This window comes from Aciditerrimonas ferrireducens (assembly GCF_023130475.1).
Taxonomy (GTDB): domain Bacteria; phylum Actinomycetota; class Acidimicrobiia; order Acidimicrobiales; family UBA8190; genus Aciditerrimonas; species Aciditerrimonas ferrireducens.
The window spans coordinates 313706-371376 of record NZ_JAKHEX010000001.1 but is presented as its reverse complement, the minus strand read 5'-3'; the positions used below and the strand labels follow the sequence as shown (position 1 = coordinate 371376).

Here is a 57671-nt window from a genome sequence, read left to right as displayed (position 1 = left end):
GGGTTGCTCGTGTCTGATCCGAAAGTCGTCCGAGGGGCCAGGACGGTGCTGTTGCTCATGTGCCAGGACCGGCCCGGGATCGTCGCCCGGGTCTCGGGGTTCTTGTTCGAGCAGGGCGCCAACATCGAGAGCGTCGACCAGCACGTCGACCGGGACACCGGCCGCTTCTTCCAGCGGATCGAGTTCACCATGACCGATCCGTCGCGATCGGGACTGGCCCTGGCCGGAGCCTTCGAGCCCGTCGCCGAGGCCCTCGGGGCCAGCGTCGAGTTCCGGGACCTCGACCGGGTCCCGAGGGTGGCCGTCCTGGCCTCGAAGCAGAACCACTGCCTGGTCGACCTCCTCTACCGGGCCCGGACCGGGGACCTGCCGGCCGAGATCGCCCTGGTGGCCTCGAACCATCCGGACCACGCCGAGGTCTGCCGGTTCTTCGAGGTCCCCTTCCACCACGTCCCCATCGTGGCGGGGGACAAGGCCAGCCAGGAGAAGCAGCTGGTCGAGCTCATCGCCTCCCACGAGGTCGACCTGGTGGTCCTCGCCCGCTACATGCAGATCCTGAGCGACTGGTTCATCGACCACCCGCGGGGTGAAGCTCGTGGGGGCCACCGCCCACTACGTGACCGCCGAGCTGGACCAGGGACCGATCATCGCCCAGGACGTGGCCCCCATCAGCCACCGGGACTCCCTCGAGGAGATCGTGCGCAAGGGCAAGGACATCGAGCGCCTCACCCTGGCCCGGGCGGTTCGCCGCCACCTCGAGGCCAAGGTCATCGCCTACGAGAACCGCACCGTGGTGTTCCCCTGAGCCATGGCCGCCACCCTCATCGACGGGCGGGCCGCCGCCCAGGAGCTCAAGGCACACCTCGTCGGAGAGATCGACGCGCTGCGCCGGCACGGGACCCGTCCGGGGCTCGCCACCATCCAAGTCGGCGACGACCCGGCTGCCAGCGCCTACGAGCGCCGGGTCCGGCGCCTCGCGGAGGAGCTCGACTGCCTCTACCATCGCGAGCACCTCCCCGCCGACGCGGAGCAGGCCGACCTCCTGGCCAGCATCGGTCGCTGCAACGCCGATCCCCGCATCAGCGGGATCCTGGTCTTGCGCCCCCTCGGCAAGACGCACGACGAGGCCGAGGTCTTCCGGAGCCTGGACCCGGCCAAGGACATCGAGGCCCTCCACCCGAAGAACGCCGGCCTCCTAGCCCTGGGCACCCCCCGTTTCGTGCCCTCCACCCCGGCGTCCTGCTTCCACCTCCTCGACCGCCACCTCCAGCGGAGCGGCACCGAACCTGGCACCTTCTACCGTCGAAGCCTGCTCGTGGTCGTCGGGCGCTCGAACAACGTCGGCAAGCCCGCGGTCCTCCTCGGCATGCAGCGCAACGCCACCGTCGTCTCCTGCGACGAGCACACCTCGCAGGCCGGCCGGCTCGCCGAGCTCACCCGCCAAGCCGACATCCTGGTCGTCGCGGCCGGCGTCCCCGGCCTGATCGGCCCCGAGCACCTCAAACCCGGCGCCATCGTCATCGACGTGGGCATCAACCCCGTCGCCGACCCCGTCACCGGCCAGACCCGCCTCGTCGGGGACGTCCGTTCCGACGACGTCCGCGACGTCGCCAGCGCCCTCACGCCGGTCCCCGGCGGCGTAGGCCCGGTCACCGACGTCTGGCTGCTGCGCAACACCCTGCACGCCGCCCAGCTCGCCGCCCGGCGGACCCACGTCCAGGCTGCGTGACCCTCGAGGACCCTTCCCCTGACGGGCCCCAAGTGAAACAGAGAGGAGCGACCCCAATGACCGACTTCCTCGATCAGATCCGGCGGTGCATGGAGCCCACCGCGGCGCTCCTGGCCCGGACCGAGAAGCCCCTCCACCGAGCCATGCTCCTGAACTTCTGGCGGCACGTGCACCTCGAGGGTGCCGGCGAGTACCAGGCCATCGTGGCTGACGACATGACCGTCGAGCACCCCGTGTACCGGGTCAGCTGGGGCAACGGTGCCCAGGTGGTCGAGGGCCGGGACGCGGTCCTCGCCTTCTACCGGGGCGTGGGCGAGACGGTCCTCTGGCACTCCGACGACAACCTGGCGGTGGCGGACTGGGGCATCTGCGACGAGATCACCTTCCACCAGCTCGCCACCGGCGCGTCGCTGCGCGCCGTGGGCTACGAGGTCGATGACCCCGACGCCCACTACCACGTCGCCAGCCGCCAAGCCTTCATCTGGCCCTACGACCCCCGAGCCCTGCTGGCGGGGGAGCACCTCTACGAGGACCGGACCAGCCTCGTCATCGAGCCGGTGCCTCCCGAGGAGGTCGTCACCCCGGCCCAGGCGCGAGAGGTCCATCGACGTGCCCTGGCGGAACTGGAGGCTGCCCGTGGCCCGGGTTTCTGGCGGCTCGACCAGCAGCACTGACCAGGCCGGCACCCGGGGCCACCGGGGGTCGACCACGGGCACCGCTGCCCCTGCCGCCGCGCACCGCGCAGGGCTCCACACCCTGCGCATCCCCTTGCCGGTCGAGGTGGCCCCGACGGAGGCCCTTCGGGTCCTGGCCGGTGACCGCTACCCCTTCGCCCTGCTCGGCCAGTGGGCCGGGGGTGGGGCGCTGCTCGGCTCCGAGCCGCTCTGGGCGCGCGCCGTCGAGCACGACGAGGACCCCTTCGCCCTGCTGGCACCCGAACGACGCACCACGGAGCCCCTCGCCCTCGGGGAGTTCCTCGGGGCGCTGACCGTCGGCTCCCTCTCCTACCGGCTCGGGGAGCGGCTCTTCGGCGTCGGCCGGCCGGATCCGGCAGCGCCCCTGGCGTTCCTGGCCCGCTACGACCACGTCCTGCGGTTCGTGGCCGCCGAGGGCCGCTGGTACCTCGAGGGCGCGTGCGACGACGAGCGCCTGCCCTTCGTCCGCCGGCGGGCGGCCGACCTCGCCGAACGCCTCTCGGCCCTCGGTGCCCCGGAAGCGGTGCCGGCCGGGCCGGGGGACGGGGGCGACGACGGCCGGTCCCCGGTGGTCCTGCGCTGCCGGTCGGGCCGGCGGGGCCACGTCGTGGCGGTCGAGCGCTGCGTGCAGGCCATCCACGCCGGGGAGCTGTTCGAGGCCAACATCTGCACGAGCTTCGAGGCCCGCTTCGACGGGAGCCTCCTCGGTCGCTTCGTCGGCGCCGCCCGCCGGCTCGAACCGGCCTACGCCGCGTACCTCGACACTGGCGCCGTGGAGATCGCCTCCCTCTCGCCGGAACTCTTTCTGAGCTGCGACGGCGTCTCGCTGCGCACCGAGCCCATCAAGGGCACCCGGCCCCGTGGCCAGGACCCGGCCGGCGACGAGGCCACCCGCTCGGCGCTCCGGGGCTCGGGCAAGGACCTGGCAGAGAACGTCACCATCGTCGACCTGCTCCGCAACGACCTGGCCGCCTCGACCCGAAGCGGCACGGTCCGGGTCGAGGCCCTGGCCGCTCCCCGACCGGGTCCGGGGGTGTGGAACCTGGTCTCCACCGTGACCGCCCGGTTGGCCCCCGGGACCGACCTCGCCGACGCCCTGCGGCGGGCCTTCCCGCCGGGCTCGGTCACCGGGGCCCCGAAGGCCCGGGCCCTGGAACTGGCCGCCGAGGTCGAGGCCACCGCCCGGGACGTCTACACCGGCAGCATCGGCTACCTCTGTCCCCTCGACGGTCGGGGCGAGTGGAACGTGGCCATCCGCACCTTCGAGCGCCACCGGGACCGGGTCCGCCTGGGGGTCGGCGGCGGGATCACCGCCGAGTCCCTCCCCGGGCAGGAGTGGGAGGAGTGCCTGGTCAAGGCCCGGCCCCTGGCGAAGGCCATGGGCTTCGCCCTGGCCGAGGACGACCCGGCGGGCACGCCGGTCCGGGCCGCCAGGCCTTGGGGCGGCTCCCCCGAGCAGGGGGTCTTCTCGACCCTGCTCGTCCTGGAGGGGGTGCCCGTCGAAGCCTGGCGCCACCTCCGGCGCCTGGCCTGGTCGGCCGAAGCCCTCTACGGGATCGCCCTGCCCGAGGGCATCGAAGGCACCCTCCTCGAGGCGGCGGCCGGCTGGCGTCGAGCTCGCCTTCGGGTCGAGCTGGACCCCCAGGGCACCCTCCGCACCCAGGTGGCGCCCTTCCCAGCAAGCCCAGAGCTCCTCGGGGTCGCCGCCGGGTTCCTGGCCGTCCCCGGCCCCCTCGGCCCCCACAAGCTCGTCGACCGCCGTCACCTGGAGGCGCTCGTGGCCCCACTGCGGGCCGAGGGGACCTGGCCGCTGCTCCTCGCCCCCCACGGCGAGGTGACCGAGGCCGACATCGCCAACGTCGCCGTCCTCCGCGACGGCGGGCTCGTGGTGGCGCCCGACGACGGGCAGGCCCTGCCGGGGGTGGGCCGCGAGGTCCTCCTCGAGGTGGCCGCCGACCGGGGCCTTTCGGTCGAGTACCGCCCCCTCACCCCGGCCCTCCTCGAGTCGAGCGACGCCATCCTGCTCACCAACGCCCTGCGCGGCGTCGTCCCGGTCCGGGACCTCATCGGCACCGGCTACCGGCTCCGCTGCCCGGACCTCGTGGCGGACCTCCAGCGGCTCGTCGACGAGCGCTGGCAGCACGAGGCCCGGCTCGGGCCCCCACCCCTGCCCCGCCCCGCCCCGGCCCCGGGCCCCGCTCCCGAGCCGCGCCGAGCGAACCGGCCGCCGAGGCCCGCCCGGCGCCCGGCCGGCGCCTGCCGCCTGGTCCTCCTCGACAACCGGGACTCCTTCGTCCACACCCTCGCCCACCTCCTCGAGCAGGCCGGGGCGCAGGTCCGCATCCTGCCCAGCCACGGCACCGCCCTCGAGGAGCTGCTCGTCGAGCGACCCTCCGGCCTGGTCCTCTCCCCTGGCCCCGGCCGGCCCGAGCATGCCGGCCTCAGCCAGGAGGCCGTCCGGGCCCTCTCCGGTCGGCTTCCCATCCTCGGGGTCTGCCTGGGTCACCAGGCCATCGCCCAGGCCTTCGGCGGGAGGATCGTGCGGGCCCGCCGTCCTCTCCACGGCCGGCTGTCCGTCGTGCGCACCTGCGCACCGCGCCTCTTGGCCGACCTGCCCCCCTCGTTCCTCGCCGCCCGCTACCACGCCCTCGCGGTGGACCCCGCCCGCCCCGGCGAGGACCTCCGGGTCACCGCCCTGGCCGACGACGGCACCGTCATGGCCCTCGAGCACCGGTCCCACCCCACCATCGGGCTGCAGTTCCACCCCGAGGCCGTCCAGAGCGAGCACGGGGACCGGATCGCCGACCGTTTCGTCGAGCTCTGTCTGACCATTGCCGGCAGCACGCCGGCTCGCTAGGGTGGTGCACATGCAGCACGAGTGTGCGTTGCACGAACGATCGGTGCCGGCGGGGAGGTGCTGGTGGCGGCACTGATGAGCCTGGCCGAGGCGGTGGCGGACCTGGTCCACGACGGGGACACGGTGGCCATGGAGGGCTTCACCCACCTCATCCCCTTCGCCGCCGGCCACGAGGTCATCCGGCAGCGCCGCCGGGACCTGACCCTGGTCCGTCTCACCCCCGACCTCCTCTACGACCAGCTCATCGGCATGGGCTGCTGCGCCAAGCTCGTCTTCTCCTGGGGTGGCAACCCCGGGGTCGGGTCCCTGCACCGCTTCCGGGACGCCGTGGAGCGCGGCTGGCCGAACCCGGTGACGATCGAGGAGCACACCCACGCCGGCCTGACCATGCGCTACGTGGCCGGCGCCCAGGACCTGCCGTTCCTGCCGCTTCGGGCCTACGCGGGCACCGACCTGGTGGGCAGGACCGCCAACCTGGCCACGATCCGCTGCCCCTTCACCGGCGAAGAACTGGCCGCGGTCGCCGCGCTGCGGCCCGACGTGGCCATCGTCCACGCCCAGCAGGCCGACCGGCGGGGCAACGTCCAGCTCTGGGGCATCAGCGGGGTCCAGAAGGAAGCCGTCCTGGCCGCTCGCCGGTCGCTGGTGACCGTCGAGGAGGTGGTCGACCGCCTCGAGCCCCGGCCCGGCGCCGTCGTCCTGCCGAGCTGGGTGGTGAGCGCCGTGGCCCTGGCCCCTGGCGGGGCGGCCCCGTCCTACGCGGCCGGCTACTACGAGCGGGACAACGCCTTCTACGAGGCCTGGGACGCCATCAGCCGGGACCGGGACCGCTTCGCCGCCTGGATGGCCGAGCACGTGCTCCGGGCCCCGGCGACGGTGGGCGAGAGCACCGTGGGCGACGGCGTGGCGCGCAACGGGGGGGAGGGCCGGTGACCGGGGCCGAGGTGCACCCGGACGGGGCCGGGCCGGCGACGCCTTACAGCCCCACCGAGATGATGACCGTGGCCGCCGCCCGGGCCCTCGCCGACGGCACGGTCTGCTTCGTCGGGATCGGGGCCCCGAGCCTGGCCGCCAACCTGGCTCGGCGCACCCACGCCCCCGATCTGGTGCTGGTCTACGAGTCCGGCACCATTGGCGCCAAGCCCAGCGTCCCGCCGCTGTCCATCGGGGACGGCGAGCTGGCCGAGACCGCCGACACGGTGGTCTCGGTGCCCGAGATCTTCACCTACTGGCTCCAGGCCGGCCGGATCGACGTCGGGTTCCTCGGTGCGGCTCAGATCGACCGGTTCGCCAACTTGAACTCGACGGTCATCGGCCCCTACGACCGCCCCCAGGTCCGGCTGCCCGGGGCCGGCGGGGCGCCCGAGATCGCCGCGGCCTGCCGGTCGGTGATCGTGCTGATCCGCCAGAACCTCCGGACCTTCGTCGACCGCCTGGACTTCCGCACGTCGGTGGGCTTCGGGGACGGCCCGGGGCACCGGGAGCGCCTCGGCCTGCGAGGCGGCGGCCCCCAACTGGTCATCACCGACCTCGGGATCCTCCGACCGGACCCCGCGACCTGCGAGCTGGTCCTCTGCCAGCTCCACCCGGGCGTGCAGCTCGACGAGGTGCGGGCCCGGACCGGCTGGGACCTGGCCGTGGCCGACGAGCTCACGGTCAGCGAACCGCCCAGCGACGCCGAGCTGGCCGCCCTCCGGGCCCTCCAGCGCCGGGAGGCGAAGGGGTCCTTGACCTCGGACTGAGGAGCCCCGGCCCCGGTCACCGGGCCCCGGTGGCTCGAAGCGCTCGATGAACCACGACGAACAGGAGGCGCGATGACAGCGGTGACCGAACGCTACGACCCCCCGACCGACGCCACCCGGGGGCTGCACCCCATCACGACCGACCCGGTGCCCGAGCCGACGGTCCAGGTGGGGACCACGACGCTGCCCATGGACCCGCCCTACCGGGCTCCCCTCTACCGCTCCAGCCTGGCCCGCTGCCCCCGGCAGCCGCTCGTGCCCTTGCCCCACGGCCCGACCGAGCGGGCGGCGCCGCTCTTCGGCGAGGGCCTGGTCCGCCCCGAGGACGCCGACCTCACCCACCAGCACCCCGGGGAGCCCCTGGGCGAGCGCATCCGGGTCACCGGTCGGCTCCTCGGCAGCGACGGGCGGCCCATCGCCCACCAGCTGGTGGAGATCTGGCAGGCGAACGCCGCGGGTCGCTACGCCCACCAGGTCGACCAGCACCCGGCGCCCTTGGACCCCAACTTCACCGGCACCGGCCGCAGCCTGACCGACGACCAGGGCTGGTTCTCGTTCCTCACCATCAAGCCCGGCGCCTACCCCTGGCGGAACCACCCGAACGCCTGGCGACCGGCCCACATCCACTTCTCGGTCTTCGGCCGGGCCTTCACCGAGCGCCTGGTCACCCAGATGTACTTCCCCGGGGACCCCCTCCTGGAGCACGACGCCATCGCCGGATCGGTCCGGGACCCCAAGGCCCGTCAACGCATGGTGGCCCGGTTCGACTGGGAGCACACCGAGGACCACTGGTGCCTCGGCTACCGCTTCGACGTCGTCGTCGGCGGCCACCTCGCCACCCCCCTGGAGCCCGCCTCATGACCACCTCGACCCCAAGCACCGCCACCGAGGGCCCCTCGGCACCCGAGCACCCGGCCCTCCTGCCCACCCCGTCGCAGACCGTGGGCCCCTACTTCGCCATCGGCCTCCGCTGGCTCACTCGGCCCGACCTCGTGCCGCCCGGCTCCCCCGGGGCGCTGCGCCTGATTGGCCGGGTCCTCGACGCCGAGGGCCGGCCGGTGCCCGACGCCGTCCTGGAGCTCTGGCAGGCCGACCCCGAGGGTCGCTTCCCGCCCGAGAGCGCCCCCGGGTGGACCGGGTTCGGGCGCTGCCCGACCGACGAGGAGGGGCGCTTCGCCTTCACCACCGTGGTCCCCGGCCCGGTGGGACCCGGGCAGGCCCCCCACGCCGACCTCTCGGTCTTCGCCCGGGGGCTCGTCCAGCGGCTCCTCACCCGGGTCTACTTCCCTGGCGCCGACCCCGAGCGGGACCCGGTCCTCGCCGCCGTCCCCCCCGAGCGGCGAGCCACGCTCCTCGCGAAGCCCGAGGGCCCAGGCACCCTCCGCTTCGACGTCCACCTCGCGGGCGAGGACGAGACGGTCTTCTTCGCCTGGTGAGACCAGGACCGGTGCGACCCGGACGAGTGGGGCCAGGACGTCGGACCCCGTGGGACACTGGCCCCGTGGGCGGCCAGCTACCCGGGAACAGGACCAGCTGAGCGCCGTGGAGGAACCCGGCCTCTTCAGCGCCCTCGTCGTGCCCGAGGACCTCCTGGCGGCCACCGGCGGGGCGGCCTGGGTGGCGGCCATGGTCGAGGTCGAGGTCGCCTACCTCGGGGCGCTGGCCGACTGCGGCCAGGCCCCGCCCGCGGCGGCCCAGGCCCTAGCCGCCTGGTGGGCCGACCCGGAGCGGCCCGGCTGGGACCTCTTCGACCCGGTCCGCTTGGGGCGCCTGGGCGCGAACGCTGCCAACCCGGTCGTCCCCCTCGTCGCCGCCCTCCGCCGGGCCTGCCCGGGGGCCGCCGACTGGCTGCACCGGGGCGCCACCAGCCAGGACGTCCTCGACAGCGCCCTGGTCCTCGTCGCGCACCGGGCCGGCCGGCTCGTCCGCCAGCGTCTGGCGGCCCTGGCTGCCGGCCTCGCCGAGTGGGCCCGGCACGGCCAGGAGGTCCTCCTGGTGGGCCGGACCCTGCTCCAGCCGGCCCTGCCCACCACCTGGGCGTGGAAGGCCGCTGGCTGGCTCGACGGGGTCCACCAGGCCGACGAGTGGCTCCGCGAGGCCCTCGGGGCCACGGGCGTCCAGCTCGGCGGGGCGGTCGGCACCCTTGCGGCCCTCGGGACCGAGGGCCCCCGGGTCCTCGACGCCTTCGCCAGCCGCCTCGGCCTGCCGGCCCCCCCGGTGCCCTGGCACGGGGCCCGCCAACGCCCGGCCCGCCTGGCCGCCGCCCTGGCCGGGGTGGCGGGCACCGCCGCCAAGGTCGCCGGGGACCTGGCCCTCCTCCAGCAGGCCGAGGTCGGCGAGATCACCGACCGGCCCGACCCGGCGCCCGCCCGACCAGGCTCCGATCCATCGGAGCCCGCCCAGCCCGAGGAGGCCCGCCGCGGGGGTTCCTCGGCCATGCCCCAGAAGCGCAACCCGGTCGACGCCGTGGCGGCCCGGGTGGCGGCCACCCGGGCAGCGGCCCTGGTGCCGGTGGTCCTCGCCTCCCTCCCCGGCGAGCAGGAGCGGGCCGCGGGGGCGTGGCAGGCCGAGTGGGCGGCGCTGGCCGAGCTCCTCGGCCTGGCCGGGGCGGCCGCCGAGCACGCGGCCTCGGCCGTGGCCCACGCCCAGCCCCAGCCGGCGGCCATGGCCCGGCACCTCGACGCCGGAGGCGCCGGGCTGCTCGCCGAAGGGGTCACCTTGGCCCTCCAAGCCCGCCTCGGTCGGGAGCGAGCCGCGGCGGTCATGGCCCGGGCCCTTGGCAAGGCCCCGGCCGACCCGCCCGGCAAGCGGCTCGACGACCACTGCCGGGAGCCGGGCCGGGACCCGGTGGCCGAGGCGCTGGCCGCCGACCCCGAGGTGGCCGAGGTCCTCGGCCCCGAGGAGCTCCGGGCCCTCCTGGACCCTCGCCGGGCCCTGGGCTCGGCCGCCACCTGGGTCGCCCGGGTCCTCGACCGCCAGGCCACCTGGCCCTGGCCGGCACCGATGGACCCCCCTGCGGAGGACCGGGGAACAGGGCAGGATGAGGAAGTCCTCCAGGCCCGCCCCGTGGACCGCCCCAGCCGAGAGGAGCCCGAAGACCCGTGAACCTGCCCAGCCACCGCCTCGAGGGACCCCCCGAGGCCCCGGTCGTCGTCCTGCTGAACTCCCTGGGCACCTCGGGGGCCATGTGGGACCCCCAGGTCGCCGCCCTGCTCCCCTACCGCCGGGTGCTGCGGGTCGAGCACCCGGGGCACGGTGGGACCCCCCGCCCCGATCCCCTGCCGGGCAGCGTGGCCGAGCTCGGCCAGGGCCTGGTCGGGCTCCTGGACCACCTGGGGGTCGAGCGCTGCTCGGTGGTGGGGCTCTCCCTGGGGGGCATGGTGGCCCTCTGGCTGGCCAGCGAGCACCCCGGGCGGGTCGAGCGCCTGGTCCTGGCCTGCACGGCCGCCCAGCTGCCCCCGGCCGAGGCCTGGCTGGAGCGGGCGGCCCGGTCCCGCAGCGAGGGCCCCGCGGCCCTGGCCCCGATGCTGGTCGAGCGCTGGTTCACCCCCGAGGGCCGGGCCGCGCGTCCCGAGCTGGCCGAGTGGGTGACCGGCATGCTGGCCGCCTGCGACCCCGAGGGGTACGCCGCGTGCTGCGAGGCCATCGCCGCCTTCGACCACCGGGAGCGCCTCGGCGCCATCGAGGCCCCGACCCTGGTGCTGACCGGCGCCGAGGACCCGGTGACCCCCCCGGCGACCGCCCTGGCCCTGGCCGAGGCCATCCCGGGCGCCGCTTTGGCGGTCCTGCCCCACGCCGCCCACCTGGCCCCGGTCGAGCAGCCCCGGCGGACCACCGACGCCCTCCTCGACCACCTCCTCGGCTCGCCGGCCGAGCGGGGCGAGGCGGTGCGCCGGGCGGTCCTGGGGGACGCCCACGTCGACGCCTCGACCGCCGCGTCCGACCTGGCCCAGCGGGCCTTCGTGGACCTGGTCACCCGGACCACCTGGGGGGAGGTCTGGGTCCGCCCCGCCCTGGACCGGCCGACCCGCTCGGCGGTCACCTTGGCGGTCCTCACCGTCCTGGGCCGGCTCCACGAGCTGCCCCTGCACGTCCGGGGGGCGCTGCGCAACGGCCTGCGGCCCGACCAGGTGATCGAGGTGCTGCTGCACGCCGGGGCCTACGGCGGGGTGCCGGCGGCCAACGCCGCGGTGGCCGTGGCCCGGGAGGTCCTCGCCGAGGAGGGCCGGCTGAATGGCTGAGCGGCCCCGCGGCGACTTCGTGCAGTCCCTGGAGCGGGGCCTCGCGGTCATCCGGGCCTTCGGTCCGGACCACGCCCAGCTGACCCTCTCGGAGGTCGCCCGGCGCACCGGGCTCACCCGGGCCGCGGCCCGCCGGTTCCTCCTGACCCTGGTGGAGCTCGGCTACGTCCACACCGACGGCCGGGTCTTCGGGCTGCGCCCCCGGATCCTCGAGCTGGGCTACGCCTACCTCTCGACCCTCGGCCTGGCCGACGTGGCCGCCCCGCACCTGGAGGAGCTGGTGGCCGAGGTGAAGGAGTCCTCGTCGGTGGCGGTCCTGGACGACGACGACATCGTCTACGTGGTCCGGGTGCCCACGAAGCGGATCATGACCGTCACCATCGCCGTGGGGACCCGTTTCCCGGCCTACGCCACCTCCATGGGCCGGGTCCTGCTCGCCGCGCTGCCCCCCGAGGAGCGCCGGGCCTACCTCGAGCGGGTCCGGCTCGAGGCCCTGACCCCGAACACCCTGGTCGACGCCGAGGCCCTGGGCGAGGTCCTCGACGAGGTGGCCGAGCAGGGCTTCGCCATCGTCGACCAGGAGCTCGAGGAAGGCCTACGCTCCGCCGCGGCCCCCATCCGGGACCGCTCGGGGCGGGTGGTGGCGGCGGTGAACGTCTCGGTGCACGCTAGCCGGGCCGACCTGGCCAAGATCCGCCAGGAGCTGGTGCCTCGGCTGCTGCGCTGCGCCGGCCGGATCAGCGCCGACCTGCAGGCCCTAAGCGCGGCGGGGCCGGTGCCGGTCGGCGGGGTGCCCGGCGGCCCGGCCTGAAGGGGCGAGCCGTGGCCCTGACCAGCCCGTCCCCGCCGCCCCGCCCCTCGGCTCAGGCAGCCGTCGATGTCCTCCTGGCGGACGGGACCGCGGCGCGGCTCCGGCCGGTCGGGCCGGGGGACGCCGAGGCGGTCCGGCGGCTCTTCTCCGGGCTGTCCCGGGACAGCCTGGTCATGCGCTTCTTCGGGCCCCACCGGGTAACCGACGCCGAGATCGAGCGGATCTGCGGGCTGGACGGGGTCGACGGGGCGGCCCTGGCCATCGAGGTCGGGGAGGAGCTGGTGGCCCTGGCCGAGTACGACCGGCGGCCGGGGGCCGGGGAGGCCGAGGTGGCCTTCGTGGTGGCCGACGCCCACCAGGGCCGAGGGGCGGGCACCTTGCTCCTCGAGCACCTGGCCGCCTGGGCCCGCCAGGCCGGTGTCCAGCGCTTCGTCGTCGAGACCCTCTCGGTGAACGCCAAGATGCTCGGGGTGCTGCGGGCCGCCGGCTTCGCCCGGCAGTACGAGCGAGACGCCTCGGTGACCCGGGTGGTGCTCGACATCGCCCCGACCGAGGAGGCCCTGGCGGCGGCGGCCGAGCGGGACCGCCAGGCCACGGTCCGCTCCATGCTCCGCCTGCTGCGCCCGCGGTCGGTGGCGGTCATCGGGGCGAGCCGCCAGCCCGGGACCATCGGCCACGAGATCCTCCGCAACCTCGTGGCCTCGGGGTTCACCGGGCCGGTGTTCCCCGTCAACCCCGAGGCCCAGGCCATCGCGGCCCTGCCGACCTGGCCCTCGATCGAGGCCGTGCCGGCCCCCGTGGACCTGGCGGTCGTGAGCGTGCCGGCCCCCGCGGTCCTCGAGGTGACCGAGGCCTGCGGCCGGGCCGGGGTCGGGGCCCTCGTGGTGGTCTCGGCCGGGTTCGCCGAGACCGGGCCGGCCGGCGCCGAGCTGGAGCGTCAGGTCACGCGGGCGGCCCACCGCCACGGCATGCGGCTCATCGGCCCGAACTGCCAAGCTCAACGCCACCTTCGCCCCCGACCCGCCCCGGGTCGGGCCGATCGGCTTCGCCTCCCAGTCCGGGGGGCTCGGCATCGCCATCCTGGCCGAGGCGGCCCAGCGGGGCCTCGGCATCTCCACCTTCGTCTCCATGGGCAACAAGGCGGACGTCTCCAGCAACGACCTGCTCTCGTGGTGGCTCGACGACCCCGAGACGAAGGTCGCCCTGCTCTACCTGGAGTCCTTCGGGAACCCCCCAAAGTTCCGGCGCCTCGCCGGACGCTTCAGCCGGGCGAAGCCCATCGTGGCGGTGAAGAGCGGCCGCAGCCGGGCCGGTACCCGGGCGGCCCGCTCCCACACCGCGGCCCACGCCAGCCCCGAACGGGCGGTCGACGCCCTCCTGGAGCAGACCGGGGTGCTGCGGGTCTCGACGGTCGAGGAGCTCTTCGACGTGGGGGCCGTCCTCGCCCACCAGCCCCTGCCCGCCGGTCCCCGGGTCGGCATCCTCGGCAACGCCGGCGGACCGGGGGTGCTGGCCGCCGACGCCGTGGCCGGCTGGGGCCTCGAGGTCCCCGAGCTCTCCCCCGGCCTCCAGGACCGGCTCCACGCCTTCCTGCCCCCCGAGGCCGGGGTGGCCAACCCGGTCGACATGGTGGCCAGTGCCACCCCCGACCACTACCGCCAGGCCCTGGAGCTCCTCCTGGCCAGCGGGGAGGTCGACGCGGTGATCGTCATCTTCACCCCGCCGCTCACCACCACCGCCGAGGACGTGGCCGCCGCCCTGGTCCACGCCGTCGACCACACCGAGGCGACCCACGTGCCGGTCGTCGCCGCGTTCCTCGGCACCGAACGGGCCCGCCACCGCCTCCAGGCCGCCGTCCGGCCCATCCCCTCCTTCACCTACCCCGAGTCGGCCGCCCGGGCCGTGGCCCACGCCGTCCGCTACAGCCGCTGGCGGGCCACCCCCGAGGACCCCCCGGCGACCTTCGACGACCTCGACCCGAACGGGGCCCGCCAGCTCCTCGCCGAAGCCGCCGAGCGAGCCGACGGGGACCGACGGTCGGCGCCGAGCGACGAGAACGCAGACGAGGACGAAGGGGCCCTGTGGTGGGTGCCACCGGAGGTGGCCTGGGAGGTCCTCGGCCGCTACCGCCTCCCCGGGGTGCTCGGCCACCCCCTGCCCGACCCCACCGCGGCAGCCGCCGCCAAGGCCGGCGCCTCCGGTGGCCTGCCCCTCCTCGCCGGGGTGCTCCGGGACGCCGCCTTCGGCGCCCTCGTCGTCCTCGCCGCGGCCGGGCCCCTCGAGGACCTCGACGACTCGGCCACCCGTGTCGCCCCCCTCAGCCGCAGCGACGCCCGCTTCCTCGTGCAGGGCCGCCGCACCTCGTCCCTCCTGGCCGGCGGCCCCGAGCGGCCCCCCGCCGACACCCAGGGCCTCGAGGAGCTCCTCCTCCGCCTCGGCCGCCTCGCCGAGGACCTCCCCGAGATCGCCACCATCGACCTCAACCCGGTCCTCGCCACCCCCGAAGGCCCCCTCGTCCTCGGGGCCAAGATGGCCGTCTTCGCCCAACCCGCCGAGCCGCTCGGCACCCGGCCCCGGCAGCTGCGCTAGGGGCGCCGCCGGCCGGCGCGGACGACGCTTTGGTCGAACGAGCGCACGCCTGCCTCCTCAGCCCCAGGCGCCAGCGGTTCGGGCCGGCTCGTCGCCGGGACCTCGCAAGGGGGACACCGAGGCGGACGCCGAGGTCGCATTCAGGCCCCGTTCCCGCTGGTGTCCGGCCGGATCCTGGTCAGGGTGCCAGCGGTGTCGTTGAGCACCCATGCTGCGCCATCACTGACGCCGAGCGTGTCGGGCAGGTCGTAGCCCGAGGCCGGGAGCTGCGTTCGGGCGCGCAGCGTCCCCGACCTCAGGTCGAGCTCGGCGACCAGACCACCATCGGACCTGTAGGGAGGGGCGCTGCCCAGCGCCCAGACCGACGTGCCGTCGGTGGCGACGAAGGCGATCGGGAGACCCGTGTCCTGGGCGATCCCCCCCGTCGTCGGATCGAGGCGTACGAGGTCGAGTCCCGGGTACCTGGCGTTCGGGGGGACCGGCAGGTTCAGCGTCACCCACAGCTCGGGCCCTGCCGCCGAAAGGCTCACGACGCGGGTGCCGAGCCGCCGAGCACGCGAGAGGGCCCCTTTCCTCGGGTCGAAGGCCATCACCCAGCCGTTGGCCGTCCCGACCCACACGGTCCCCCCCGTCGCTCCGAGCCCGGTGACCGGTCCATCGGGCCGGGTGAGGATCACCGATCGCGTCACCGTTCCGGTCCTCGGGTCGAGGACGCTGAGCTGAGCGGCACCGGTTGGCTCCCGCACGGCGATCACCACGTGGCCGTCGCTCACGGTCACGAACTGGTCCTTCACACCGGTGTCGCCCTGCGGGGCGATCCCGTGAGGCCCGCCGTCGATGACGGTCGTCGAGGAGATGTGCAGCGTGGCGGGATCGACCCGGAGGAGCTGGTATCCCGCCACGCCGATCTGGGAGGCCAGCACCCACACCGACCCTGCCCCGTAGGCGAGGGCGTTGGGGCACAAGCCGATCGGCACCGAGCCGACCACCTGGGCAGTGGTGGCATCGAGCGCGACCAGCCGGCCGCAGGCGGTCGAGGATGCTGGAGCGCCGTGCTCGAGGACCCAGACGCGCCCGGCCCCAAAGGCGATGTCGGCGTGGTCGGGGCTCACCACCGGCAGGTGCAACGTGGTCACGCCAGAAGCGGGGACCGACGCGGTGTCCCGCGCGACGAGCGGCAGGTCCTTGACGACGAACCGAACCTCCCCGAAGCGCACCACATGGCTGGGGAGCGCGGCGAAGGGCCCGGACCCGACGCGGTGGCGGTGCCCAAGGGTTGCGACGCTCACCAGGGCTGCTGCGGCGAGAACGACGACCGCGGCTGCCAGCGCCAGCCGCTGACGGCGAAGACGGCGTCGCTCGACCCGGCGGGCCCGATCGACGACGAACCCCACCTCCGGCGGCGCCACGGTCTGCTCGACACCGGCAGCCAAGGCCCCGAGCAACGACGCGACGGGATCACGACCCGGGTCGACTGCCATCACGGCCCCTCCTCGGCTTCACGAGCCACCCTGCTCGTCGTCGGCACACCCCAGCAGGCCGGCGAGGGAAGCCCGGCCCCGACTGAGCCACGACTTCACCGTTCCTGGTTTGCTCGCGAGCTCCTCAGCGACCTCCTCGACCGACAAGCCGACGACGTGGTGAAGGACCAAGGCCGAACGCTGCTGGACGGGGACCCTTCGCAGGGCGCGGAGCAGGTCGAGATCCGGTCCCGTGGGACCGCCCGCAGCACCGGAGGCCACCGGAAGTGCTCGTTCACGCATGACACGACGCCAACGCCCGATCGCGACGTTGATCGCGACGCGCCGGACCCACGCCTCGACGTTCTCGTAGCCACCCACCTGATCCCAGCGAACCCAGAGGCGAGCAAAGGCTTCCTGGACCGCCTCCTCGGCTTCCGCCCGGCTGGTGGTGACGACCGAGAGCTGGCCCACGAGCCTCGAGTACGAAGCCCGGTACACGGCCTCGAACCCCTCCCTGCCGTCTGAGCCCCCCTCGCCTCCGCTCGCCACCCGGCATCCCCTTCACCTCGCCCGACCGCACCCACCCCACACGCGTCAAACCCTCAGAAGGTTGCACCAGGATCGGAACGCCCTGTCCGGATGAGCGGGATGACGCCCATGCTGCGCCGCTCGACGCACCAGGCAGGACATGCCGGGCGGGTCAGGGAACCGGAGGTCCCTGGACCCCCGCCCCGTTCGCCGGCCCCGCTCAGCCCGCCGGGGTCGTCTGCGCCTGCCAGAAGCCCCCGGCCCCGCTCACCACGGTCAAGCCTCCGGCGGGCCGAGGACGCAGACCGGCAGGACGGCGTCCTCCTGGACCTGCTGGTAGGTGCCGGGGGGGACGAGCGAACCGAACCGGTCGCGGCTGGCGGGCTGGACCAGGCTGCCGGTGGTCGGGTCGAGGACCAGGGTCTCGCCGATCGCCCCGCAGACCGTTTGGCCGAGGGTCATCTGCTCGGCCGCCCCGGGCACGGCCGCCAGGGACAGGTCGACCCGGGCACCGGCCAGCTCGGCGAGCCCGACCTGGCCGGCGAGGACCTGGCCCTCGTTCACCAGGGCGCCGCCGAGGGCGAAGGGAGTGCTGCCGGGGGCCGGGGCCTGGCCGGAGCGGCCCCAGGCCTGCCAGAGGCCGGCCAGCTGGGCGAGGGCGCCGCTGGGGACGGTCGTGGCCTGGCCCGAGGGCACCGCGGGCACGGTGAGCTGGACCAGGAGGGTGAGTCGCCAGGCCCCGCCCTGGCCGACCGGGGCCGCCTGGACCAGGGTGACCTGGGCACCAGGTTTGGCGACCCCGGCCCCGATGACGCCGTCGACCAGCGACGGGTCCTGGGGCGTCCCGAGGAGCGTCAGCTGGCTGGCCGGCGGGGTCGGGAGGGGATGTCCGTCGAGCAGCCCGGCGGTGTCGGCCCAGAGGGCCGGCCCGGTCTCGGCGGCGGCCAGGCGGGTCGGGTCGTGGGCGGCCAGGGCAGCGTCCCGAGCGGTCCAGAGCTGTTGGAGCACGGCGAGGGGGCTCGGCCCCGTGCCGGTCGCCGCGCCGGCTGCGCCCTGCCCGCTGCCCTGCCCCCCGACCGAGCTGCCCGGGGTCGAAGCCCCTGGGGCCGAGCCCAGGGTGCTCGCCGACGACGGCGGACGCAGGGCACCGGGGGGAAGGCTGGAGCGAGGCTGCCCCTCTTCGCTCGGCGGTCTGGTCCCGCCGGCCCCGGCGTGCGAGGGCGGCGCGCTCCGGGCAGCAGCCCCGGTGGCCGAACCCGCGTCCCGCCGCGTCACCCGAGCCACCTGGCTCCCCCCGAGGACCCCGACCGAGGCCAGGCTGCCCGCCAGGGCCGAAGCGACCACCAGGCCCAGGATCACCAGGGCGCCGGCCCGGGGAGCCCGGATCCCTCCCCGGCTGCGCCAGGACCGGGCCCGCGGCGCCGGCCGGCGCCGACCCTGAGCCCGGGCGCGACCGGTTCGGGGCCGCAGCGACCAGCTCTCCCCGTGCAGGCGGCCGGCCAGGCCGGGGAACCGATCGGCGACGACGTCGAAGAGACCCTCGGCGGCCCCGGGCCGCTCGGCGCCGGGTCGCTCGGGCCCGGACCCGGGGAGGACCGCCGTCGTCCCGCCTGGACGCTGCTGGCTGGGCATGGCCCTGGGCACCTCCACCGAAGGCCATCGGCAGATGGCCCGGCGGCCTTGACCGGCGGACGGGCGGCGAGCCGGCCCGCTGCGGTCCCCCGGGGGCCGGGGTCAGCGGGCCTTCGTGACCGCCGCCTCCTGGTAGCGGCGCCGGCTCTTGGCCAGCTCCTCCCAGGCGGCCCGCCGGCCGCTGAACCCCCCGACCTCGGTGAGCTTGCCCGGCTCGAGGTCCTTGTAGACGCTGAAGAAGTGCTCGATCTCGTCGAGCACCGAGGAGGGCAGCTGCTCGACGTCCTCGACCCCGTCCCAGCGGGGGTCGTGGGCGAGGACCGAGATGATCTTCGCGTCGGGCCCGTGCTCGTCGCGCATGATGAAGAGGCCGAGGGGCCGGACGACGACGAGGCAGCCGGGGAACGTGGGGTCCTCGACCAGGACCAGGGCGTCGAGCGGGTCGCCGTCCTCGGCCAGGGTGTCGGGGACGAAGCCGTAGTCGGCCGGATAGACGGTGGCCGAGAACAGCCGCCGGTCCAGCCGGATGAGGTGCCGCTCATGGTCGTACTCGTACTTGTTCCGACTGCCGGCCGGGATCTCGACGACCACCTCGACGGCGTCCTCGTCGCTCCCCGGCTCGGGTACTACCAGCTCGCCCCCGACACCAGCCTGCTCGGCCATCTCCTCACCTTTCCCTCGTCGTTCCCGGGCCGAGCAGCGCCGACGCGACGGCCCGGTGGGGCGCCCGCCCCACTGCCGGGGCTTGAGCGTAGGGCCACGAGCACCCCTGCCCGTCCAACCCCCGTCGGCCGACCCCGGCTCGAGTGCACCACGAGCGCGACGAGGACCCCTGACCCCTTGGCCGTGGGTCCCCGGAACGGCTAGAACGGCCCCATGGCCTCCAGTCAAGGTCTCCACGAGGAGCGCGAGGTGCTCCAGCCCGCCACGGTGGACCGCCACCGGGCCATCGTCTCGCTGCAAGAGGAGCTCGAGGCGGTGGACTGGTACGACCAGCGGGTGGACGCGGCCGGCGACCCCGAGCTGGCCGCCGTGCTGGCCCACAACCGGGACGAGGAGAAGGAGCACGCCGCCATGACCCTGGAGTGGCTCCGACGGCACGACCCGGTGCTGGACCAGATGCTCCGCACCTACCTCTTCACCGAGGGGTCGGTCCTGGCCGTCGAGGCGGCCCAGAGCAACGACGCCAGCCCCGAGGCCCCAGGGACGGCAGCGGGGAGCGCCGACGGGGACCTCGGGATCCGCAGCCTCCGGGGGGCCCGGTGAGCCGGCGCCGGCGCCACCTGGCGCCCGTCACCGAGGCCGTCTGGGCGGTCCTCGACGAGCAGGCCGCCCGCCGGCTCCGGGGCAGCCTGGCGGCCCGACGCCTGGTCGACTTCTCGGGCCCCCTGGGGTACGGCCACCCGGGGGTGGCCCTCGGGCGGGTGGCCGCCCTGCCGGAGCCGGCCGAGGGGGTGGTGGCCCGGCGCCGGGAGGTCCGGCCCATGGTCGAGCTCGAGGTCCGCTGCGCGCTGGCCCTGGAGGAGCTGGCCGTAGTGGACCGGGGTGGGGCCGACCCCGACCTCGGGGCGCTCGACGAGGCCGCGGGCCGGATCGCCCTTGCGGAGGACCGGCTGGTCTTCCACGGCCTTCCCGAGGCCGGCATCGTCGGGATCCTCCCCGGCAGCCCCCACTCCCCGGTGGAACTCGCCGGGGACGCCGCCAGCTTCCCCAAGGCGGTGGCCAAGGCGGTCGGGCAGCTGGAGCGGGCCGGGGTCGAGGGTCCCTACGGGGTGGCGCTCAGCCCCCAGCTCCACGCGTCCTTGCTGCAGGCCAGCGAGCACGGGGGCTACCCGGTCCTCGAGCACGTCCGCCTGGTGACCCAGGGCCCGGTGGTGCCGGCGGCGGCCCTCGAGGGAGCGGTGGTCCTCTCCCTGCGGGGCGGGGACTTCGAGCTCCAGGTCGGGGAGGACCTGGGCCTGGGCTACGTAGCCCACGACGACCAGCGGGTCCACCTGCTGCTCGACGAGCTGCTGACCTTCTCGAACCACGGCCCCGAGGCGGCCGTGGTCATCGGGGGTCGCTGAGGGCCGAGCAGGGCCGGGACTGAGGGAGGGGGAAGACCATGCGCCTGCCACTGACCGTGGCCGACTTCCTGGACCGCGCCGTCCAGGTCTACCCGGAGCGGACCGCCCTGGTCGACGAGCCGGGCGTGGCCGGTTCCCTGGGGCGGATCACCTACGCCGAGCTGGCCGGCCGGGCCCGCTGCCTGGCCGAGGGCCTCCAGCGCCTCGGGGTGCCCCGGGGCGGGCGGGTGGCCATCGTGAGCCCGAACTCCGGTCGGTTCCTCACCGCCTTCTTCGGCGTCTCGGCCTACGGCCGGGTCCTCGTGCCCATCAACTACCGGCTCCAGCCCGAGGAGATCGGCTACATCGTGGAGCACAGCGGGGCCGAGGTCCTCCTGGTCGACCCCGACCAGGAGTCGCTGACGGCCGGTCTGCCGGTCCGCCACCGGATCGTCCTGGACGGGCAGGCCGTCCAGCCGACCTGGGCGGCGCCGCTGCCCGGGGAGGAGGACGCGGTGGTCGAGGAGGACGACACCTGCTCGATCAACTACACCTCGGGGACCACCGCCCGGCCCAAGGGGGTCCAGCTCACCCACCGGAACTGCTGGCTGAACGCCGTCGTGCTGGGCTGGCACACCCAGCTCTCGGACCGGGACCGCTACCTGCACACCCTGCCGATGTTCCACTGCAACGGCTGGGGCATGCCCTACGGCCTGACCGGCATGGGGTGTCCCCAGGTGGTCCAGCGGAAGGTCGACGGGGAGCAGATCCTCCAGCGCGTCGAGCAGGAGGGGGTCACCTTGCTGAGCGGCGCCCCGGCGGTGGTAGCGGCCATCCTCGGGGCGGCGGCCGCCCGCCTCGAGCGGGGCGAGGCGCTCCCGGGTCGGGACCGGGTCCGGATGGTGGTGGCGGGCGCGCCCCCGCCCTCCCGGGTCATCGAACGACTGGAGACCGAGCTGGGCTGGGAGTTCATCCAGATCTACGGCCTGACCGAGACCTCGCCGCTGCTGACCGTCAACCGGGCCCCGGTCGAGTGGGCGGGCCTGGACAGCGCCGAGCGGGCCCGGCGGCTCTCCCGGGCCGGCACCCCGGCGGTCGGGGTTCGGCTCCAGCTGGCCCCCGACGGCGAGGTCCTGGCGCAGGCCAACCACGTCTTCGCCGGCTACTGGCGCCAGCCCGAGGCCAGCGCCGAGGCCCTGGCCGGGGGGTGGTTCCACACCGGCGACGGGGGCCACTTCGAGGTCGACGGCCCCGAGAACGGGCAGGCGGCGGGCCGGACCTCGCTCGTGATCTCGGACCGCAAGAAGGACGTCATCATCACCGGCGGGGAGAACGTCTCGTCCATCGAGGTCGAGGACTGCCTCTACCAGCACCCGGCGGTGGCCGAGGCTGCGGTCATCGGGGTCCCCGACGAGCGCTGGGGCGAGACGGTGAAGGCCCTGGTGGTCCTGAAGGAGGGGGCGACGGCCACCCCCGAGGACCTCATCGCCCACTGTCGGGACCGCCTTGCCCACTTCAAGTGCCCGACGAGCGTGGAACTGCGGGAGAGCCTGCCCCGGACCGCCACCGGCAAGCTCCAGAAGTTCAAGCTCCGGGCCGAGTACTGGGCGGGGCGGGACCGGCTGGTGAACTAGACCAGGGGGGAGCAGGGGGCGGCCCGGACCGGTCGGCGGCGGGGCCGCTCGGAGCAGCCGGTCGGCGAGGAGGAGGCACGTCGAGGGTGGACGCGCAGCGGTTCTTGGGCATCGAGCCGGTCAGCGACGACCGGCGCTGGTGGCGCCTTCGGGTCACCCCGGCCATCTCCACCCCCGGCCGCTTCCTCTTCGGGGGCTGCGGCCTGGCTGCGGGCATCGTGGCCATCGAGGGGGCGGCGAAGCGGCCGACGGTCTGGGCCGCCGCCCAGTACCTGGCCCACGCCCCGGTCGGGGCGGAGCTGCGATGGCAGGTCACCCTGGCGGCGGTCGGCCGGGCCACCACCCAGGCCCGGGCGGTGGCGGTGCTGGGCGACGCCGAGGTCCTGACGGTGAACGCCGCGCTCGGCCAGGTGGCCGAACCGGACGTGGCCGACCAGGTGTTCGCCGCCCCGCCCGAGGTGCCCCCGCCAGGGGCCTGTCCGCCCCAGGACCGCCTGCCCTTCCCCGGCGAGACGGTCTTCGCCCGGGTCGAGCAGCGCCTGGCCGGCGGCCGGGCCATGGCCGAGCTCGACGGCCAGCCCAGCGAGGGCAGGAGCGCCTGGTGGTTCCGGGTCCCGGGCCACCTCGAACCGTCGGCCGCCACCTTGGCGGTCCTCGGGGACTACGTCACCGGGGGGGTCAGCCACGCCGTCGGCGTGCCGACCGGCAGCCGGAGCCTGGACAACACCATCCGGGTGGTGCGCCTGGTCCCGACCGAGTGGATCCTGGCTGATGTGGCCATCGACGCCACCGTCGGCGGGTTCGCCCATGGTCGGGCCAACCTCTTCGCCGAGGACGGCACCCTGTTGGCGACCGCCAGCCAGTCCATGAGCGTGCGGCGCTGGACCCCCGAGCGCATGGCCCAGCTGGCCAGGGCCATGGACGGTCGGACCGAGGAGCCGGCGCGCTGAGTAGCGGCCCGGCGGTTCAGGCAGCCGGACCGGGCCACGCCCCTGCCGCGAGGGGCAGGCCGGCGCGGAACCCGGGCAGGAGCTCCTCGGCGAGGTCCTCGGGCGCTGCGGGGCGGGCGAAGAGGAACCCCTGGGCGTAGTCGCAGCCCAGCTCGTCGAGGACCTGCAGCTGGGCCTCGGTCTCGACCCCTTCGGCCACCACGGCCAGGCCCAGGCTGTGGGCCAGCCCGACCACGGCCGCCACGATGGCCCGGGCTCCGCCGTCCCGACCCAGCTCGGCGACGAAGCTCCGGTCGACCTTCAAGACGTCGAGGGGGAAGCGCTGGAGATAGCTCAACGAGGAGTAGCCGGTGCCGAAGTCGTCGACGGCCAGGGACACCCCGAGGTCCTTCAGGGCCCGCAGCACCCCCAGGGCCCGAGCGGCGTCCCGCATGAGGGCGCTCTCGGTGATCTCGAAGGTCAACCACGAGGGGGGCACCCCGGCCGCCGCCACCACGGCCTCGACCGTGGGCACCAGCTGGGGATGGTCGATCTGCCGAGCCGAGAGGTTCACCTCCACCACCCCGCTGCCCAGGGTCTGCGGCCCCTCGCCGTGGAGGTCGAGCGCCTCGACCCAGCGGCGCAGCTGCTGGCAGACCTGCTCGAGGACGAGACGGCCCATGGGCACGATCAAGCCGCTCTCCTCGGCCACCGGCACGAAGCGGTCGGGGGCCACAAGGCCCCACTCGGGATGCTCCCAGCGGACGAGGGCCTCGAGGGCCACCGGCACCAGGGTCCGGACCTCCACCACCGGCTGGTAGTGCACCCGGAGCTCCCCCCGGTCCAAGGCCCGGTGCAGGCCGTGCTCGGTGGCCCAGCGGTCCACCACCGCGGTCCGAAGGGCGTGGCCGAACACCGAGACGACCCCGCCGCCCTGGCGCTTGGCGTGGTACATGGCCGAGTCGGCGTCCGAGAGCAGGGCCGTGGCCTCCGGGGAGGAGCTGTCCGTGGCTGCCACCCCGATGCTGGCCGAGACGAAGACCTCGGCCCCGGCCACGACCAAGGGCTCGGCCAAGAGGGCCAGGGCCCGCTCGGCGAAGGCCAGGGCCTCGGCCTCGGCGTCCTCCCGGTCGAAGAGCACCAGGAACTCGTCGCCCCCCAGCCGGGCGATGACCTCGGCCGAGCCGTCGGCCCGGCGGAGTCGCTCGGCCACGGCCACGAGGACCTCGTCCCCCACCTCGTGGCCCAGCGCGTCGTTGATGGCCTTGAACCGGTCCAGGTCGATGACCGAGACGGCCACCGTGCCGGGCTGGCCGGTCCGGCGAGCCAGGGCGTAGGCCAATCGGTAGGTGAAGAGGGTCCGGTTCGGCAAGCCGGTCAGGGAGTCGTGGAGGTACGCCTGGGCCAGGGCCTCCTCGGCCGCCCGGTCGGCTTGTAGGTCCCGCAGGAACCCGCCCACCACCCGACCCTCCGGGCCGTCCAGCACGTAGCCCACCAGGGCCACCTCCAGCTCAGCCCCGTCCCGTCGGCGAACCGTCAACTCCCGAGCCACGGCCAGGTCCCCCGGTCGAAGGCCTTGGAGGTCGGCCAGGAAGGCAGCCCGGCAGCGCTCGGGCACAAGGACCTCAGCGACCGGTTGCCCGAGGACCTCGTGGGCTGGCCAGCCGAGGAGCACCTCGGCTTGGCGGTTCCAGGCCGAGACCCGCCCCTCGGCGTCGCACTCCACGAAGGCGTCCCGAGCAGCCGCCAGGACCGAGCGCAGGCGAGCAGCTGCCAGGTCGCTCCCCTGTCGCTCGACCACGCTCACCCCCTCCCAGCCACGAGTCAGCAGAGGCCGCCACACCCGGCCTCATACCACCCGAGGCATCCCCACTCGGGAACCGTGGGTCGAACTTAACAAAGTGATAGCCCAACAGCCCATCAATAGCGCCCCAACTCCGTGGTAGCGCCGCTGGAGCGCGCCACTCGGTAGCCTCTTCGGGCAGGGTGCCTCCTTCGCGCTTCGACCAGCCCGCCCCGTCGGGTCCCTCCCCGGCTGTTCCCGGACACCGCCCGTCCCGGCAGTCGGCCAGCGTGGCCTTGGCGATCGCCGCCGCTGCGGCCGGTGTGATGCCGGTGTTCCTGACCGGAGCCCTCGCGGTGCAGCTGGAGGCCGGCCTGCACGTGAACGCCACGGCCATCGGCGGGGCGGTGGCCACGTTCTTCGGGACCTCGGCGCTGAGCTCGGTCCGGGCCGGGAAGCTCGCCGAACGGGTGGGCTCCTGGCAGGTCATGCTGGCAGCCATCGGCCTGGCCGTCGCCAGCCTCCTGGGGGCGGGCCTGGCCACCGTCGACCTGCCGGTGCTCCTGGTCTCCCTGGGGATCGGCGGACTCTCGAACGGGGCCATGCAGCCGGCGGTCAACCTCTTGCTCTCCCGCGCCGTCTCGGACCACCGTCAGGGACTGGCGTTCGGCATCAAGCAGGCGGCCATCCCGAGCGCCACGCTCCTCTCGGGCCTGGCCGTGCCAGCCCTGGCCCTGACCCTCGGCTGGCGAGCCGCCTACCTGGCCGCCACCGGTCTGGTCCTGCTCGTCGGGGCGGTCCTGGCCAGCGCCGGCCGGCAGCTGGTGCCCGGCGCGTCGACCCGGCCGGGGACGACGACCCGAGACACGAGCACCCGGTCGGCAATGCCCGATCCCACCCGAGCGGGCCCCGTCCCGACACCCCGCTCTGGGGGTCTCGCCGCCGCCCGGGGCTTCGATCCGCGCCCGCTCGTGCCCCTGGCGGCAGCGATGGCCTGCGCCGTGGCCGCCTCGAACGCCATGGGGGCCTTCGTGGTCTCCGGCGCGGTGCACGACGGGGTCAGTCCGGGCCTCGCCGGGGTCCTCTCGGCCGCCGGCAGCGCCGTGGGCCTCTCGGCCCGAGTGGGCTTCGGCTGGCGAGCCGACCGGAGCGGGGTGCGAGGCCGGCAGGCCTCCCTGGCCCACCTGGGCACCGTCGGCCGCCTCATCGCCGTTGGCGCCCTGGGCTACGCCTGCCTGGCCACCGGCACTCTGCCCCTTTTGGTGCCCGGCGTGCTGGTTGCCTACGGCGCCGGCTGGGGCTACAACGGCTTGTTCAACCTGGCCGTCGTCCGGGCCTACCCCGAGAACCCGGCCCGAGCGACCGGGGTGACCCAGGTCGGCACCTACGTGGGCGGCATGGTCGGTCCCTTGGGCTTCGGCCTCGTCGCCGACCATCTGGGCTTCCACGTGGCCTGGGCGCTGTGCGCCGCCCTGGCCGTCGTGGCCGTGGTCGCCTTCGGCGCGGGCCGCCGCCACCTCGGACGAGCGCCGAGCGGTGTGGCCGGCGAGGACCGTCGGTCCCTGCCCCGCCCGGGCGCGACCCGGTCGCCGCAGCCGGACCGTAGGGTGGGTCCGTGGCGTACGGTGCTCGACATCGGGGGGCTCGGCATCGGGGGCACGCGCGGGTCGTGCGGGGCAGCCCTGCGGCTCGCTGGGCCCACCGGGTGGTCCGGGCGGTGGAGATCCTGGTGGTCGGCGGGCTGGCCGCGGTCCTGGCTCTGGTCGGCGTCCGGCTGGTCGTCCCGCGGCGATCGAAAGAGGAGCTGAGCGCTGAAGGCCACGGGCGCGGCACCCTGGCGGCCAGCGCCGTCCGACACCAGACCACGACCGGCGGTCTGCGGGTGGTCGCCATTACGCCGTCCAACGGCACGACCGGCGCGGCCCCGAACAGCGCCGTGACGGTGCGCTTCTCGGCCCCGCTGGCCCACCGGGTGCCCCTGCCGACCCTCTCGCCCTCGGTGCCGGGCCGCTGGGAGCGACTGGGCGACCGGACCCTGCGCTTCATCCCGAGCCAGGACCAGCTGCCCCTCACGACCGTGACCGTCAGCGTGCCGGGGGGACCGAGCGGGGTCCACAGCGCCACGGGAGGCACCTTGGCGTCCACCGTGACCAGCAGCTTCGAAGTCCGGAACGGGTCGATCCTGCGGCTCCAGGAACTGCTGGCCCAGCTGGGCTACCTCCCCGTCACCTGGACGCCGAGCGGCGAAACGCCCCCAGCGACCGACACCGTCGCCCAGGTCGAGGCCCTCTACGACCCGCCGGCGGGTCACTTCAGCTGGCGCTGGCCGAACACGCCCCCCACCCTGGAGGCCGCCTGGCAGGTCGGGGTGGACAACCATGTGACGGCCGGGGCCATGGTGGCCTTCGAGCGGACCCACGGGCTGCCGGCCTACACCTCCATCCGGCCGATCCTCTGGCCCACCCTCCTGACCGCCCTCTCGGACGGGACTACGAATCCCGAGGGCTACACCTACGCCCTGGTCTCCCAGAAGGAGCCCGAGTCCCTGACCCTCTGGCACGACGGGCAGGTGGTCTTCACCTCGGTGGCCAACACGGGCATCCCGCAGACCCCCACACCGGTCGGCACCTTCTTCGTCTATCTCCGCTACCGCTCCCAGACCATGCGGGGGGTCAATCCCGACGGCCAGCCCTACGTCGACCCCGGGGTGCCCTACGTGAACTACTTCGACGGGTCGGTGGCCATCCACGGGTTCGTCCGCGCCGCCTACGGCTTCCCCCAGAGCCTGGGGTGCGTGGAGCTCCCCCCGGCGAACGCCGCGGTGGCCTGGAAGTGGATCCACTACGGGACGGTCGTGACCGTCCTCCCCGAGCCAGCCGGCAGCAGCGCCAGCTGAGCCCGCCCCCCTCGCCGACTGCCTCCGCCCTTGGCGCCCAGGCTGCTGCTCCGGGGACGTCGGGGCGGTTGGTCGGGGCTGGCCTTTCCCTCACGCCTGGACGGTGACCAGGCTGCCGTAGTGGAGCAGGGCGTAGACCTCGGGGGCCACCGACGGGGGCACCTCGACGCAGCCCTGGCTCTGGGGGAACCCGTAGCGGTCCCGGGGGAAGGCGTGGATGGCGATGTTCCCGGTGAAGTAGTTCACGTCCTTCACGTCAGGGTAGACGTAGGGCTGGCCGGTCACCGTGGTGCCCCGCATGGTCTGCTCTGGGTAGCGGAGGTAGACCGGCCAGGTGCCCACGGGGGTCGCCCCGCCCGGGATGCCGGTGTTCACCAGGGTCCGCAACGCGTCCTGGCCGTCGCTCCAGACCACCAGGGTCTCGGGCTCCTGCTCGGAGACCATGGCGTAGGCGTAGTCGTCGGGGTCCCGCCGGTTCGCCAGGGCGGCGCGCAACAGGGCCTGCCAGAAGGCCGGGGTCAAAGTGGCCTGGTAGGGCGGGTAGCTCCCGCTCTCGAGGCCCTCGACCCGGTCGAACTGGACGATCGCCCCGTCGGTCATGACCCCCTTCGTGCCCGGGGTCCAGAGGGCCCGCAGGCTCGAGGGCACCGACGGCCAGCGCCAGCCGAGGGACTGTGCCAGGGTCATGCCCTCGCCGGCCGCACTCGTGAGGACCCCCACGTCGTCGGGATCCCCGTCGGCGTCGCCGGGCCGGGAGGACCCCGGGAGGGGCTGGAGGGTGCCCGGGGGCCGCAGGGGCAGGTAGCCGAGCTGGGCCAGGAGGTCCTGGGCCAAGCCGATCGACTCGCCGGCCACCACCTGGAACGTCAGCTCGAAGGTCGTCTCGTGCGCCGGGTGGCCGGCCCTCGCTGGCTGCCGGAGGGGCAAGGAGAGCGTCTCTCGGGCCCCGAAGGGGTAGGGGGAGGAGGGCTGGAAGCAGAGCAGGTCCTCCTCGCACCAGCGCCAGCTGCCCGCCACCGGGGGGCTCAGGCGGGCATCGGCCACCTCGACCCCCGACTCGGTGGTCGTCCGCAGCTCGACCGCCTCGGTGGGAGGGACGGGCGCCCCGTCCATCGGAGGGCTGGTGGCGACGACGGCGGGGACCGGGGCGGCGCTGGCCACCCGGTGGACGGCCACGGCCGCCCGCCCCGAGGGCCAGACGACGACGAGCAACCCGACGAGGACCGCCACCAGCGCCACGAGCACGGTGCGCCGCCGCCGCACGGCAGCTCGCCGACGGGCCGCCGCCTTCGCCAGCGCCCGGGCAGCGGCCGGCGAGGTCGGCTCGCCAGGGCGGGATCGGCGGGCCGAGCTCGGGGGTGCCGTGGACCCTGCCACGCTCAGCCCTGCTCCCCGCCGACCGTCCCGTCGGAAACGGATCGCCCGTCGACCACCCGCCGTCTTCCTCGGCCTCGCTGCATCCGCGCCACCTCGCCACTCGCTCCTGGTTCCGGCCGTGCGACACCCGGCATGCCGCCCAGAGCGCCGGCATGCGCGTCGCCGCTCCGGCGCGCGCCAGGGCGCCAGAACCAGCGGCCGGGTCGCCTGGGGTGCCCTCACCCTAGCCAGCCCGACTGCACCGTCGAAGGCAGCCCCACGGAGCCGTTCGCGCCTCCGGCAGGACTCGAACCCGCAACCCGGTGGGTAGAAGCCACCCGCTCTGTCCAGTTGAGCTACGGAGGCCCGGACCGGCAAAGCCGGCCTCCTCAGTTTCCCACGTCCGGCCGCCGGCCCGGCGGACCGTCGGAGATGTGCCATGCTGGGAGGACTTGGTGACCGTAGCTCAGTTGGTTAGAGCGCCAGGTTGTGGCCCTGGAGGTCGGGGGTTCAAGTCCCCTCGGTCACCCCGACGCCCCCGGGCGGTCCGTCTGCGGACGCTGCCCTCCTAGAGCCCTTCGGCGACGCGCCTAAGATGGCGACGCGCCTCTAGCTCAACGGCAGAGCAACGGACTCTTAATCCGCAGGTTGGGGGTTCGAATCCCCCGAGGCGCACGGGCCGGAGAGCCGCCTCGCCCAGGCGTTTCTGTCCCTTGCCGTTGGCGTCCCGACGAGCCGGTGGCGGGCCCTCCGGTCATGTCCCTTCGCCAGCCCCAGTGCCGTCCCCGCCGGCTGGTGCCTCGACCCCTCCTCCGGCGCTCGGGCCCGCTGCCCACAGCCTGACCCCGTGCGGCCAACCACTTGGCGGGGCGCGCCCGACGAGGTCCCCTCCCGAAGACCCGTCGCAGGAGCGCGCCATTCTTCGCACCGCCACTTTTCTTGGTTGACTCCAATCTCAGATCCGTTCTAGTGTGAGAGGCGAGCCGGAGGTCGGTGGCAGCAAGAAGCCGGTGAACGCCCCCGCCGAGCCCGGCTCGTCAGCCAGTTCGAGCGACTGGTGCCCGATCCACCACGACCCAGCAGCACTGGAGGCGTCTCGTGTCCGAAGCAGCGTCCGACGGGGCCCGTTGCCCCTTCCTGCACACCGCCGTCGGCGACGGCTCGAACCTGGACTGGTGGCCGAACCAGCTGAACCTGCGGATCCTCCACCAGCACTCCCCCCGGGCGAACCCCCTCGGCGAGGGGTTCGACTACAAGGCCGCCTTCTCGACCGTGGACCTGGCCGAGCTGCGCCACGACATCGAAAGGGTCATGACCACCTCGCAGCCCTGGTGGCCGGCCGACTGGGGACACTACGGGCCGCTCTTCATCCGGATGGCCTGGCACGCAGCTGGCACCTACCGGGTCGCCGACGGCCGGGGCGGGGCGGGCACCGGCGCCCAGCGCCTGGCCCCGGTGAACAGCTGGCCGGACAACGCCAACCTGGACAAGGCCCGGCGGCTGCTCTGGCCGGTGAAGCAGAAGTGGGGACGCCGGCTGTCCTGGGGCGACCTGATCGTCTTCGCCGGCAACTGCGCCCTGGAGTCCATGGGCTTTCGGACCATGGGCTTCGGTGGGGGCCGGGTCGACGTGTTCGAGACCGAGGAGGACATCGACTGGGGCCCCGAGCGGACCTGGTTGGGCGACGAGCGCACCGGGCAGCCCGGGGAGATCGCCGGCCCGTTCGGGGCGGTGCAGATGGGCCTGATCTACGTGAACCCCGAGGGCCCAGGCGGCAACCCCGATCCGCTGGCGGCCGCCAAGGACATCCGGGAGACCTTCGCCCGGATGGCCATGAACGACGAGGAGACCGTGGCCCTGATCGTGGGCGGCCACACCTTCGGCAAGTGCCACGGGGCGGTCGACCCGGCCCGCTACGTGGGTCCGGAGCCCGAGGGCGCGCCGCTCGAGCAGCAGGGCCTCGGGTGGAAGAACACCTACGGGACCGGCAACGGCCCGTACACCTACACGAGCGGCATCGAAGGGCCGTGGACCGCGAACCCGATCCGCTGGGACACGGGGTACTTGGACAACCTGTTCGGCTACGACTGGGAGCTCACCACCAGCCCGGCAGGGGCCAAGCAGTGGGTCCCGACGGACCCCGCCGCCCGGGAGCTCGTGCCCGACGCCCACGACCCGTCGAAGCGGACCCCGCCGATGATGCTGACGACCGACATCGCCTTGAAGGTCGACCCCATCTACCGCCCCATCGCCGAGCGCTTCCACCAGCACCCCGAGGAGCTCGAGCAGGCCTTCGCCCGGGCCTGGTTCAAGCTGACCCACCGGGACATGGGACCGCGGTCGCGCTACCTCGGCCCCCTCGTGCCCGAAGAGCCCCAGATCTGGCAGGACCCGGTGCCCCCGGTGGACCACGAGCTGGTCGACGAACGGGACATCGCCGAGCTGAAGGGTCGTCTCCTGGCCTCGGGCCTGACCATCGCCCAGCTGGTCCGGACCGCCTGGGCCTCCGCCTCGACCTTCCGGCGGACCGACAAGCGGGGTGGGGCGAACGGTGCCCGCATCCGCCTCGCCCCCCAGCGCGACTGGCCGGTGAACGACCCCGCCGAGCTGGCGGCCGTGCTGTCGGTCCTCGAGGGCATCAAGGCCGGCTTCGACCAAGAGCAGCGGGGTGACAAGCGCATCTCCCTGCCCTTCGTGCCCGGACGCACCGACGCCACCGAGGAGCAGACCGACGCCGAGTCCTTCGCCGTGCTCGAACCCCGAGCCGACGGCTTCCGGAACTACCTGCGGCCCGGCGAGAAGCTGCCGCCCGAGCACCTGCTGGTCGAGCGGGCCTCCCTGCTCGGGTTGAGCGCGCCGGAGATGACCGTCCTGCTCGGTGGTCTGCGGGTCCTCGGTGCGACGAGCGGTAACCGGCCCCTCGGGGTCCTCACCGACCGGCCTGGCGTGCTCAGCACGGACTTCTTCGTCCACCTGCTCGACATGGGCACCGTCTGGTCACCCTCGATGACCGAGGAGCACGTCTACGAGGGCCGGGACCGGGCCAGCGGCGAGCTGCGCTGGACCGCCTCGGCCGTCGACCTGGTCTTCGGGGCCAACTCCCAGCTCCGTGCCATCGCCGAGGTCTACGCCGCGAGCGACGCCCAGGAGAAGTTCGTGGCCGACTTCGTGGCCGCCTGGGACAAGGTCATGATGGCCGACCGCTTCGAGGTCGCCTGGCGCTGAGTCCTGCTTCCGCTCCCGTCCCACCGTGCGGCCCGGGGGCTCCGGCCAGGACGGCCGGGGCCCCCGGGACCCTCCCCGTCGAGGGTCCAGCGAAGGCCCCGTGCCGAACCATCCATCGGGGGGATCCCGCGGCTCGAGACGGTGGCGGCGATCACCGCTGACAGCGAGGCGACCGGCGGCCGGATTGCTGCGAAGGGCCTCCTGCCCGAGGCCCAGGCTGCTGGCTCTGGCGGTCCGGGTCTCGGTGGGAGGACGCCCAGTCACCACCCTCGCCTCCGATAGGCATCGCGACGGTGGTCGATGTCAAGCACGTACACGGTCCGGGTCTCGTCGTCGATGCGGTAGCGGACCCGGTACTCGCCGCGCCGAGCCCGCCACTGCTCGTCGAAGGGTTTTCGAAGCGGTGCCCCTACTCGACGGGGGTCCTGTGCGAGCGGGCCAAAGACGAACTCGACACAGGCCGCAGCGACCGCCTCGGGGAGGTCCTCGGCCAAGCACCGCGCCGCACTCCGGGCCACGACGACCCGGTGGCTCACCGGGACCGTTGGTGATGGTGGCGGGAGACGAGGTCTCGGACCGCTCGCTCATCGAGCACTTCCCCCGCGGCGATGTCCCGCTCTGCTGCCCGCAAACGGTCCTGGGCGTCAGGATCAGCGAGCAGCTCCAAGGTGGCCTCGATCGACTCGAGATCCTCGGCGGCAAGCAGCACCACGTATGCGCGCCCATTCCTGGTGATCTGCACCCGCTCGTGGGTGGTCGCCACCTCTTCGGCGATCTCGGACAGCCGGGCCTTCACCTCGGACAGCGGCAACGTCGTCATCGACCAGAATCATAGTCTGTATTGCGCTCCAGGCAACCAGGCCAGGGAGGTTGCCGCTGGTGCCCATGGATGAGCGCACCGCCGAGCCGTGCTTCTTCGACCTGTCGGATGGCCACGGCTACCCCGGCGTGCCGCCCGGGGCGGTGGGCGCTTCGCCGCCTGCGCCGCTCCCCGACCCTGTCCCAACCGCCATCCGCCACCCGCCGCACCTCGACCTCCCTTGGACCTCCACCGCTGGGTCGGCCACCCTCACCGACAGCGCGCGGCACCGACCGGCGCCCGGGCCGACGGGAGCGGGATGCGGCACCGGCCTCCCCGCTTTCTGCTCCTGCCCGCTGTGCTCGTCGAGGTGGTCGACGGACAGCGTGCGAATGCTTTCGTGCGCAGTCCGGTCGATCCCGGACACCGATTCCGGATGATCCCGGACACGGGTTCCGACTGAAGACGGACACGCGTCCCGGCTGATCCCGGACGGTTGGGCGGTGGCGGTGGTCCACCAGTTTGGGCACGCGGTCCTCAACAGTAACGGGCTGTCAGGTTCGTCGTGTTGAGGAGGTCCGCGTGCCCGGGAAGAGGCTACCGATGAGGAAGATCAGCGAGGTTCTGCGCTTGCGGGCGGAGGGCCTCTCGATCAGGGAGATCGCCCAGAGCGTGGGTGCGGGGCGCACCACGGTGGGCGAGTACCTGCGCCGGGCAGAGGCGGCCGGGCTGGCCTGGCCGCTGCCCGAGGGTGTTGGCGCCGAGGAGCTCGATGCCCGGCTGTTCCCGCCGCCGGTGGCGGCGCCGGGCGCGCTTCGCCCGGTGCCTGACTGGCGCGAGGTGCACCGGGAGCTGAAGGCCCGCAAGGGCGTCACCCGCCGACTGCTGTGGCTCGAGTGGCGCGAGACGCATCCCGACGGGTGGGGTTACAGCCAGTTCTGCTGGCACTACGAGCAGTGGTTGGGCGCCCAGGACGTGGTGATGCGCCTGTCCTACGCGGCTGGGGAGCGGATGTCCGTGGACTTCTCGGGTGATCGAGCCTCCTGGTTCGATCCTAAGAGCGGCGAGCGTCACGACGCGGAGGTGTTCGTGGCCGTGTTGGGCTGTTCGGGCAAGCTCTACGTGCAGGCCACGGCCAGCCAGGACCTCGCCTCCTTCGTCGGCGCGCACATCGGGGCGCGGGAGTTCTTCGGGGCCTCCCGGCATGGATGTGGGTCATCCGCTGGGATTGCCGGCACGTTCATGTGGCAGGACATGCTTGATCGGGCCTACCGTCAGCATGACGAGCGCGAGCGCAGCGTTGGCGGAGTGCAAGCCGTAGGCGCGGTTGACGATCATCTGGACGCGCCGGTTGAGCGCCTCGTGGCGCGCGTTGTTCACCCCCAGGCGAACCGCGGCTGCGTTGGGCTTTCGAGCAGAAGCGGTCGAGGAGCTGGCCGACCTCGTCGGGCGTCAGGCCCCCTGGAAGACGGCCCGAAGGGCCTCTTTCAGTCCGTAGGCGCGCCAGACTGCCCCGCCGTGGCGGCGCAGGCGTCGCAGCGTCGCCGCCTGCTCGTCGGAGAGGTTCTCGGGGTTCTTGAGCAGGCACCACCGGGCCCCTTTGAACCGTCTGGCAGCTCCTTCGTCCACCTTGCGCATCTCTTGCCAGTGCTGACGGCGGACCCGGTCGAGGGCTTTGGTGGCCAGTGCGACGACGTGATAAGGGTCGTAGCAGATGACCGCCTTCGGCGCGTGGTGCTCCTTGCGGACGGACTTCGCGTACCCCGCCATCATGTCCATCGACACCGCCCTGATCCGCCCGGCGCGCCCTTCACCGAGCTCGTCGAAGAAGCTGTCGAAGCTGGCGGTGTCCCGGCCCTCCTTTCCCCAGACGACCTGGTTCTTGCGGTGATCTGACACGAGGGTCAAGAACCGGTGGTGCCGACGCCACGAGACCTCGTCCACCCCGATCTCGAACAGGTCCTCCAAGCGGGCGGGGTCGAGCTTGTCGCCCATCACCCGGGTGATGATCCGCCCGACGGTGTCCCAGTCGATGCGCACCAGCCGGCAGATGGTGCTCTTGTCCGCCGTCGTCGCCAGGAAGCCGACCAGGTCTTCGAAGTCCCCGGTGAAGTGCGATCCTGCCCGGGCTAAGGGCACCCCCTCGGTCACCACCCCATGGGCGGGGCACGAGAGCCGGCGGAGGCGAGCGCGGACCTCGAGGCGCCAGGCGCCAAGGTCCAGGTGGCGCCAGCGCGACTTGACCGGCCGAGTGTCGTGGCGGCTGGCGGTCTTGAAACCACAGTGCGGACAGCACAGCAACCTGCGGCGCAGCGCCACGGTCACAACGACCGTGCTCTGCCCGAACGCCACGAGGCGGACCCACACGCCCTCCAGGCTCAGAAGGCGAGAGAATGCGGCGGTGACGCGCATCGGGGGCCAGCTCCTTCCGGTCGGCTCCAAGCACCGCCGAAAGTAGAGCCCCCGAGCGCGTCACCCCTGTCGGATCGGGCAGTGACCTGCGGCAGGCTGGCCCGTCAGCCTGCCTGGATGCCCCAGAGCAGCCGGCGGGTCGGAGTCAAGGTGGAGCGCCCCCAGGCGTAGCCGAGGACGAACGACCTTGGACCCGACATGGCGCCGGCTGCTACCCCCCACCTCCCTCCCAAACTCCAGTGATCAGGCGATGTCCATGCTCACCGGTTCCTTACCGGCACCCACATCGATGCCGGAAGAGCCCTTTCTTCCCAGACTGGGACATCGTCGCCAGCGACGCGGTCGCCATCCTCCGAGCCGCAGCCGGCCACGACCCCTACGACCGCCGGCTCTTCGACCTCATTGGCGAGCTGTCCACCAGAAGCGATGAGTTCCGGGTCCGTTGGGCAGCCCACGACGTGAAGTTCCACTGCAGCGGCACCAAACGGCTCCACCATCCCCTCGTCGGAGACCTCTCCCTCGGAGTCGAAGCCCTCGAGCTCCCTGACGACAGCGGCCAGCGCATCCTCGTCTACACCGCCGAGCCGGGGTCTTCCTCGGCAGACGCACTCACCTTGCTTGCAAGCTGGTCCGCCACGACTGGCGAACCCGCGCACGGCGAACTCGAGCGCTGACCGGCGCGTACAGAGCCTCCGGGCATCGACCCCGCCCCGCAGCAGCAGGCCGAACGCCCGCTGGATCCCCGCCATCGTCCTCCAGCCACGCCCCCAGCGTGTCCCACCGGTGGGGGAGGCTCACATCCCCCTGACGCCGAGGGAGACACCACCGCAGCATCTGGCGGACCACGTCCGGGCCCGGTCCCGTCGAGCTCTCGTTGATCCGTGCCGTGCATCCCGGCGCCGAAGGAGCGCCCACGCACGAGCAGCCGGGAGGAGGTCGTCGACCCGCCGGTCGCCGAGCCGCGATGCCTCATGGGCTCAATCGTCTCGGGCGTCCTCCCTGCGGACCTGTCCAGAAGGCACCCTGACCCGCCCCGCAAGACCCGCCCGAGAAACCCGCATCTCCGCCGAGCGCCGAAACGAAAAACCGCTGGTCAGGCCCCTCCACGAGGTGCACGCCTGACCAGCGGTCTTGGTGGCGGGGGCTGGATTTGAACCAGCGACCTTCGGGTTATGAGCCCGACGAGCTACCAGACTGCTCCACCCCGCGGCGACGAGTTCTACTCTAGCAGCTCTGGGCGGCCCCTCCCGACGAGGCTCGCCGCCTCCCCGGGCTGGGGCTGGAACAGACCGCTTCGGGCGCCGCTGCTGCCCGTGCCAGAGGTGCTGCTCCCGGTCTGCCCGCTGGTGCCGCTGCTGGCGGCGGCACTGGCGGCAGGGCTGGTCGTGGCCCCCGAGTCAGGAGCTGCCGCGCTGCTCTTCGCGCTCCCCGAGCTGTTCGGCTCGGAGCTGGTGGCTGACGCCTGGCTCGTGGAGGCGCCGGCGGTCGTGCCCTGGCTGCTCGGCTGCGAGCTCGCACTGCTTGCGCTGCTGGCCTGGCTGGTGCTGCTGCTGCTGCTCGGGGTGGCCGTGAGAGCAGCCAGCTGCTGGAGGACGGCCTCGAGGGCGCTTTGCTCCTGGCCGTAGCCCGTGAAGTTGCCGTTGCGCAGGTCCTGCTGGGCTGCCTGCTCATCGGCCAGGGCTTCGGCCACCAGGTGCTGGATCTCGGCCGTCTGGGTGGTGCTGTGGCTGCTCGGGGCCGGGTGGGCCTGCTGGGTCCGGGGCTTCGTGGTGCTCTGGGTCGCCCCAGGGACCTGCAGGCCGGGAAGGACCTGGGCCAGGGCGTCGTCGAGGGTGCTGGCGATCCCGACCCGCTGGCCACCGGTCGGCTCGGCGAGGACGGTCAGGACCGCCTGGAAACTCTGGGTGGTGCTGTGGGCCGGTTGGACGTAGAGGGCACGGAGGTACACGACGTCAGGCCCGAGGGGGACGGACTCGAGCCGGCCGAGGAGCACGGTGGCCCCGTCCCGATCGAGCTGGCCGATGGTCCTGGTCACCGCCGAGGCCGAGCGGGCCTGAGCGGCCGCCAGGGCCGGGGCGTCGAGCTGGGCGCCCCGGGGCAGGCCGATCAGCCGCAGGGCGCCGGGGCCGTCAGCGAACGCCGACGGTCCGGACTCCGCGGCCAGCAGGCCGGCCAGGGTCTCGCCTTGGACGCCGCCGGTGCTGACCGGCACGAGGGGTTCGAGCTGTTGGAAGCTGGGCCGGGTCTGACCGGGCAGCTGGACCACCTCGGGGAGGGGCAGCATGGGCTCGAGCTGGCCGGTCGGCACGAGGAGCCCGAAACCATCCCGCACCTCGACCGGCTGGCTGCCACTGCTCGGGGGGCCGGCCCCGGGGTCGGGCGCCACCGTCCAGGTGCCTTGGCCCTCGAGGACGGCGCTGGCCGTGCCGAGACGGTAGATCCCTTCCATCTCGGCCTGCACCAGCAGCGCGCCCGGGGGGTAGACGAGACGGCTGCGGACCGCCGCCGGCAGGGCCCGAGCCGGCAGGAAGAGGCCCGGGTAGGCCCGTCGCCAGCTGGCAAGCAGCGGGTTGTGCGGAGCCAGGTCGTAGAGCCGCACGGTGCCGGTCACGGCGTCGGTGACGACCACGGCCGCCGGCCGCACGAGGTCCGACGCCGGCTGGAGGCCCGTGCCCGGCGGGAGCAGGCTGCTGCCGACCGGGGCGGCGCCCGGGTAGTTGGCCGAAGTGGTGTCGGCGTCCTGGACCCAGTCGACGTGCCCGTCCACCACCACCGGGTAGGGGCTGCCGTCGAGGGTCAAGAAGGGAGCGACCAGGTGGGCGGCGGCGGCCACGTCCCGGTGGAGCAGCAGACGCGAGCGGGCGGTGACCCCGTTCGACAGCAGGAGGTCCAGGTCGCCGAAGCGCAACGAGAAGGCCGCCTTGACGAGGAACGACCCGAGAGCCACCCCGCCCCCGTTGGCCTGCGTGGCCGGCACGACCACGTAGGAGGCTTGGGCCCCGGGCACGGCGACCCCCACGTTCACCGTGGGGTCCACGAGGTGCAGGGCCTTGGGGTCGGTCTCCAACAGGGGCTGACCGGCCGAGCCGGCTTCGGTGGCCGGGGCCTCCACCAGACCGTCCCCGTGGGTGTCCCGCAGGTGGGTGGCGGCCCACCCGGCGTGCTTCACGGTGGCGTCGTCGGCCTCGTCCGCCCCGACCACCACGGGGGCACCCCCGCCCGAGGACCCCGGTTCCAGGCTGAGCCCGACCACGGTCGTGCCCGGTGCCGCTCGGCTCCGGAACGCCCCGGCGGTCTCGGCCGGATCCCAGAGCCAGGCGTCGCGCAGGCTGGCCATGGCCTGGTCCAGCTCGGCCTGGCTCACGCCGCTGCCAGCCGGCAACGTCGCCTGTTCGACCGACCCCAGACCGTAGGCGGCGCGGGTGGCGGCGACCTCCCGGGCCACGTAGGGCCGCTCGGCGGCCAGCGGGTTCGGATCGACCTTCAAGGCTTGGAGGACCGCCGGGTAGAGCGCTCCTGCCCCCAGGGCCCCGATCACCCACACCCCGAGGGCCACCACCGGCAATCGCCAGGTCCGCTGCCAGAGGTTCCAGAGGGCCACCAGGGCGATGCCCCCGCAGATCAGGGCCAGGAGGGTCAGGGCGGGGATCCGGGCGTGGACGTCGGTGTAGCCCACCCCGTGCAGCGGCCCGTCGGACGACAGGGCGAGGCGGTAGCGGGCCAGCCAGTAGCCGGCGCCCTTCGCCAGGGCGGCCACCACCAGCAGGACCGAGAGCTCCGCCCGGACCGCCGGGGTGCTCCGGGGTGCTCGCACCCCTCGCCCCAGGGCGATCCCGCCGGTGGCCACGGCCACGAGGGCGCTCAGGACACCCAGGATGACGCTGCTCGCCAGCACCCAGTCGGCCACGAAGGAGAGGAAGGGCAGCCGGTAGACGAAGAAGCCCACCGGCAGGTGGAACTGGGCTTCCCTTGCCGGCAGGCCGGTCCCGTCCCGCCAGAGCAAGAAGGCCTGCCACTGGCCGGCTGCCGACCAGCCGGCCAGCAGACCGCCGAGCAGCCCGCAGACGATCGGTAGGGCCCAGGGATGCCCGAGAGCCCATGCCCGAGCGGCTCGCACCCCCCGGGGCGGGTTCCCCCCGAGCGCCGCCTCGCTCGGGGCGTGACGCACCAGCGCGCCGAGGGCGATGGCGGTGGCGAGACCGAAGAGGCCACCGAAGACCCCGAAGAGGACCAGCTGGGTCTCCAGGGTGCGCCGCCAGACGGCGCCCTGGCCAACGGCGGCGAACCAGAGGTCCTCGGTGTAGGACTCGGCTGCCCGGTGGGCCAGCAGCCCCACGAGGACGAGCAGGACGACGACCACCAGGACGACGCTGCCGGCCCGGTGGCCCACCCGTCCCGGGGTCGGGAGGTCCTCGGGAACCCGCACGGCGGGCAAGCCTACGAGGAGGCCGGCACCAGCAGGCAGCGGCAGCCGGGGTGGGCAGGGGGCCGGGCGTGCCCGGTCGGGAACGGGGCCCCGGCGCCGATCGGGCCGGCCAGGGCGTTGTCGTCGCAGTCCGCGCAGGCCCCACCGTCGTCGTCCACCACCCAGCGCAGCGTGCCCGTCCCGGCGCCCTCGAGCTGGCCAGCGCTGAACGCCGCCACCAGGTGGTCCACCGCCAGGGCCTCCACCCGGCCGCCTTTCCACTCCCGGAAGGCTGCGCCGATCCGTTCGGCCAGGCCCTGGGCCGCCTCGGGGTCCTCCGGGGCCGGCAGCGCCTCCCCCGACTCGGCCTCGTCCAGCAGCCGCCGTCGCAGGCTGGCCACGAGCGCCCCCGCCAGCTCCCGGGCGGCCTCCTCGGCCCGATGCTCGAACCGGGCCCGCTCGGCGTGGACCGAGTCGTCGCTGGCCGATCGCTGGAACCCGTAGCCGGCGACCAGTGCCTCCCGCAGGGGGCCCCGGCTCGCCTCGACGTAGCGGGCCAGGTGCTCCTCCAAGGCCGGGAGCAGAGCCGGCCGCTCCTCGCTGCGGACCGCCCGACCGGTGGCGTGCCGCAGACGGTCCAGGACGTCGTTCTGGTCGTCTTGCAGGCAGCGCTTCAGCCGCCGGGCCAGCAGCTGCTCCAAGGGTCGCAGCAGGTCGTCCCGCTGGCCCAGGATGGCCAGGTCGTCGCCGGCCACGCCGGGGCCCGCGGGAGCGCCCCCCGTCTCGGTGGTCGCCGTCTCGGCGACCGGGGGCTCGGTCGCCGCGGGCTCGATGGTCGTCGTCTCGACCGGTTGCTCCTTGGGCGGTTCGGCCGTCGCCGCCGCCGCTCCCCCGCCGGCGGGCTCCTCCGTCTCGGGTTGGCCGTCCGACGCGAGGCCGACAGCACGCCGCGGCCGAGGGACCGCCCCGGTCTGCAGGAGCCGCACCGCCGGCTCCTCCCCCCCCGGCGGCTCGACCGCCGGTGCCGGGCTCGGCTCCGCGGGGTCCTCGGCCAGGGCCACGCCCCCGGGCCGCCGCTGGCGGCCCGCCCGGAGCCGGGCGAAGAGGGCGTCGACCTCGGGGCGCCCACCACGGGTCCGGCCCCGAAGCCCTGCCCCGACCGCCGGTTCGGCCCCACCGGCGCCCCTGGGCGTCGCTCCGCCGTCGACGCCCGTGTCGTCGGCCGCCTCGTCGGCCACCCCGGCCGGATCCTCCCCCCCGGGTGCGAACACCGGCTCCTCGGCCTGGGGCAATCGCCCGACGCCCCGATCGGTCCTCGCCGCCGGGTCAGCTGCGTCCGCCGCCTCGTCGCTGGCCGTGCCGGGCCCGACGACCTCCGGCCCGACAGTCTCCGGGGCAGCGGTTTCCGGGGCAACGGCCCCTCGGGCAGCGGCCTCTGAACCGGCAGTCTCGGAACCGGCGGCCTCGGGGTCGATCGGGCTCGGGGGTGCCGGGCTGGGGTCGGCCGCCCGAAGCTCGGCGGCGTCGGGCCGCTCGGCCTGGCTCTGCGCGCGGCGAGGCCCAGGCCCGCCGGCACGCGGGGCGCTGCGCTCGGCCCCCCCGGGGCCCGTGGCCCCTCCCTGGGATTCCTGAGGCATCGGCTCGGCCTCGGCCTCGAGGGCTGGCGGGTCGGCCTCGAGGGTCTGGAGGACCTCCTCGGCCGCGGTTCGGGCGGCCCGGACCGCCTGGGCGACGGCCTGGCGCCCCGAGCGCAACCGGGCCAGCTCCGCCCGGGCCTGCTCACGGCGGCGCTGCAGGTCGGCCAGGACCCGGTTCCGGAGCTCCTGTGCCTCTTGGACCATGGCCCGGGCCTCCTCCCGGGTTCGTGCCAGGAGGGCCTCGGCCGACGCCTTGGCCTCCGCCGCGCTGGCCTCGGCCTCCCGCTGGGCAGCCTGGCGGATCTGGGCGGCCTTCTCCTCTGCCTCCTTCACCACCTCGGCCGCCGAGGCCCTGGCAGCCTGGAGCAGGCGTGCCGCCTCCCGGCCGAGGGCCGCAGTCAAGGTCTCCTCGTCCACTGGCGGGTTCGCCGCCCGCCGCTCGGCATCGGCCAAGGCTCGCTGCAGCTCGGCCTCCCGGGCAGCCGCGGCCTGGAGCTCCCGGGCCACCTGCTCCTGGAGTGCCCGGACCTCGGCCGGGTCGTAGCCCCGGCGGGCCGTCGCAAAGGTCCTCGCTCGCACCTCCTCGGGGCTGAGCCGGCCCAGGGAGGCCACCAGGGGCCGGGGGTCCTCGGTCATGGCCGTCCAGCCTACGACGCGACGACCCGCAGGCCCGGGACCTCGCGGTGCGAACCCGGAGCGGAACACGACCATTGCTCCGGGCCGGCCAGGGGCCGCCTCGGCTCAGGACCACGGCGAGGACGGCCACTGGGCGGGCACGGCGTGGCCCGCGGGGCCTGGCGGGGGTCCGTGGGCCGCTGGCCCCAGCCGCCCACCCAGCCGCCGGAGGTCGGCCAGCGCCTGGGCCAAGGAGCGGACCCCCAGGACCCGAAGACCCCGGTGCGCCACCGCCTCGGCCTGGCCGACCTGCGCCGCTGGCACGAGGAAGTAGCGGGCACCGGCCCGCTCGACCGCCACGGTCTTCTGGGGCAGGCCCCCGATCTCCCCCACGGCACCGTTGGGGTCGATGGTGCCGGTCACCGCCACCACCTGCCCGCCGGTCAGGTCGCCGCCAGCCAAGCGGTCCAGGATGCCGAGGGTGAAGGCCAGACCGGCCGAGGGTCCCCCGATGCCGTCGCTGGCAAGGACCAGGCGCCGGGGGAGCTGATAGAGGGGCTGGGTGCCCATGCCGTCTGCGGCCGGTCCGGTGTCGTAGGGCACCCCGAGGAGCGGTTCGACCCGGCCGTCGACGCGTTGGCGACCCAGTCGGAGCCGGATCGGGCGGAGCCGAGTGGGGTGGGCCACGGTGCCGACCTCCAGGACGACCGTCGCCGACCGCCAGATGGGCGTAGGCCGGGGTGCCGGGCACCAAGGCGAAGAGGACCACGCCGACGTCGCGTTCGGGCACCGGCAGGCCCAGTTGCCGCAGGGCCACCGCCTCGGCGGTCAGCTGGGCCTCGGCCATGTCGACCTGGCCCTCGGCGACCAGCTCGCTGCTCGGCAAGCCCCCGGTCAAGGCGCTGGCCGGCACCACCTGGGTGGTGGAGCTCAGCTGGTCCCAGAACCAGGACAGGGCGGTGACCGGCTCGACGCCCACGTCGGTGAGCAGGAGCTGGCCCTGGACCCGGGCAGCTTGGCCACCGGGCACCGAAATGAGGCCGGTCACCGGCTGCGCGACCCCCGGGACGAGGGCGTAGTCCCCCAGCTGGATCCGGCTGGCCACTGCGCCGGCCAGCACGACGAGCACCAGGGCCACGACGAGGACCACGAGCCAGCGCGAGGCGCGTCGCCGCTGCCGGTGGCGGGCCCGCCCGCGGGTCGGGCTCACTAGCCTCGAGGGGGTGGTCATCGGTGGCTGAGGACGCGGGGGCACCGCAGGGGGCTGGGCCCGATGGAACTGGCGGCGACCCGCCTGCCGCCTCGTCGGCCAGCCTCAGCGCACCGGCCCGTCGGCGGGTCGCCGTGCTGGCCGGCCACCGCGGTGACGAGGCCGAGGCCCGACGCCTGCTCGAGGACGAGGACCCGACGGTGCGCGCCGCGGCCCTCGGGGCCCTGGGCCGCCTGGGTCGCCTGGATCCCTCGGCCCTCGGCCGGGCCCTCCAGGACGCCGACCCGCTGGTGCGACGACGGGCCTGCCGCCTGGCCTGGCAGGCCGGGGGCGCCGAACGGCGGATCCAGCGGGACCTGATCGTCTCCCTGGTGGCCTGCCTGGGCGACCCCGACCCCCTGGTCGGGGAGGAAGCGGCCTGGGCCCTCGGCGAATTGATCGGCCAGCCCCCCGAGGACGACTGGCACAACCCCGCTGCGGACCCTCCCCCTGCCCTGCGCAGCGACGTGGTCACGGCGCTCGTGGTCGTCGCCCGGGACCCGAGCGACCCCCGCCGCCAGGAGACGGCCGTGGCCGCCCTGGGGGCCATCGGGGACCCCGAGGGCCTGCCGGCGGTCCTCGAAGCACTCGGCGGCCGGCCGCCCTTGCGCCGACGGGCGGCGGTCGCCCTGGCCGGGTTCGACGATCCGGTGGTCGAGGAGGCGCTGCGCCGCTGCCTGGAGGACCGGGACTGGCAGGTGCGGGAGGTGGCCGAGGAGCTGCTCGGCCTGGGGCCGGGCGAACGTCCAGGGGGCGACCTCTCCGAGTCGCCGGGCGGAGGGCCGACTCACTCGTCCTCGAGGAACAGCCCCCGGGCGGCGTCCAACGTGTCCAAGCACCGACCGGCCCCCAGCACGACGCACTCCAGGGGGGCGTCGACCACGTGGACCGGCACGGCGGTGGCGTCGGCCAACCGGCCGGCCAAGCCCTTCAGCAGCGAACCGCCCCCGAGGAGGTAGATGCCCTGCACGATGATGTCCTGGGCGAGCTCGGGGGGGGCGTCGCCCAGGCAGTTGACCGCGGCCTCCACGATCTGGCGGACCTGGTCCTCGAGGGCCTCACGGACATCCGCGGGATCCAGGACGATCGTCTTGGGCATGCCGGTCATGAGCTCCCGCCCCCGCACCTCGGCCTTGGCCTCGCCGTCGTAGGGCGCGGCCGAGCCGATGGCGATCTTGATCTCCTCGGCCGTCCGCTCCCCCACCGCCAGGCCGTACTCCCGCCGGATCCAGCCCTGCACGGCGGCGTCCAGGTCGAACCCCCCGAGGCGGATGGCCCGCGAAGAGACGACGCCGCCCAAGCAGATCACTGCCGCCTCGGAGGTTCCGCCCCCGATGTCGACCACCATGTTGCCGACCGGCTCCTCGATGGCCAGGCCGGCCCCGATGGCCGCGGCCATGGGCTGGTCGATGAGGAAGACGGTCGAGGCCCCGGCCCGCCGCGCCGCCTCCCGGACCGCCCGGCGCTCGACGGAGGTGATGGCCGAGGGCACACAGACCAGGACCCGCGCCCGGCTCAGGCGCGAAACGCCGGCCCGCTCCAAGACGAGGCGAATGAGGCGCTCGGTGATGTCGAAGTCGGTGATGGCCCCCTGCCGAAGCGGCCGCACCGCCACCACGTAGCCGGGGGTCCGGCCGATCATCTGCCAGGCCTGGTGGCCCACCGCCAAGGCCTCGTTCGACCGGGTGTTCAGGGCGATGACCGTCGGCTCGTTGAAGACGATGCCCTTGCCCCGGACGAAGACGAGGGTGTTGGCCGTTCCGAGGTCGATGGCGATGTCCTTGGCCACGGGCGACGTCCTCCCCGGTCGCGGCGTCTGGTCCTCGTGGGGGCTCGGCCCCGGTCCGGGCCATGCTAGGACCTCGCTCGGTCGTCGTCACCCCCCGTCGCCATCCAGGGGCGACCGCCGCCGCGCCACCCCCGCCAGTATCCTTCGACCGATGGCCAGCGGCGATCCGTTCACCGACGGTGAGCTGCCGGAGGACCAGGGCGATGACGAGCCCCTGCGGGGGTGGTTGCCTCCCGAGGACCGGCTCTGGCGGCACCCCTCGGAGCTCGCCAACCAGGCCAGCCCCGAGCGGCGAAGCCAGGAGGGCCTGGACCCCTCGGAGCTGCCACCCCTCGACGAGACCCTGGCCGAGCTCGCCGCCGCCAACGACCCGGGCCCGGGCGACCACCCCCTGCTCGGCACCCGGCTCTTCGACGCAGGACGCCCCGGAACGGGCCGGCTGGGGGCAGGCCGAGCGGGGGCCGGCCGAGCGGGGGCCGGCCGAGCGGGGCCTGTCCGCTTGGGCCCCGGCGCTCGGACGGTCACGGCCCTGGTCGCCCTCGTCGCGCTGTTAGCCCTGGTCAGCGCGACCGGGTTGCGGGTCCACGGGTCCGGGCAGCCCGAAGCCACCTTGGTGGCGACCCCGGCCCGGCTGACCACCGACACGACCGTGGCTCCCGCGCCGCAGGTCTCGGCCACCTTGGCGGGGATCCAGCGGTCCCTGGTCGGCGTCCTCGTCGACGAGCACGGGCACCGGGAGATGCTGACCGGCGTGGTGATCGGCCGAGGGCACCTGGTGCTGACCGCAGCACCGGGCCTTCTCGTCGGGCATGGGAACGCCGACCTGAAGGTGTCGGTGCTGGACGAGGCCGGCCGGCTGCTGCCGGCCACCGTGCTCGGGGTCGACCCCACCTCGGGCGTGGCCGCCCTGGCCGTCAAGAAATCCCTGGTCCCCGCCCGGTTGACGAACCGGCGCCTGAGCCCTGGCACCTTGACCATGACCACCTGCCTCTGCCAGCGGCAAGGCGACACGGTGGCGCCGGTCGTGGCTGTCGGCCGGGTCGAGGCGGTGGGCGTCCGGGCCCCCGACGGGCACGGCACCTTGCTCGACGCCCTGGAGACCGACGCCATGCCGAGCCACGGGGCTCCTCTCGGAGGGGTCCTCGTGGACGGGACCGGGGCGGTCGCCGGGGTCCTGGCCGGCCAGACCACCAGCCGGGGCGAGCTGGTCGACGTCTTCGTGCCCGCCCACTTGGCGGCTGGGGTGGCCGAGGAGCTCGCCGCCCACCACGCAGTGACCCACGGCTGGCTGGGCGTCATGGGCACGAGCCTGCCCGGCGGTTGTGGCGCCCTGGTGACCGGCGTGGTGTCCGGCATGCCGGCGTCGACCGTCCTGGCGGCCGGGGACGTCATCGAGGCGGTCGACGGTCGCTCGGTCTGCGACTGGCCCGAGCTCCAGGCCAGCCTCTACGTCCAGCCGGCGGGCCAGCTCGTGACCCTCGAGGTGCGGGACGGGACAGCCGAAGAGACCTACACCGTGGCCTTGAGCGGCTCACCCGGCTGAACCATCGGCCCGCACGCCGTCTTCCGCCCCCCGATCGGGCGGTGCCCGGGGTTCGGCGCCGGTCGGGCCCAGGGTCGCGGGCAGCCAGCCGCCCTGCTGCGAGCCGCTCGATGGGCGCTGGCGCCTAGCATGCCGAGGGTGGAGCTCCCCCATCTCCCTGGCGGCCCAGGAAGCGGGTCCGGTGGCGGCTTCTTCGAGCAGTTCCTCGCCGACCTGCTGCGCATGATGGGGAGCGGCGGGCCGGGGGGCCCAGCTCGGCTGGAGACCGCCAAGGCCATGGCCCGCCAGGTCGCCGCCGAGGACGACGAACCCAACGTCGACCCGGCCGAGCGCATGGCCCTCGAGGCCTTGCTGCCGGTCGCCGAGCTGCACGTGGCCGAGCTGACCGGTCTCGCCGTGGCCGACGGCCGGGTGACGCTGGAGGTCGTGCCCCCCGGGGAATGGGCAGCACGAACGGTCGAGGACTGGGCTTTCCTGCTGGAGGTCGAACCACCCCCGCCTCGTCTCGGGCCCCCCGGGAGCGAGGAGCTCGACGAGCAGATGGCAGCCCTCCAAGGATTCGTCAGCCAGGCCCTGGCGACCATGGGCCCCCTGTTGGCCGCCATGCAGCTCGGGTCGGCGGTCGGGCACCTGGCCCGGGTGGCCCTCGGCCAGTACGAGCTGCCGGTGCCCCGACCGTCGAGACGGGCCGACCGGCTGCTGCTGTGCCCCCGGGCGCTGGCCCGCTTCGCCGGCGACTGGTCCCTGCCCGCAGAGGACGTCCGGCTCTGGGTCCTCCTGCGTGACCTGGCGGTCCACGCCGCCCTGCGCCGGCCCGCGGTGGCGGAACGGTTCCGGGAGCTGCTCCGGCAGGTGACCCTGGCCACTGCCATCGACCAAGGCAGGCTCTTCGAGCGCCTCCAGGACGTCGATCTCTCCGACCCTGCCTCCTTGGGTCAACTCTTCGCCGACCCCACCCAGCTGCTCGGGGCCGCCGAGGTGTCGCCCGCCCGCCAGCAGGCCGTGGAGGAGCTCGCCGCAGCCACCTCGGCCCTCGCCGGCTACGTCGAGTGGGTCCTCGATCGGGCCGCCGAGCGACTGCTCGGTGGGCGCCTGGCCCTGGCCGAGGCCTGGCGGCGCCGCCAGGTCGAGCGAGACGACGCCGAGCGGGCCGCCGAGGAGCTCCTCGGCCTGGACCTGGGGCCGCAGCGGGTCGACCGGGGCAGCGAGTTCGTCCGAGGCGTCGTCGAACGGGCCGGTGAGCAGGCCGTCGCCTGGCTCTGGCGCTCCGGGGCCACCGTGCCCACCCCGGCCGAGCTCGACGCCCCGGGCCTCTGGTTGGAGCGGGTCCGCTTGGCCGGCGAGCTGCCCCCGGGAGCCACGCCGGAAGGGACCGGGCCAGAAGGAGCCACGCCGCCGGAGGGCGACGGGCCGGAGGGGACCGGGCCGAGGGACCCCGAGCGCTGAGCGCAACACCGCCAGCGGCCAAGGACGCCCGGCTGCGGAACCCTGGCCCGCGCCGACCGGTTCAGGCCGGGGCCTGGGCCTCCTCCTCCGGGATCCCCAGGTCCCAGGTGACCTCGATCCGCTCCCGTTCGGCGTCCCGCATCACCCGCTCCCGGTTTCGCTTGTACTGGGGGTCGTGGGGCGGCAGGAGGGTCAGCCGGGCCAGCGTCCGGTCCCGGAAGGCCTCGAGGAGCCCCTCGGGTCCCTCCTCGAGCTGGACCTCCCAGTGGGGGGCCACTGGGCCCAGGTAACGAGCCGTGGAGGCTGTGGAGTCCCTGAGAACTTCGCCCAAACCCTTTTGACCGGACAAATGGGCTGGTACGATAGGAGGGGTCCACCGACGACCCGTTGGAGGGTGCCATGGACACCGAGTGGATGCGCCAAGGACGATGCCGGGACATGGACCCGGCGATCTTCTTCCCGAACGACGGGGTCGGCGTGCAGGTGGCGCAGAAGATCTGCGCCGAATGCCCGGTGAAGGAACCGTGCCTGGAGTACGCGCTGGTCAACCGGGTGGACCACGGGGTCTGGGGCGGGGCCTCGGAACGGGAGCGTCGCCGGCTCCTGCGCAAACGGCGGCTCGCCGAGAGCAGCACCGTTTCCCCGCACTGAGCCCGGCCGCCTCGTCGGGTGCCGTGCCGACCGGGGCTGCGCGGGCCAATGCCGGCTTGCTCTGCCCGGTCAACCTGAGCGAGGGTCGAGACCCGGCCGTGCTGGGGGCCCTCGTGGCCGCCGTCGAAGCGGCCGTCGGGCCGGTCGTCTTGGACCTGCACCGGGACCCCGATCACCACCGGGCGGTGGTCACCCTCGGAGCCCTGGACCCCGAGCGGGTGCTCCGAGCTGCCGAGGCCCTGACCGAAGCCGCGCTGGCCCGCCTGGACCTTCGGCACCACGAGGGCGTCCACCCCCGCCTCGGGGTCGTCGACGTCGTGCCCTTCGTCCCCTTGGACGCTGCTGGCTCCCCAGCGGGCCCCGACAGCGACCTCCAGGCTGCGCTCGTGGCCCGGGAGCGGTTCTGCCGGTTCGTCGCCGATCAGCTGGGGGTGCCCTGCTTCCGCTACGGCCCCGAACGCAGCCTGCCCGAGGTGCGCCGGAGGGCCTTCGCCGAGCTTGCCCCTGACCTCGGCCCGAGCCGGCCCCACCCAAGCGCCGGGGCCGTGGCCGTCGGGGCCCGCCCCGCCCTCGTGGCCTACAACCTCTGGCTCGACCGGCCCGATCTCCCCGCCGCCCGCCGCATCGCCGCCGCCCTGCGGGGACCCGACGTCCGGGCCCTGGGCCTCCCCGTCGGCGGTGTCGCCCAGGTGTCCTGCAACCTCGTGGCCCCGACCCGCACCGGACCCGCCGTCGTCGCCGACCGGGTCGCCGAACTGGCCCAAGCCGAGGGCTGCCACGTGGCCCGGGCCGAACTGGTCGGCCTGGCTCCCCAGGCAGTGGTGACCGCGGTGCCCGCCGAGCGCCGAGCGGCCCTCGACCTGGACCTGGAGCGCACCGTCGAAGCCCGCCTGGCGGCGACGCTGCCCCAGGGGCGGGCCAACGACGAAGCGGGACGACCCGGGCGAGACGTCGAGACCGGCTAGGAGACCAGGGCGGTGCGCTGCTGGGCGCTCAGGACCCGCTGCCGGCGCAGCCGCCGGCGTTCCCGCTCCGAGAGCCCGCCCCAGATCCCGAACTTCTCGCCGTTCGCCAGGGCGTACTCCAGGCACTCCTCCCGGACGACGCAACCACGGCAGACCGCCTTGGCCTCCCGGGTGGACGCCCCCCGCTCCGGGAAGAAGAGGTCGGGATCCACCCCCATGCAGTTCGCCCGGTGCTGCCAGGCACGATCCTGGCGGTCGATCAGCAGCGTCACGACGTCCACCGCACCGCCTCCCCTCGCCACGTCGTGGCATCGGTGGAATTACACTGCTGTCATCCTGACCGATCGCGAGACGGCAGGCAGGCGGTTTTCCCACTTTTTTCGCCGGTCTCACCACGTATCGTGAAATCGCGCCGCCCGGTAAGGACCGAGCGTCGTGGTGTCGCTGCGCTCAGGCTCCCCGGAGCCGGCGGGCGCGGCGGTGGTGCTCGAGGAAGTCGACGAGGACGTAGTCGCCGAGGTCCTCGGGGGTGGTGTAGAAGGCCCGGCCACCGTTCAGCCGGGTCATCTGGTCCACGAAACCCCGCAGGCCCCGGGACGCGTCGAGCATGAAGGTGTTGATGCGGATGCTCGCCCGGGTGCAGCGCACCACCTCGGCCAAGGTGGCCCGGACGGTCTCGGGCACCGGGGGGTAGTTGAAGAAGACCTCGTAGCCGTCCCCGCTGGCTTCCGGCACCAAGTGGGCAGTGGGCTCGCCGTCGGTGATCATGATGACCTGCCGGCTCCCGGGCCGATGGGCCAGCATGCGGCGGGCCAGTAGCAGACCGTGCTGCATGTTGGTGCCGTAGACGAAGTCCCAGGAGACCGTCGGCAGGTCCTCGGGCCGAAGCTCCCGGGCCACCTCGGAGAAGCCCACCAGGCCGAGGAAGTCCCGGGGGAAGCGGGTGCTGATGAGGGTGTGGAGCGCCAAGGCCACCTTCTTGGCTGCGAGGAAGTTGTCCCGCATCGGCATGGACAGCGAGAGGTCGACCAGCAAGACGGTGGAGGTCCGCTCCAGCGCCTCAGTCTCGGCCACCTCGAAGTCCTCGGGGGCCAGCCGCACCGGCGTCCCGGGCCCCCGGCGCCGCAGGGCGTTGCGGAGGGTCCGCTCGATGTCCAGGTTCAAGGGATCGCCGTAGGCGTAGGGGCGGGTCTGGCCCTCCCGGTCGTGCCCCTGACCCAGTCGGGCCGCCGGGTGGCTGCCCAGGCGAGAAGCCTCCAGCCGCTGGAAGAGCTCGCCGAGGGCCCGCTGGCCGATCCGCCGGACCCCGGCTGCGGTCAGCTCGTAGCGGCCCTCCCGCTGGGCGATGAGGCCGGCCTCCTCGAGCCGCCGAGCCAGGGCGGCCAGGCGATCGAGGGACCGGGCAGCGTCCTCGCCGAGGTGCCGCGCCACCTGCTCGAGGTCGACCTCGGCCAGGGCACCGGGGGCGGTCGCCCCCCGGAGGAACTGCTCGAGCTGGTCCAGCTCGCCGAGCCGGCGGGCCGCCTCGGCCGCCTCGGCCAGCCCGAGGGGATCCTGGCCCCGGAAGCGGTAGGACCGGCCCCACCCGGCGTCGGGCAGGGCCTCGCGGAGGTTGGCGGCCAGGCGGTCGAGCTGCCAGGCCAGGTCCAGGTCCTCGAAGAGGGCCTCGGCCAGGGCCTCGAGCTGGGCCCGCTGCTCGGGCGAGAGGGAGGCCAGGGCGGCCTGGGCCGCGGCCAGCTGGGCGGCCAGGTCGGCGAGCAGCTCGTCAAGGTTCGTCGGCTGGCTGGGGAACAGGTCCCCGAAGCGCTCCATGAAGGCCTCGAAGCTCGGGTCCAGCTCCTCGCCCCGGGCCCGCTGCTCCAGCATGCGGTTCAGGGCGTCGAGCATCTCGCGCGTCCGCTGCAGGGCCGCCGGGTCCGGGTTGGCCAGGGCCTGGCTGATCTCCTGGAACCAGCTCTGGGCCAGCTCCTGGCGGAGCCGCTCGGCGAGCTCCTCGAAGCGGCGCTGGGCCTCGGCGGAGGTGAACTCGTACTGCTGGAGGCCCCGGAACCGGCCGGCCAGGTCGTCCGGGAGCAGGTCGAGGGCCAGCTGGCGCTCGGTCAGCGCCGGCAGCGACACCGAGCGCTGGCGCTCGTCGCCGGCGTCGGCCTGGGCCCGCAGCCGCTCCAGCTCGGCCCGCTCCTCGGCCACCACCTCCTCGAGCTGCTCGGCGATCTCCCGGTAGGCGCCGCCGAGGTCCCCTCGGGCCAGTTCGGCCTCCCGGGCGGCCCGCAGGCGCTCGAGCAGCTCCCGGAGCCCGAGGACCCGTTCGCCGTCGGCCCCCTCGAAGCCCTCCAGCAGCCGCCGACGCAGGGCCGTCTGGGGGTCGCCGTGGTAGAGCAGCTCGTCGGCCAGGCTGGCGAAGAGCTCGTCGGCCTCCTCGAGCGGCGAGCGCTGGCTGCCGTCCCAACGCCGGTAGGCCCAGCGCCGGCTCGGGCGGCCCCGAGCCTCGGGGTCCGGGATCATCCCCGCCCCCGGAACACCGCCCTGCCCCCCGCCTCGTCCTTGTTCAGCCGCTTGCCCAGGTGCAGGCCCTCCAGGACCAGCTCCACCGCCGCCGCCAGCTCGGCTGGGTCCTCCTCCCCTCCGGCCAGCTGGGCCACCGGGCCCCGAAGGGCGGGCACGGCCGCCAGGACCTCGCGGTAGGCCTCGGCCGGCAGGTCGTCGCCCACGTGGACCACCCGGCCCTCCCCGAAGGCCGCCACCACCTGACCCAGCCCCGACTGGTCGACCCGGCGCCGGAAGACCTCGCTCACCGCCTGGGCCAGGGCCGCCTGCCAGATCCGGTCCTCCCGGCCCTCCTCGAGGGCCTCGATCTCCAGCTTGCCCTGCGACGAGGCCTGGAGGGCCACCAGGTCGCTCACCCGAGGCACGGCCTGGGGCTCCCCGAGCCGCAAGGCCCGCCGCAGCGCGTTCGCCGCCAGGGTCTCGTAGTTGGCGATGCTCAGGCGCACCGAGACCCCCGAGCGCTGGTTCACCTGGGGGCTGCGTCGCAGCACCTGGGAGAGCTCGGCCACGATCTCGGCCATGTAGGGCGGCACCAGCACCCGCGGCCCCCCCGGCAGGGCCTCGGGGACCTGGGCCTCCTGGCGAACGATGGCCAGCTCGGTGTCGACGTCGGGGGGGTAGTGCGTCCGGACCTGGGCCCCGAAACGGTCCTTCAGCGGGGTGATGATCCGCCCCCGGTTCGTGTAGTCCTCGGGGTTGGCCGTGGCCACCAGCACGACGTCCAGGGGCAGCCGCAGGGTGAAGCCCCGGATCTGGACGTCCCGCTCCTCGAGGACGTTCAGCAGGCCGACCTGGATCCGCTCGGCCAAATCCGGCAGCTCGTTCACGGCGAAGATGCCCCGGTTCGACCGGGGGACCAGGCCGAAGTGGATGGTCCGCTCGTCGGCCAGGTAGCGGCCCTCGGCGACCCTGATGGGATCCACTTCACCGATGAGGTCGGCCACCGAGGTGTCCGGGGTGGCCAGCTTCTCGGCGAAGCGCAGGGAGCGGTGGACCCACTCCAGGGGCGTGGCGTCGCCCTCCTCGGCCACCCGGTCCCGGGCAAACCGGGAGACTGGCCGCAGCGGGTCGTCCCGGAGCTCCGAGCCGGCCACGACCGGCAGCCACTCGTCGAGCAGCCCGACCAAGGAGCGGACGATCCTCGTCTTCGCCTGGCCCCGCTCGCCCAGCAGGATGATGTCGTGGCCGGCCAGCACGGCGTTCTCCAGCTGGGGCAGGACGGTGTCCTCGAAGCCCAGGACGCCCTCCACCAGGGGCTGGCCGGCGGCGATCCGTGCGGCGGCGTTCCGCCGGAGCTCCTCGTGGACCGGTTCGCTCCGCCAGCCCGAGGCCCGCAGGTCCCCGAGGGTCCGGGGGAGGTCGGGCGGCGGGTCCGGCGGCAGCTCGACCAGTGCCATACCCGCAGCCTACGCCCCGAGGCCCCCTCTGGTGCCGCCCACCACGCCCCGTCCTGCCGTTTCGCCAGCTCCCGACCACTGGTGGAACAATGACCCGACGGTGAACCCCGTCGTGATCCCCCGGCCCGCCGGGGCCCGGCTCGGCAACCCGGTGCTGCGGCGTCGGCGCGCCCGGCCGAGGCCAGGCGGGACCGAGGGGACGAGGAGGAGGTCCGAGCGAGCGTGAGCACCATCGAGGACGTCAAACCGGTCCCCGTCACCCTGGGCGGGGTCCGCGGCGGCCCGGAGCGCCGAACCCTGCGGCGGGACCGCTGGTGGGCCAGCCCGGCGTTCACCTACGCCGTGCTCACCCTCTTCGTCGCCTACACCGCCTGGGCGGTCTTCCAGAACGCCGACTACTACGTCGGCGTCAACATGCACCGGGACCTCATCTCCCCCCTTTACTCGCCCTGCATCATGGGCAGCTGCGTCCCCGGCGCCCACGGGACCTTCCTGGTCCTGCACTGGTGGACCATCACCCCGGCCATCTTCGCCCTGAGCGTCCCCGCCGCCTTCCGGTCCACCTGCTACTACTACCGCAAGGCCTACTACCGCTCCTTCTGGCAGGCCCCGCCGGCCTGCGGGGTGGCCGACGGGCACGCCCGCTACACCGGCGAGACCCGCTTCCCCCTCATCCTCCAGAACCTCCACCGCTACGCCTGGGGCCTGGCCCTGGTCTGGAACGTCATCTTGACCATCGACGCCGTCATGGCCTTCCGCATGCCCGGCGACGGCGGCATCGGGGTGAGCGTCGGCAGCCTGATCCTGACGGTGAACGCCATCGCCCTGTGGCTCTACTCCCTCTCCTGCCACGCCTGCCGCCACCTCTGCGGCGGCCACGTCGACCAGTTCTCGAAGGCCCCCATCCGCCACCGGCTCTGGAAACTGGTCACCCCCCTGAACGGCAGGCACATGCAGTTCGCCTGGTTCAGCCTCTTCATGGTGGTCCTCGCCGACGTCTACGTCCGCATCGTGGCCGCCGGCTGGATCCACGACCCCAAGCTCTTCTGATGCCCCTTTCCCCGGACGCGCAAGGAGCCCGACCGTGAGCACGACCATCGACCTGGCCGGGGGCGAGACCCTGGAGCTGCACGACTTCGACGTGGTGGTGATCGGCGCCGGCGGCGCCGGGCTGCGGGCCGCGGTCGAGGCCAAGCAGCGGGGCCTGCGCACCGCCCTCGTCTGCAAGTCCCTCCTGGGCAAGGCCCACACGGTCATGGCCGAGGGCGGGGCCGCCGCCGCCATGGGCAACGTCTGGCCGGAGGACAACTGGCAGGTCCACTTCCGGGACACCATGCGGGGCGGCAAGATGCTCAACAACTGGCGCATGGCCCAGCTCCACGCCCAGGAGTCCCCGGACCGGATCTACGAGCTGGAGCGCTGGGGGGCCCTCTTCGACCGGACCAAGGACGGCCGGATCCTCCAGCGGGACTTCGGCGGCCACCGCTACGCCCGCCTCGCCCACGTCGGCGACCGGACCGGCCTCGAGCTCATCCGCACCCTCCAGCAGCGGGCAGTGGCCCTCGGTCTGGAGGTCTTCATGGAGTGCAAGGTCCTCCGCCTCCTCAAGGACTCCACCGGCCAGGTCTCGGCCGCCGTCGGCTACTGGCGGCCGACCGGCGGGTTCGTGGCCTTCACCGCCAAGGCCTTCGTGCTGGCCACCGGCGGGGTCGGCAAGGCCTGGAAGTACACCTCGAACTCCTGGGAGTCCACCGGGGACGGCCACGCCATGGCCCTGTGGGCCGGCGCCGACATGATCGACATGGAGTGCGTCCAGTTCCACCCCACCGGCATGGTCTGGCCCCTGTCGGTCCGGGGCATCCTGGTCACCGAGGGCGTCCGGGGCGACGGCGGGGTGCTGCGGAACAGCGAGGGCCGGCGGTTCATGTTCGACTACATCCCGGCCATGTTCGCCGCCGAGACCGCCGACACCGAGGCCGAGGCCGACCGCTGGTACGACGACCACATCAACAACCGGCGGCCCCCGGAGCTGCTCCCCCGGGACGAGGTGGCCCGGTCCATCAACGCCGAGGTCAAGGCCGGCCGCGGCAGCCCCCACGGCGGGGTCTTCCTCGACATCGCCAGCCGGCGCTCGGCCGACTACATCCGCCGGCGCCTCCCCTCCATGTACCACCAGTTCAAGGAGCTGGCCGGGGTCGACATCACCCAGGAGCCCATGGAGGTCGGCCCGACCTGCCACTACATCATGGGCGGGGTCCGGGTCGACGCCGACACCGCCGCGACGACGGTTCCCGGGCTCTTCGCCGCCGGGGAAGTCGCCGGGGGCATGCACGGCTCCAACCGCCTGGGCGGCAACTCCCTCTCGGACCTCTTGGTCTTCGGTCGCCGCGCCGGCATGGCGGCCGCCGACTTCGCCGAGGGCCGAGTCGGCCAGCCAGGCTTCGACGAGGCCGAGGCCCGCCAGGTGGTAGCCGACGCGCTGGCCCCCTTCAGCCGGGAGGACGGCGAGAACCCCTACGAGGTCCACCACGCCCTGCAGGAGACCATGCAGAGCCTGGTCGGCATCATCCGCACCGAGTCCGAGCTCCGCCAGGCCCTCGACGAGCTCGCCACCTTGGAGGAGCGGGCCAGCCACGTGGCCGTCCGCGGCGGCCGGGCCTACAACCCGGGCTGGAACCTGGCCACCGACCTGCCCTCCATGCTGGCCGTCTCCCAGCTCGTCACCCGTGGGGCCATCGAGCGCCGAGAGAGCCGAGGCGGCCACACCCGGGACGACTATCCGAAGGCCGACCCCGAGCTCGGCAAGGTCAACATGGTCCAGCGGCTCGACGAGCGGGGCCAGTGGGTCCTGACCCCCGAGCCCCTGCCCCAGATGCCCCCCGAGCTGGCAGCCCTCTTCGACGAGGGGGCGTCGACGTCGGCCAACGGGGCAGCAACCGACGGCAAGGCCGGGGCCGCCACGGCCGGCGACGGCCGGGACGGCCAGCCGAGGGAAGGCCAGCAGAGCACCCAGACGACCGAGGAGGGCCGCTGATGGGCGACGTCACCATGCGGATCTGGCGAGGGGACCAGAACGGCGGGCAGTTCGTGGACTACACGGTCCCCGAGGTCGAGGGCGAGGTCGTCTTGGACGTCGTCCACCGCATCCAGGCCGGGCCGGCCCCGGACCTGGCCTGCCGCTGGAACTGCAAGGCCGGCAAGTGCGGGTCCTGCTCGGCGGAGATCAACGGCAAGCCCCGGCTCATGTGCATGACCCGCATGGACCAGCTGCCCACCGAGGAGCCCATCGTCCTTGCGCCCATGCGGACCTTTCCCATCATCCGGGACCTCGTCACCGACGTCTCCTTCAACTACGTCATGGCCCGCCAGCTGCCCCCCCTCAAGCCCCGGGACCCCGAACCCGACGGCACCTACCGCATGCAGCAGGTCGACGTCGAGCGGGGCCAGGAGTTCCGCAAGTGCATCGAGTGCTTCCTCTGCCAGGACGTCTGCCACGTCATCCGGGACCACGAGGAGAACAAGCCCCACTACGCCGGGCCCCGGTTCTTCATCCGCTACATGGAGCTCGAGTCCCATCCCCTGGACACCAACGACCGCCGGGAGCTGCTCCGCCAGCGCATGGGCATCGGCCTGTGCAACATCACCAAGTGCTGCACCGAGGTCTGCCCGGAGGGCATCAAGATCACCGACAACGCCATCATCCCCCTCAAGGAGCGGGTGGTCGACGGGGCCTACGACCCCATCGCCTGGCTCGGCCGCAAGATCCTCCGGCGGACCAAGCGCAGCGCCCGGGAGGTGGCGGCCGACGCCCCGGCGGCCTACGCCCCCACGAGCGAGGACCTGGGCGAGCGCCGGGCCGTGCCCGAGACCGCCGGCCGGGCCTGAGGTCCCGATCCCGGTGGAGCCCCTCCCCCGCCCGGTCCTCGGGCCCGCCTGGCTGGCCGCCGCCAACCAGCGCATGGCCGGGCTGACCCCGCCCCTGCCCGGCCCCGAGGGACCCCTGGCCGCCAGCGACGGGCGCCTCGTGGTCTGCCTCCAGGCCACCGATCCCCCCGCATCCC

The 57671-nt window shown here is 74.2% G+C and carries 45 protein-coding genes, 4 tRNA genes and 3 pseudogenes; 32 read left to right on the top strand and 20 right to left on the bottom strand.

The window, feature by feature from the left end:
* The first annotated feature begins 57 nt into the window (after positions 1-57).
* The 13 genes and pseudogenes from Acit_RS13810 to Acit_RS01750 all read left to right on the top strand — a co-directional run bounded on the left by Acit_RS13810 (position 58) and on the right by Acit_RS01750 (position 14664).
* A pseudogene (locus Acit_RS13810) lies at positions 58-805 on the top strand (formyltetrahydrofolate deformylase).
* 3 nt (positions 806-808) lie between these two features.
* On the top strand, positions 809-1729 hold the full coding sequence (locus Acit_RS01800) for a bifunctional 5,10-methylenetetrahydrofolate dehydrogenase/5,10-methenyltetrahydrofolate cyclohydrolase (RefSeq protein WP_248105247.1): 921 nt from the start codon (positions 809-811) through the stop codon (positions 1727-1729).
* Between the two features lie 56 nt (positions 1730-1785).
* A complete protein-coding gene (locus Acit_RS01795) occupies positions 1786-2403 on the top strand; it encodes a hypothetical protein (RefSeq protein WP_248105246.1) in 618 nt (205 codons plus the stop codon).
* 94 nt (positions 2404-2497) lie between these two features.
* Positions 2498-5281, top strand: a complete 2784-nt coding sequence (locus Acit_RS01790) for a chorismate-binding protein (RefSeq protein ID WP_248105245.1) — start codon at positions 2498-2500, stop codon at positions 5279-5281.
* Between the two features lie 63 nt (positions 5282-5344).
* Positions 5345-6214, top strand: a complete 870-nt coding sequence (locus tag Acit_RS01785; protein WP_248105244.1) for a CoA transferase subunit A — start codon at positions 5345-5347, stop codon at positions 6212-6214.
* 59 nt (positions 6215-6273) lie between these two features.
* Positions 6274-7023 carry a CoA-transferase subunit beta gene (locus tag Acit_RS01780; RefSeq protein WP_376745996.1) on the top strand — a complete coding sequence of 250 codons (750 nt, stop codon included), beginning with the start codon at positions 6274-6276 and terminating at the stop codon, positions 7021-7023.
* 189 nt (positions 7024-7212) lie between these two features.
* Positions 7213-7884: a protocatechuate 3,4-dioxygenase subunit beta gene (pcaH, locus tag Acit_RS01775; protein ID WP_376745995.1), complete on the top strand. Its 672-nt coding sequence runs from the start codon at positions 7213-7215 to the stop codon at positions 7882-7884.
* On the top strand, positions 7881-8459 hold the full coding sequence (pcaG, locus tag Acit_RS01770) for a protocatechuate 3,4-dioxygenase subunit alpha (protein WP_248105241.1): 579 nt from the start codon (positions 7881-7883) through the stop codon (positions 8457-8459). Before pcaH ends, pcaG begins: the two co-directional genes overlap by 4 nt.
* Positions 8460-8565: 106 nt before the next feature.
* Positions 8566-10128 carry a lyase family protein gene (locus Acit_RS01765; RefSeq protein WP_248105240.1) on the top strand — a complete coding sequence of 521 codons (1563 nt, stop codon included), beginning with the start codon at positions 8566-8568 and terminating at the stop codon, positions 10126-10128.
* Entirely contained in the window at positions 10125-11264 is a 1140-nt protein-coding gene (gene pcaDC, locus Acit_RS01760) for a bifunctional 3-oxoadipate enol-lactonase/4-carboxymuconolactone decarboxylase PcaDC (RefSeq protein WP_248105239.1), read from the top strand. The genes Acit_RS01765 and pcaDC overlap by 4 nt, the downstream gene beginning before the upstream one ends.
* Complete coding sequence (locus tag Acit_RS01755) at positions 11257-12075, top strand: IclR family transcriptional regulator domain-containing protein (RefSeq protein WP_248105238.1); 819 nt, start codon at positions 11257-11259, stop codon at positions 12073-12075. The genes pcaDC and Acit_RS01755 overlap by 8 nt, the downstream gene beginning before the upstream one ends.
* Before the next feature lie 11 nt (positions 12076-12086).
* Positions 12087-13058, top strand: a pseudogene (locus Acit_RS13805) (GNAT family N-acetyltransferase); the annotation flags it as partial.
* A 55-nt stretch (positions 13059-13113) separates the two neighbouring features.
* Positions 13114-14664, top strand: coding sequence for an acetate--CoA ligase family protein (locus tag Acit_RS01750; RefSeq protein ID WP_312709115.1), 1551 nt, complete (start codon positions 13114-13116; stop codon positions 14662-14664).
* A 140-nt stretch (positions 14665-14804) separates the two neighbouring features.
* Here Acit_RS01750 and Acit_RS01745 read toward each other — a convergent pair whose 3' ends face one another.
* The 4 genes from Acit_RS01745 to Acit_RS01730 all read right to left on the bottom strand — a co-directional run bounded on the left by Acit_RS01745 (position 14805) and on the right by Acit_RS01730 (position 18950).
* Entirely contained in the window at positions 14805-16145 is a 1341-nt protein-coding gene (locus Acit_RS01745) for an NHL repeat-containing protein (RefSeq protein ID WP_248105237.1), read from the bottom strand.
* A gap of 18 nt (positions 16146-16163) precedes the next feature.
* Positions 16164-16625 (bottom strand): sigma factor-like helix-turn-helix DNA-binding protein, encoded by a 462-nt coding sequence (locus Acit_RS13385; RefSeq protein ID WP_312709047.1) that lies wholly within the window; start codon positions 16623-16625, stop codon positions 16164-16166.
* Between the two features lie 306 nt (positions 16626-16931).
* Positions 16932-18287, bottom strand: a complete 1356-nt coding sequence (locus Acit_RS01735; protein WP_248105235.1) for a hypothetical protein — start codon at positions 18285-18287, stop codon at positions 16932-16934.
* Positions 18288-18389: 102 nt separating this feature from the next.
* Positions 18390-18950 carry an inorganic diphosphatase gene (locus Acit_RS01730; protein ID WP_248105234.1) on the bottom strand — a complete coding sequence of 187 codons (561 nt, stop codon included), beginning with the start codon at positions 18948-18950 and terminating at the stop codon, positions 18390-18392.
* 213 nt (positions 18951-19163) lie between these two features.
* Between Acit_RS01730 and Acit_RS01725 the strand changes: the two genes are divergently transcribed.
* From Acit_RS01725 to Acit_RS01710, 4 genes are all read left to right on the top strand, one after another.
* A complete protein-coding gene (locus Acit_RS01725; RefSeq protein WP_248105233.1) occupies positions 19164-19553 on the top strand; it encodes an encapsulin-associated ferritin-like protein in 390 nt (129 codons plus the stop codon).
* Positions 19550-20353 carry a family 1 encapsulin nanocompartment shell protein gene (locus Acit_RS01720; protein ID WP_248105232.1) on the top strand — a complete coding sequence of 268 codons (804 nt, stop codon included), beginning with the start codon at positions 19550-19552 and terminating at the stop codon, positions 20351-20353. The genes Acit_RS01725 and Acit_RS01720 overlap by 4 nt, the downstream gene beginning before the upstream one ends.
* Positions 20354-20391: 38 nt before the next feature.
* On the top strand, positions 20392-21966 hold the full coding sequence (locus Acit_RS01715; RefSeq protein ID WP_248105231.1) for an AMP-binding protein: 1575 nt from the start codon (positions 20392-20394) through the stop codon (positions 21964-21966).
* An 86-nt stretch (positions 21967-22052) separates the two neighbouring features.
* Positions 22053-22916, top strand: a complete 864-nt coding sequence (locus tag Acit_RS01710) for an acyl-CoA thioesterase (RefSeq protein ID WP_248105230.1) — start codon at positions 22053-22055, stop codon at positions 22914-22916.
* 16 nt (positions 22917-22932) lie between these two features.
* Here the strand turns inward: Acit_RS01710 and Acit_RS01705 are convergent, their stop codons facing one another.
* Positions 22933-24696: a putative bifunctional diguanylate cyclase/phosphodiesterase gene (locus Acit_RS01705; RefSeq protein WP_248105229.1), complete on the bottom strand. Its 1764-nt coding sequence runs from the start codon at positions 24694-24696 to the stop codon at positions 22933-22935.
* A 272-nt stretch (positions 24697-24968) separates the two neighbouring features.
* Between Acit_RS01705 and Acit_RS01700 the strand changes: the two genes are divergently transcribed.
* Entirely contained in the window at positions 24969-26486 is a 1518-nt protein-coding gene (locus Acit_RS01700; protein WP_248105228.1) for an MFS transporter, read from the top strand.
* Positions 26396-27574 carry a L,D-transpeptidase family protein gene (locus Acit_RS01695; RefSeq protein ID WP_248105227.1) on the top strand — a complete coding sequence of 393 codons (1179 nt, stop codon included), beginning with the start codon at positions 26396-26398 and terminating at the stop codon, positions 27572-27574. The genes Acit_RS01700 and Acit_RS01695 overlap by 91 nt, the downstream gene beginning before the upstream one ends.
* Before the next feature lie 90 nt (positions 27575-27664).
* Here the strand turns inward: Acit_RS01695 and Acit_RS13380 are convergent, their stop codons facing one another.
* The gene (locus Acit_RS13380; RefSeq protein ID WP_248105226.1) at positions 27665-28951 is read right to left on the bottom strand and encodes a L,D-transpeptidase; all 1287 of its coding nucleotides are present in this window, start codon (positions 28949-28951) and stop codon (positions 27665-27667) included.
* Positions 28952-29222: 271 nt separating this feature from the next.
* Positions 29223-29296: transfer RNA gene (locus Acit_RS01685), tRNA-Arg, on the bottom strand.
* An 89-nt stretch (positions 29297-29385) separates the two neighbouring features.
* On the opposite strand from Acit_RS01685, the gene Acit_RS01680 reads away from it, so the two are divergent.
* The 3 genes from Acit_RS01680 (at position 29386) to katG (ending at position 32155) form a co-directional block, all read left to right on the top strand.
* A tRNA-His gene (locus tag Acit_RS01680) sits at positions 29386-29459 on the top strand.
* Positions 29460-29533: 74 nt separating this feature from the next.
* Positions 29534-29605, top strand: a tRNA-Lys gene (locus Acit_RS01675).
* A gap of 462 nt (positions 29606-30067) precedes the next feature.
* Positions 30068-32155: a catalase/peroxidase HPI gene (katG, locus tag Acit_RS01670; RefSeq protein ID WP_282436017.1), complete on the top strand. Its 2088-nt coding sequence runs from the start codon at positions 30068-30070 to the stop codon at positions 32153-32155.
* A 260-nt stretch (positions 32156-32415) separates the two neighbouring features.
* On the opposite strand, the gene Acit_RS01665 is transcribed toward katG, so the two are convergent.
* The 4 genes from Acit_RS01665 to Acit_RS01650 form a co-directional block, all read right to left on the bottom strand.
* Entirely contained in the window at positions 32416-32691 is a 276-nt protein-coding gene (locus tag Acit_RS01665; RefSeq protein ID WP_312709037.1) for a type II toxin-antitoxin system RelE family toxin, read from the bottom strand.
* Positions 32688-32975 carry a type II toxin-antitoxin system Phd/YefM family antitoxin gene (locus Acit_RS01660; protein ID WP_248105224.1) on the bottom strand — a complete coding sequence of 96 codons (288 nt, stop codon included), beginning with the start codon at positions 32973-32975 and terminating at the stop codon, positions 32688-32690. The genes Acit_RS01665 and Acit_RS01660 overlap by 4 nt, the downstream gene beginning before the upstream one ends.
* Before the next feature lie 1194 nt (positions 32976-34169).
* On the bottom strand, positions 34170-34334 hold the full coding sequence (locus Acit_RS01655) for a hypothetical protein (protein WP_248105223.1): 165 nt from the start codon (positions 34332-34334) through the stop codon (positions 34170-34172).
* Between the two features lie 72 nt (positions 34335-34406).
* Positions 34407-35321, bottom strand: a complete 915-nt coding sequence (locus Acit_RS01650) for an ISL3 family transposase (protein WP_248105222.1) — start codon at positions 35319-35321, stop codon at positions 34407-34409.
* A 284-nt stretch (positions 35322-35605) separates the two neighbouring features.
* Between Acit_RS01650 and Acit_RS01645 the strand changes: the two genes are divergently transcribed.
* Positions 35606-36040 (top strand): MmyB family transcriptional regulator, encoded by a 435-nt coding sequence (locus tag Acit_RS01645; protein ID WP_248105221.1) that lies wholly within the window; start codon positions 35606-35608, stop codon positions 36038-36040.
* Positions 36041-36498: 458 nt separating this feature from the next.
* Here the strand turns inward: Acit_RS01645 and Acit_RS01640 are convergent.
* From Acit_RS01640 to Acit_RS01625, 4 genes are all read right to left on the bottom strand, one after another.
* Positions 36499-36575 (bottom strand) — tRNA-Met (locus Acit_RS01640).
* A 10-nt stretch (positions 36576-36585) separates the two neighbouring features.
* Positions 36586-39792 carry a UPF0182 family protein gene (locus Acit_RS01635; RefSeq protein ID WP_248105220.1) on the bottom strand — a complete coding sequence of 1069 codons (3207 nt, stop codon included), beginning with the start codon at positions 39790-39792 and terminating at the stop codon, positions 36586-36588.
* An 11-nt stretch (positions 39793-39803) separates the two neighbouring features.
* Positions 39804-42044 carry a DivIVA domain-containing protein gene (locus Acit_RS12695; protein ID WP_282435903.1) on the bottom strand — a complete coding sequence of 747 codons (2241 nt, stop codon included), beginning with the start codon at positions 42042-42044 and terminating at the stop codon, positions 39804-39806.
* 105 nt (positions 42045-42149) lie between these two features.
* Entirely contained in the window at positions 42150-42710 is a 561-nt protein-coding gene (locus Acit_RS01625) for a S16 family serine protease (RefSeq protein ID WP_248105219.1), read from the bottom strand.
* 1 nt (position 42711) lies between these two features.
* On the opposite strand from Acit_RS01625, the gene Acit_RS01620 reads away from it, so the two are divergent.
* Entirely contained in the window at positions 42712-43236 is a 525-nt protein-coding gene (locus Acit_RS01620; protein WP_248105218.1) for a hypothetical protein, read from the top strand.
* A 20-nt stretch (positions 43237-43256) separates the two neighbouring features.
* Positions 43257-43856, top strand: a pseudogene (locus Acit_RS01615) (HEAT repeat domain-containing protein); the annotation flags it as partial.
* A 203-nt stretch (positions 43857-44059) separates the two neighbouring features.
* On the opposite strand, the gene Acit_RS01610 reads toward Acit_RS01615, so the two are convergent.
* Positions 44060-45061: a rod shape-determining protein gene (locus Acit_RS01610; protein ID WP_248105217.1), complete on the bottom strand. Its 1002-nt coding sequence runs from the start codon at positions 45059-45061 to the stop codon at positions 44060-44062.
* Positions 45062-45212: 151 nt separating this feature from the next.
* Here Acit_RS01610 and Acit_RS01605 point away from each other — a divergent pair, with 151 nt between their 5' ends.
* Entirely contained in the window at positions 45213-46604 is a 1392-nt protein-coding gene (locus tag Acit_RS01605; protein ID WP_248105216.1) for a S1C family serine protease, read from the top strand.
* A gap of 138 nt (positions 46605-46742) precedes the next feature.
* A complete protein-coding gene (locus tag Acit_RS01600; protein WP_248105215.1) occupies positions 46743-48050 on the top strand; it encodes an Rv3195/Rv3626c family protein in 1308 nt (435 codons plus the stop codon).
* 61 nt (positions 48051-48111) lie between these two features.
* On the opposite strand, the gene Acit_RS01595 is transcribed toward Acit_RS01600, so the two are convergent.
* Positions 48112-48327, bottom strand: coding sequence for a hypothetical protein (locus Acit_RS01595; RefSeq protein WP_248105214.1), 216 nt, complete (start codon positions 48325-48327; stop codon positions 48112-48114).
* Between the two features lie 122 nt (positions 48328-48449).
* Here Acit_RS01595 and Acit_RS01590 point away from each other — a divergent pair, with 122 nt between their 5' ends.
* The gene (locus Acit_RS01590) at positions 48450-48701 is read left to right on the top strand and encodes a WhiB family transcriptional regulator (RefSeq protein WP_312709021.1); all 252 of its coding nucleotides are present in this window, start codon (positions 48450-48452) and stop codon (positions 48699-48701) included.
* 23 nt (positions 48702-48724) lie between these two features.
* A complete protein-coding gene (locus Acit_RS01585; RefSeq protein WP_248105212.1) occupies positions 48725-49666 on the top strand; it encodes a hypothetical protein in 942 nt (313 codons plus the stop codon).
* Here Acit_RS01585 and Acit_RS01580 read toward each other — a convergent pair.
* The 3 genes from Acit_RS01580 to Acit_RS01570 all read right to left on the bottom strand — a co-directional run bounded on the left by Acit_RS01580 (position 49663) and on the right by Acit_RS01570 (position 53610).
* The gene (locus Acit_RS01580; RefSeq protein WP_312709018.1) at positions 49663-49947 is read right to left on the bottom strand and encodes a WhiB family transcriptional regulator; all 285 of its coding nucleotides are present in this window, start codon (positions 49945-49947) and stop codon (positions 49663-49665) included. The two genes, Acit_RS01585 and Acit_RS01580, sit on opposite strands and share 4 nt — an antisense overlap.
* 169 nt (positions 49948-50116) lie before the next feature.
* Positions 50117-52171, bottom strand: coding sequence for a vWA domain-containing protein (locus tag Acit_RS01575; RefSeq protein ID WP_248105211.1), 2055 nt, complete (start codon positions 52169-52171; stop codon positions 50117-50119).
* Positions 52168-53610, bottom strand: coding sequence for a sigma 54-interacting transcriptional regulator (locus Acit_RS01570; RefSeq protein ID WP_248105210.1), 1443 nt, complete (start codon positions 53608-53610; stop codon positions 52168-52170). The genes Acit_RS01575 and Acit_RS01570 overlap by 4 nt, the downstream gene beginning before the upstream one ends.
* 222 nt (positions 53611-53832) lie before the next feature.
* On the opposite strand from Acit_RS01570, the gene sdhC reads away from it, so the two are divergent.
* The 3 genes from sdhC to Acit_RS01555 are packed head-to-tail and all read left to right on the top strand — an operon-like array spanning position 53833 to position 57495.
* Complete coding sequence (sdhC, locus tag Acit_RS01565) at positions 53833-54660, top strand: succinate dehydrogenase subunit SdhC (protein ID WP_248105209.1); 828 nt, start codon at positions 53833-53835, stop codon at positions 54658-54660.
* A 34-nt stretch (positions 54661-54694) separates the two neighbouring features.
* Positions 54695-56644 (top strand): fumarate reductase/succinate dehydrogenase flavoprotein subunit, encoded by a 1950-nt coding sequence (locus Acit_RS01560; protein WP_248105208.1) that lies wholly within the window; start codon positions 54695-54697, stop codon positions 56642-56644.
* Positions 56644-57495 (top strand): succinate dehydrogenase/fumarate reductase iron-sulfur subunit, encoded by an 852-nt coding sequence (locus tag Acit_RS01555; RefSeq protein WP_248105207.1) that lies wholly within the window; start codon positions 56644-56646, stop codon positions 57493-57495. The genes Acit_RS01560 and Acit_RS01555 overlap by 1 nt, the downstream gene beginning before the upstream one ends.
* Positions 57496-57671 lie beyond the last annotated feature (176 nt).

What these genes read in the sequence shown, in the direction of transcription:
- Acit_RS01575 (WP_248105211.1), bottom strand. Translation starts at nt 52,171, where the DNA reads ATGATCCCGGACCCCGAGGCTCGGGGCCGCCCGAGCCGGCGCTGGGCC.
- Acit_RS01715 (WP_248105231.1), top strand. Translation starts at nt 20,392, where the DNA reads ATGCGCCTGCCACTGACCGTGGCCGACTTCCTGGACCGCGCCGTCCAG.
- Acit_RS01730 (WP_248105234.1), bottom strand. Translation starts at nt 18,950, where the DNA reads ATGGCCGAGCAGGCTGGTGTCGGGGGCGAGCTGGTAGTACCCGAGCCG.
- Acit_RS01780 (WP_376745996.1), top strand. Translation starts at nt 6,274, where the DNA reads ATGATGACCGTGGCCGCCGCCCGGGCCCTCGCCGACGGCACGGTCTGC.
- pcaG (WP_248105241.1), top strand. Translation starts at nt 7,881, where the DNA reads ATGACCACCTCGACCCCAAGCACCGCCACCGAGGGCCCCTCGGCACCC.
- Acit_RS01745 (WP_248105237.1), bottom strand. Translation starts at nt 16,145, where the DNA reads ATGGCAGTCGACCCGGGTCGTGATCCCGTCGCGTCGTTGCTCGGGGCC.
- Acit_RS01570 (WP_248105210.1), bottom strand. Translation starts at nt 53,610, where the DNA reads ATGGCACTGGTCGAGCTGCCGCCGGACCCGCCGCCCGACCTCCCCCGG.
- Acit_RS01605 (WP_248105216.1), top strand. Translation starts at nt 45,213, where the DNA reads ATGGCCAGCGGCGATCCGTTCACCGACGGTGAGCTGCCGGAGGACCAG.
- Acit_RS01755 (WP_248105238.1), top strand. Translation starts at nt 11,257, where the DNA reads ATGGCTGAGCGGCCCCGCGGCGACTTCGTGCAGTCCCTGGAGCGGGGC.
- Acit_RS01660 (WP_248105224.1), bottom strand. Translation starts at nt 32,975, where the DNA reads ATGACGACGTTGCCGCTGTCCGAGGTGAAGGCCCGGCTGTCCGAGATC.
- Acit_RS01735 (WP_248105235.1), bottom strand. Translation starts at nt 18,287, where the DNA reads ATGCCCAGCCAGCAGCGTCCAGGCGGGACGACGGCGGTCCTCCCCGGG.
- Acit_RS01555 (WP_248105207.1), top strand. Translation starts at nt 56,644, where the DNA reads ATGGGCGACGTCACCATGCGGATCTGGCGAGGGGACCAGAACGGCGGG.
- Acit_RS01590 (WP_312709021.1), top strand. Translation starts at nt 48,450, where the DNA reads ATGGACACCGAGTGGATGCGCCAAGGACGATGCCGGGACATGGACCCG.
- pcaH (WP_376745995.1), top strand. Translation starts at nt 7,213, where the DNA reads ATGGACCCGCCCTACCGGGCTCCCCTCTACCGCTCCAGCCTGGCCCGC.
- Acit_RS12695 (WP_282435903.1), bottom strand. Translation starts at nt 42,044, where the DNA reads ATGACCGAGGACCCCCGGCCCCTGGTGGCCTCCCTGGGCCGGCTCAGC.
- Acit_RS01800 (WP_248105247.1), top strand. Translation starts at nt 809, where the DNA reads ATGGCCGCCACCCTCATCGACGGGCGGGCCGCCGCCCAGGAGCTCAAG.
- Acit_RS01725 (WP_248105233.1), top strand. Translation starts at nt 19,164, where the DNA reads ATGGCCTCCAGTCAAGGTCTCCACGAGGAGCGCGAGGTGCTCCAGCCC.
- Acit_RS01795 (WP_248105246.1), top strand. Translation starts at nt 1,786, where the DNA reads ATGACCGACTTCCTCGATCAGATCCGGCGGTGCATGGAGCCCACCGCG.